Source organism: Streptomyces sp. NPDC028289, from assembly GCF_055565975.1.
Genome location: NZ_JBVHTI010000006.1, coordinates 223,097 through 280,767 on the forward strand (window position 1 = coordinate 223,097; position 57,671 = coordinate 280,767).

The following is a 57,671-nucleotide window of genomic DNA, read 5'->3' on the forward strand; positions in this document are numbered from 1 at the left end:
ACCAGTCACCGCCGACGTGCACCCCCGCCTGGGCGGGAAGATAGGCGACCTCGACGCGCAGTCCGTGCAGCCGCACCGGATTGCTGGGCAGCGGCAGCAGGGCGTGCTGGAGCCGGGCGGCGAGCGCACGCTCGGCATCGATGACGCCGCGCTGCACGAGGATCGCGCGCTCGCTGTCCACCAGGGCGAGTTCGGCGCTGCGCTGCGCGGTGAGGTCCTGAACGAAGCCGTGCACCTCGACGACCGTGCCGTCCGCGGCGCTCACCGCCTCCGCGACGGCCCGCAGGTGCCGTACCGCGTTCCCGGTCCTGATCCGGAACGGCACGTCGAACGGCCGGCCGGTGCGGGCGAGTTCGGAGACGGCGCGGGCCAACGCGTGGGCATCCTCGGGCAGCACCAGGTCCGGCAGCAGGTCGAGCGGGACCGCACCGCGCCCCGGATCGCGGCCCAGGATGGTGTACACCTGGGAGGACCAGTTGACCTGATGGGTAATCAGATTCCAGTTCGCCCAGCCCAGGTTGCCCAGTCGTTGCATGTCCGCCAGCCGCTGCTCCTGCCGCTCCTCGGTGTCGTGCCGCAGCCAGGTCACCAGCAGCCCGTCGCCGAGCCGGGCCGCGCGCACCGAGTAGGTGGCGGTCACGGTCACCCCCGCGACGATCTCCTCGTAGACGAACGGCTCGCCCTCGTACGGCTCGCCTCCACCGAGCGTCTTCAGATACCCCTGCCACAGCGACTCGCCGGCGACGGAGGGATAGCTCTCCAGGATGTGCGAGCCGATCAGCTCGCGGCCGGTGCGGCCGAGGATGTCGACGGCGCCCGGAGTGGCCGCCGCGATGCGGTAGTCCTCCACCTCCCCGGCGGCGGTGCGCAGCGGGATCAGCAGGACCGTGGCTCCCGGCAGCGCGTCGAGCACCGACTGCACCGCCGTGGAGAGGTCCGAGCTCACCGGCTCGGCGGGGGCGCCCAGGGCGCTGAGGCGGCCGGCGCCGAGCCGGGCGACGGACTGCAGCAGCTCACGGTCCGCGCGCCCGAAGGCGGCCTCGCGGCGGCGCAGCACACCGAGGACCGTGTCCGCCGAGACCGGCAGCCAGGCCCGGGACAGCCAGCGCCCGGACGGCTCGTCGATGAGCTGGAACGCCTGCCGGTCCTCGGTGAAGTGCTCCAGCCACAGCGGCTCGCCCGCCTTCAGCGCCTCCAGCGGGGCGAAGCCATGCAGCGGCGGCACCTGGTGCCACTGGGCGGCGAGCGTCGCGTCGAGTCCCGCGTGCCCGACGAGTTCGAGCCCGTCGCCGGGCAGCCGACGGTACAGCAGCACCGCGTCGGCGTCGATCCGGGGTGCCAGCTGCTCGCGGAGCGTTCCGGCCAGTTCCTGCGGGGAGCTGACGTGCAGCAGGGCCTTGCCCAGACGGCCGAGGATCTCGGCGGTGCCCGGCCCGGCGGGCGTCTCCCGGGCCGCGGCCGAAACGAGCGGTTCGGCGGCGGGGACCGCGGCGGCGGGCAAGGTGGGCATCAGGGCGCCGAGGGTGAGCCAGCACTCCTCGAGCAGCGTGCGGTTACCGGCCTCGGCCCGCTGCACCAGCGCCTCGTGCGCGGCGTCGGGGGAGCAGCCCGTGGTGGCCATCAGCGCACCCTTGGCACGCTCCACCACCGCGGAAGCGGCCGCCGATTCCCGCAGTCGGTCCAGCTCGGCGCGCTGCCTGGACACGATCCTGGCCAGGGCTGCCAGCTCGGCGACGGCGCCGGTGTCCGCGGCAGGCACGTACTCGCTCGTCACGGGTCGAGCATGGCACAAGAGGGTGCCTCCGATCACACTCGTACCCGATCCGTGAAGGATATGGGCATCCGTGGACGGATATGGTCAGCGACCGGTGCTGTGCCCGACGAGCGCCTCGGTGACCGCGCGGACGCTGCGGGCGATGTGCTGCAGTTGCATGACCTCCGCCGCGTACAGCTTGATGGTGTGCTCGATGACCGACTCCGGCAGGCCCAGCAGGGGCAGCTCGGCGCGCGCCGTCTGCAGCGCCGTGCGCGCCACCCGGACCTCGTGCTGGACCTGGATCTGCGCGTGCCGGGCGAGCAGCACCGGGTGCCGGATCAGCGCCGGGTAGCTCGCGTAGCGGGCCGGGACCAGCTCGCGCAGCCACTTGGCGGCGGAACGCTCCCAGTCGTAGCTGCCCGGTGCCTTGACCTGGCAGGGCCAGTCGGGGCTGATGCGCGCGGTCGTCGTCAGAGTCATGATCATCGCTTCCGGGTGTGCGGCGTCGTGAGGGTGGCCGACGGAGGTCTGGGCGGCTCCGGCCTAGGGGATGGCCGGAGCCGCCGCGGGCGTATCGCACAGGCGATGCCCGTTCGAACATCCCCGGCGCCGACGCGGGTAGGAGACGGCGGCTGGGGATGTCCGTGCGAGGCCCCGGGCGCCGGCCGCCGGCACTGCGGGTGGTGCTGCGTGCGCATGGGCGGTCCGTCGGCTTTCTGGGGGCGGGTGCGAGCGGTGCGTCCTCGGGTGCGGAACGTGCCCGGAGTGGGCCGGGGGTGATCCGTGAGCAGTATTTATATATGCCGTCCGGTTTGCAAGACGTATGAAAACATTCATGCGTGAAATGAGGTGAATGCTCCCCTTACGAGGTCACGCGTGGGACGTCGGATCCGGGGTCAGTCCTTCAGGAAGAACTGGTGCTCCTCGGCGACCTGCTCGTACTCCTCGAGGCGCGCCTGGGTGCGCTCGGGATCGGCGTCGGTCATGGCCTGGAGCAGGGCGGCGGCCATCAGACCGGGCGCCGCGTAGGTGTCGAAGACCAGGCGGGACCCGATGCCGGTGCTGAAGGTGACATCGGCCTCGTCGGCCAGCGCGCCGAGCGCCAGGTCGGTCACCAGCGCGACCCGCAGCCCCGCCGTGCGCGCCACCCGGATCGCGGTCAGCGTCTCCTGCGCGTGCCGCGGCATGCCGAACGCCAGCACCCAGGTGCCGCCCGCCTCGCGCGACTGCAGCAGCGCGTCGTAGGCCACGCTGCCGCCCCGGGTCACCAGCCGTACGTCGGGGTGGATACGGCGCGCGGCGTAGGCGAAGTACTCCGCCAGCGAGACGGAGATGCGCAGGCCCAGCACGGTCAGCGGGGACGACTGGGACAGCTCGCGGCCGATCCAGATCACCCGGTCCGGGTCGGCGAAGTCCCGGCGCAGGTTCTCCAGGTTCTCGATCTCGGCGTCCACGGCGGCCTGGAGCTCGTTGCTGCGCTGCTCGGTGGCGGCCCCGGTGCCGCCGGCCAGGGTGCGCAGCGCGATCGACTGCAGCCGCTCGCGCAGCGCGGGGTAGCCGCTGAAGCCGACCGCGCCCGCGAACCTGGTCACCGACGGCTGGCTGACCCCGACCCGCTCGGCGAGGTCGGTGATCGACAGGAAGGCCGCCTCGGTGATGTGGTCGATCAGGTACTGGGCGATGCGGCGCTGGCCGGGGGAGAGCCTGGGGCCGTCGAAGAGTTCGCGGAGCTGGGAGGTGGGCGCGGCCTCCGCCTCCGGCACGGTTTTGCCCGAGGTGATCGCGGATGCCTGTGCACGTGCCTGCTGCGGCGATGGCACCGAAGCGCCTCCTTTGTCTCCCACGAGGACTCAACATAGCTCACGGACCGTGGTGACCAGGGCTTGTGCGGTACGCCGGACCGTCCCGGCGGCCGAACGCTCAGGATGCGCAGCCGGCACCGGAATTCCGGCGCTCACCGGCGACGGATGCGGTGGCCGTCGTCGGCGGACCGTGCGGTCAGCGCCGGTAGATGGTGATCGAGTGACCGACATCATCGACCGGACGGCTGGTGTCGATCAATTCGGCCAGCCTGCCCCGTGCCTTGGCGGCCGACGAGTCCGAGACGACCAGCAGCCCGTGCACCTTCCCGGGCGGCACCTCGCGGGGGTCGGCGGCGTGGATCCCGTAGTACTCCGGGACGCCACTGCCCTTGTAGACAAGCCAGATCCGCTCGCCCGGGTAGCGCTCCCGCAGCCGGTCGGCGAGCCGGCCCAGGTCCTGCCCCCAGTCCACGTTGGAGTCGTGCAGCCACAGATGCGTCTTCGCCGGACCCCCGAACGCCTCGTTGGCGTACGGCAGATAGAACGGGAACGTCCGCAGCGAGCTCACCGCGACGAACAGCACCAGCGCCCCGCCCAAGGGCCGTGCCCAGCGCCGACGCACCGTCAGGGCCGAGGCCCCGGCCACCGCGAGGAACATCGGCATGAAGACCGCGTACCGCGTCCCGAAGTCCCGTGACCCGGTCATCGCGGAGGCCAGCAGCACGGCCGGCGGCAGCAGCAGGTAGGGCGCCGCCCGCCGCAGCCGCCGTACCACCACCAGCGCGACGGCACCGGCCGCCCACAGCGCCAGCATGCCGAGCGGCGTCTTCACCAGCAGGGCGGCCGGCAGGTAGTACCAGCGCGAGCCGGTGTAGAGGTGCCCGAACAGATAGCCCTGCCAGGGGTGGTCCTCCAGGGCGAACTGCATCCGCATGCCGTCCCGGTAGGACTCCGGGAAGGGCATCAGGCCGACCAGGAGGCCCCGCAGGCCGTGCACCGCCGGCACCGGCTCGGCGGACAGCGCACGCAGCCGGGGATCGACCGCCAGGTAGGAGAGCCAGACGACGGCGACCGCCGTCGCCGTCACCACGGCGGCGGCCGCGAGGGCGCGCAGCGCACGGCCGGGGCGTGCGCCCCACACCGACAGCACCGCCAGTGCGACGAGCACCGGGATCGCGGGCAGCGCGCTCATCTTCGTCGCCACCGAGGCCCCCAGGGCGGCCCCTGCCAGGGGCAGGTACAGCCGGGGCCGGCGCCGGGCCCGCCACACCAGCCAGGCCGACGTCAGCACGAACCCGGCCGACGGCACGTCCAGGGTGGCCAGTGAGCCGTGGGCGATGACGTCCGGCGAGAAGCAGTACAGGGCGAGTGCCAGCAGCCCCGCGGCCGTACCGAGAACCTCGCGGGCGAAGGCGAGGACGACCAGGCCGAACAGCAGCGTCAGCACGATCACCGGCAGCCGTGCCCACAGCATCACCCGCCGGGGGTCGTTGCCGGACGAGTACAGCAGGTGCCGGCCCACCTGCCCCTGGTCGCCGCGGTACGACGGGTCGTAGTGCGGGTCGGCGACGGCGATGCCGGCCATGACGAGGAGCTTGCCGAGCGGCGGGTGCTCGGTGTTGTAGCGCAGCCGGTGCTCGTGGAGGTAGTCGGTGGCCGTGGCCACGTAGACCGGTTCGTCGATGGTGGGCGTCTGCTGGACCGCGGTGGTCACCATCGCCGCCGCCATCTGCGCGAGCAGCAGCACCGCGAGGACCGGCACCAGCCACCGCCGGCGGGCGCGCAGGGCGGCGGCCGGCCGGGCCGCGGCGCTGCGCCGGGGGAGCGGCCCCGGCCCGGCGGGGAGGTCGGGGACGTCGGGTTCGAGGACCGACTGCTGTTCGCTTGCCATCATCCGCCCCGCGGGGACACCGGGCCCGCGGTGACGGGAGCGATCACGAGCAGTCATGGGCCCTACTGTCGCATCGCTCCCGCCACCGGGCGCGTCACCGCTTCACGAGTCGTACCGACAGACCGTCTGCCGTGTAGACGGGTACGGCCCGCAGCGTGGCGGAGTTCAGTTCCACCTTGTCGAACTGGCCGCGCAGCCGCGGAGCGTCGACGACCGGCAGGACGCTGCCCGCGGTCGGCGGGTGCTCGGTGTCGAGGTCCAGGGACAGGGTGGTGCCACTGCCCAGGACGGCCAGGTGCTTCACGGCCAGCGGCGCCTTGCGGCCCTTGGCCAGGGTGACCTCCAGGGTGCCCGCGTCCTGCGTGTAGGTGCCGCGCACGAACAGCTCCCCGGCGACCCGCAGGGTGCCGGCCGAGACCCGGACGTCACCGCGGCCCAGCGCGTCCCCGGAGGCGGCGACCAGGGTGCCGCCGGCCAGCACGGTGCCGCCCCGGTAGCGGTTGTCGCCGGTCAGGGTCAGCGTGCCGGTGCCCTTCTTGGTCAGACCGCCGTGGCCGTCGATGTCGTTGCGCCAGGCGTCGGCCGCCGCGAAGCCGCCGGCCGCCGCGTCCAGGGTGACCGTGACGTCCGCGTCGAAGGCGCCGTAACCGTCCGCGGCGGCGAACAGGTTGAGGCGGCCCCACTGCTCCGGGCCGTCCAGCAGCACGTACCCGGAGGGCAGGCCGGTGGTCCGCAGCACCTCGCGGCGCTGGTCGGCGGTGAGGTACGGCTGGCGGGTCTCCAGCAGCACCTCAGCGCCCTCGGGCACGTCGAACGGCAGCTCGCGGCCCTCCCGGTCCAGGATGTACGTCAGCCGGGGCGTGGCCGCGCGCTCGTTGGCCTCACGGTCGGCGTACGGGTCGGTCGCGGCGTCGGCCGAGTGGGCGTAGGCGTACAGGGTGTCGGCGGTGGAGCCGGTCTGCGCCTCGAAGTAGGCGAGGGCCTGGGCGCGGGCGGCCGCCTTCAGGTCGGCGTTGGCCGGGTCGGCGAGCGTGGCGGCGGCCAGGGCGGTGGCCATGATGCGGCCGCCGATCACGTCGACCGTGTTGTGCATACCGGCGACGATCCGGGTGTCGCTCAGCTCCAGGGCGCGGGTGACCAGCTCCTGGAAGCGCTCCGGCACCGCGTACGCGTAGGCCAGGCCCGCCAGGTGGAATGCGTTGGTGTGGCCGGAGGGGAAGCCGCCGTCGTCGGTGGGGGAGGTGCTGCGCTGGCGCAGCAGCTGCGGGGCGACGGCCACCTCGGAGTCGTACACCGGGAAGCCGTACGCGTCGGTCCTTCCGGTGTCGACGACCTCGCTGTCCTCGTTCATCCGCCACGGACGCGGGTACTGGTAGGCGTACTTGGACGGGTTGCCGGACGCGTAGTTGCCGCGCAGGGTGTCCACCAGGGTGGCCACCTTGCCCAGCGCCGAGTCGTGCGAGCCCGCGCCGAGCGCCGAGCCCGCCGGGGCGCCGGCCGGGACGGCGTCGCTGACGGTGGTGGCGGGGGTGGTGTCCGGCGCGCTGGTGATCGAGGTGACCGCGAGGGAACCGGCCTTGTAGAGGTCGGCGAGCGGGCCGAGGCCGGCGATCATCGCGTAGCTCTGGTGCTGGCGGTCGTAGATGAACGCCTTCTTGGCGTCGGCGGCGCTGCGCTTCCTGGTGATCTTGGCGCAGTAGCGCATGTTGTCGCGCAGGATGTCGGCGCGCAGCACGCTGCCGGTGTTCCAGGCGGAACCGGTCTTCCAGATCCGGGCGAAGCCGCCGAGGATGCGGACCACCGCGTTGGTGTCGGCGGTGAGGTTGGTGCTGATGTTCGTCTTGTAGTCGTCGACGAACGCCAGGGCCGTGGCGGCCTTGGCGTCGGCGGCCGCGAGCCAGCCGACGAAGGTCGGGGCCGCCAGCACACCCGCCGACGCGCCGAGCGAGGTCTTCAGGAAGCCCCGTCGGCCGACGGCGAGTCCACGGGCCGGAGAAGCGGGGTGGTGCCCGGCAGATGACGGCATGGATGTGCCTCTCTTGAGTTCTTCGAAGAGTTCACGCGGACGGCCGGTGCTCCAGATGCGCGTGAGCGTGTGGGTTCGCGTGGGAAAAGTGTTGAACGAGCGCAGTTCTAGGGCGAGTTCGTGTCCCGGCGGTCATCGTCGGGCGACCGCCACGTGACCCGGAGTTGAACGACAGCCCTGTGGTTCACCGGAAGAACCGGCCTGGACCTGCGCGTTCGCAGCGTCGAACGGCCCGTGGTCCAGGTGTGCGGGACGGACGGGCTGCGGACAGGTTCCTCACAGGATCGAACGCGCCAGCGCCACCGCTCCCTCGACCGGCGGGAGCCGCAACGGCTGGGGCCGCGCCCCGGGTACGGCTTCGGCGAGCGCGGCGGCGAAGGCGTCGTACAGGCGTGGCTGGGAGAGGATCGCGCCGCCCGCGACCACCACGTCGTCCACGGCGAGACCGCGGCCGGCGAGCCGGGCCACCAGGCCGGCCAGGGCGCGCCCGCCGTCGGCTATCACGTCCGCGGCGAGCCGGGAGCCCGCGTCCGCCGCGGCGAAGAGCACCGGGGCGTGCCGGCCCCACTCGGCGGAGACGTCGGTGGCGCTCTCCAGCGCGGCGCCGAGCGCGGGCACCTCCGCCACCCCGAAGGCGGCGACGAGTCCGGTCGCGAGCGCGTCGGGCGCCTCGCCGCGGTCGTGCGCGGCCCAGACGGCGCGGGCGGCCTCCCGGACGAGTCCGGCGGCGCCGCCCTCGTCCCCGAGGACCGCGCCCCAGCCGCCCACCTGCACGAGGCTGCCGTCGGCCAGTCGGCCGACGGCCACCGAGCCGGTGCCGGCGACCAGGCCGACGCCCTTGTCCAGGCCGGCGGCGGGGACGAGGAGCTCGGCGTCGCCCACCACCCGGACGGGCACGTCGAGGAGGTCGCGCAGGGCAGCGGCGATGCCGGCGCACTGGCGGGGGGTCTCACAGGCGTGCCCGCCGACGGCCAGGGCGGCCGGGCGGGTGCCGGGAGGCAGGGCGTCGTGGATCAGCGCGGTCAGCCAGCGGGCCGCGGCGGTCGCGTCGTGCGGCCGCCAGCCGCTGCTCGTCCGGACGTGGTCGGCGACCCGGTCCCGGCCGGCCAGGGCGCGGAGCTGGGTCTTGGTGCCGCCCACGTCGATGCCGACCACGAGAGGAGAAGGCGGGGAGGGAGGAGAAGGAGCGTCCTGCACGGATCCTCTTTCGTCGTCTGGGCGAAGAGCACCGAAGAGCTTGGCCCGGAGCGGGTCCGGCGAAGTCCGCTGCGGTCCGGCGGCGCCCCTGAGGGGCGCGGGGCCGTATCCGATATGCGGCTACCGGCGCGTGGGCGCGAACAGCCACGACGGCGCCGCGGGTGAGCGACGGCGCATCGCGGCATTTCCAGCGGAGCGCTTGGCTGCGACGGCGGGCGAACCGCGCCTGGCCGAACAGGAGTTGAGCAAGTCGGGAAGCCCCGGGACGGGCTTCTTGCGGAGCACGGCAGGCGAGTACCGTGTACTTCGTTAGGAAGTTAACTAACGAAGTACAGTGCGTCAAGAGTTGCCGCGGACTCGATCGACGGGACGCTGTCGAGGCCAGAACCGAGCGGCACAACGGCACCGCATATCGCCGCATCCCGCCACACCCGGGGGAGCGCGGCCCCTGACCCATGGGGGAACTGTGGAACACGTCGTGGCTGAGGCCTCCCGGCTCACCGAGAGCGCCGGCGCGGTCTTCGCCGTGCTGGCCCAGGCCGGCAGCGCCACCAGGCCGCAGCTCGCGAGTCTCGCGGGCCTGTCCAAGCCGACGGTCTCCGCCGCCGTCGCGGAGCTGGAGGGGGCCGGGCTGGCCACCCACTCCGGCACCGCTTCCAGCGGCACCGGGCGCTCCGCCGCCGTCTACGGCCTCGGACCGGCCTCCGGCTCGGTCCTCGCGGTCGACCTGGGCCCGGCCCGCACCCGGGTCCGTGCCTGCGCCCTGGACGGCACCCTGCTCGCCGAGGCGGACACGCCCCGCACCCGGGCCGCCGACGCCGTCCGCGAGGCGCTGGCCGCGCTGCCTGCGGGCGCCCCGCTGCGGGCCATCGTCGTCGCCATCGGTGACGTCAGCGCCCCCGACCGGGCGGGCACCGGCATGCGCCCGGCGACCGCCAAGGCCGGGCCCGTCTTCGACGCGGTCTCCGTCGCCCTGCCGCCGGGAGTCCCCGTCCACCTGGAGAACAACGTGAACTGCGCGGCCCTCGCCGAACTCCACGAGGGCGCCGCCCGGGGCCGCCGCACCTTCGGCTACCTGCGGATCGGCGTCGGTATCGGTCTGGGCATCGTCATCGGCGGCCACGTGCTGCGCGGCGCCAACGGCGCGGCCGGTGAGCTCGCCCGTCTGCCCTACCCCTGGGACGACGACCGGGAGCCCCGGCAGGAGGCCCTGGAGGCCTACGTCGGCTCGCACGCCCTGCTGCGCCGCGCCGCCGAGGCCTGGCCGGAGGCCGACGGCCCTCCCCCGCGCACCGCCGACCGGCTCTTCGCGCTGGCGGCCCAGGGTCGGGAGCCCGCCCGTGCCGTGGTCGCCCGGCACGCTGCCGACGTGGGCAGGCTGGCAGCCGCGGTGGCCGCCGTACTGGACCCGGGGCTGATCGTGCTGGGCGGCAGCACGGGCGCGGACCCGCAGGTCCTGCCCGGCGTGCGGGCCGAGCTGGGGCGGCTGAGCTGGCCCACCGAGGTGGTCAGCAGCCAGATCGGCGATCTCGGTACCGTGGTGGGTGCCGCCCGGCTCGCCGTGGCCAAGGGAGTCCAAACCGTGACCGAAGGCGCGCAGGTGAAGGATTGACGGCTTCCTAATCGGTCTGCCAATGTCCGGACAAGCGCTTTCTAAGTCGGCCGGGACGCCGGCTTGGGGCGAGCCTCCCAGCCCGTACACGACGTACGGCAACCGCACGAGGGCGTGCCCGTGCGGTGACGGCCAGGACGGCCGGGGATCTCGCCCCGCGTGGACGATGCGGCCGGGCGAGGCCGCGCCCCCCGGAAAGCGACTTTTCCTTCAAAATGCACCCGTGCCGCCTCAGCCGGCGCCGTGCTCAGTCCCTCCGAAGAAATGGGATCGAAGATGACCACTGTGGGTGTGCGGCGTTCCAGCCGACTCGGCCGCGGCGGTATGCGCCGCCTTGTTCCCCTCGCTGCCGCGACCGCGGCAGGAGCCCTGCTGCTCTCCGCCTGCGGCTCGGGCTCCGGCTCCGGCGGGACCTCCAAGTCGCTGACGTTCTGGATCTCCACGGTTCCGGGGCAGGACGCGGGCTGGAAGAAGCTGGTGGCGCAGTACAAGAAGGAAACCGGCGTCAACGTCAAGCTCGTCAACATCCCCTACGACGGCTACACGACGAAGCTGCACAACGCCGCGCAGGCGAACTCCCTGCCCGACGTCGCGGACGTGCCGGCGCTGGACCCGATCTGGTCGAACAAGCTGATCGACCTCAGCTCCATCGCCAACGACAAGAGCTACAACATCAACGGCAACTTCCTCGCCAAGGACTCGTCCGGCAAGGTGCTGTCCATCCCCTCGGACGTCACCGCGTCCGGCCTGTTCATCAACAAGACGCTGTTCAAGAAGGCCGGCGTCGCCGTCCCGGCCTCGCCGTCGGACACCTGGACCTGGACCGAGTTCATCGCCGCGGCCAACAAGGTCCGCGAGAAGACCGGCGCCAAGTACTCCCTGACCTTCGACCAGTCTCCGTCCCGGCTGCGCGCCATGGTCTACGAGATGGGCGGCAAGTACGTCCACGCGGATTCCTCCGGCAAGTTCTCGGTGGACGCCGCGACCAAGAAGGCCGTGAACACCTTCGTCGGATGGAACGACGACAAGACCATGCCGAAGTCGGTGTGGACCAGCGGCGCCGACCCGTCCGCCATGTTCCAGAGCGGTGACGTGGTCGCCTACTGGTCCGGCGTGTGGCAGGTCGCCTCCTTCGCGGACAGCATCAAGAAGTTCGACTGGGCGAGCGTCCCGACCCCCGCCCAGCCGGTGCAGGCCAGTGACGTCAACAGCGGCGGCATGATGGTGGGCTTCAACAACAACGGCGCCGCCGCCACCGCCGCGAAGAAGTTCATGTCCTGGGTGTACGACCCGAAGCAGTACACCGAGCTGGTCGAGACCTCCGGCTTCCTCCCGGTCGAGAGCGGTCTGAGCCCGAAGTACCCCTTCACCTCGGACGCGGCGCAGGCGGCCTTCAAGCTGTACAACGAGGAGATCCCGCTCTACGCCCCGATCTCGGGCTACTTCAACAACGCCCAGACGGCGTGGGTGCTGAAGGGCAAGAGCCTCACCGAGGACCCGACCAAGACGGAGCTCGGCAAGGCGATCAACGGCCAGCAGTCGGCCGACAAGGCCCTGGAGAACATCGTGGCCGGCTACAACCAGCAGGTCGGCGGCTGATCGCAGGCCCCAGGGCCGGGCGGCGGGTTCGAGCCCCCGCCGCCCCGCCCTGGTCCTCCACGTGACGCCGGGCTCATGCCGTGAGCCCACCGCAATCCATCCCCACAGCACGGAGTCAGGAAGATGACAAAACGCGCCTCGGACGTGTCCGGGAGCCCGCCCAGGCGACGCCGCAGCAAGTACACCCTCGCGCCGCTCGTCCTCATCGCGGCGAACGTCGTGCTCTTCGCACTGTTCTTCGTGTGGCCTGCGGTGATCGGGCTCGTCTACTCCTTCACGAACTACACGGGTGTGGGGGCGTTCCAGTTCGTCGGACTGGACAACTACACGAACCTGTTCGGCGACTCCACCTTCTACGACGCGCTGTTCCGGACGCTGCTGTACACCGTGCTGGTCGTGCCGCTGAACTTCGTGCTCTCGCTCCTCATCGCCAACCTGGTGGTGAGCAAGCAGGCCAAGGGCGCGTCGATCGCCCGTGTCGTCTTCTTCATCCCGTGGCTCATCTCGCCCATCGTCGTCGGTGTCCTGTGGCGGTGGCTGTTCGGCGAGAACTTCGGACTGATCAACTACGTCATCGAGAAGCTCGGCGGGCACGCGATCGCGTGGCAGTCGAACGCGGACCTGTCCCTGGGCGTGGTCGTGATGGCGGGCGCCTGGTGGGGAACGGCCTTCTCGATGCTGCTGTTCATCGCGGCGATCAAGAACGTGCCCACCTCGTACTACGAGGCGGCCTCGCTCGACGGCGCGGGCCCCTGGCGCCAGTTCATCAGCATCACGCTGCCGAGCATCGCGCCGACGTCGTTCATCGTCATCCTCCTCAACACGATCAACGCGATGAAGGAATACCCGCTGTTCGTCTCCCTCAACAACGGCGGACCGGGTACGTCGAACAATCTGCTTGTCCAATACATCTACCAGACCGGATTCAACCGGGGCCAGATCGGCTACGCGAGCGCCGCGTCGTTCGTGCTCATGCTCATCCTGATGGCCGTCGCGATCGTCCAGCTGATCGCCAACCGGCGGATGGAGAACCGATGACCACCACAGACACGCCGCGTCCGGTCGACGCCGGTTCCGCGAAGGCCCTTTCCAGGAAGCGGCCCCGCGGCGGGCGCGACGGCGGGCTCCGGCGCGCGGTACCCGCGACGACACTGCTGTGGATCCTGGCCGCCCTCTACGGGCTGCCGGTGCTGTGGTTCGTCCTCAGCTCCTTCAAGCCGGCGGGAGACCTCTTCTCCCTTCCGCTGACGGTGCTTCCGCACCACCCCACCCTCTCGGGTTACAAGGCGGCCTGGGACAGCGCCAACTTCTCCCAGTACTTCATCAACACGGCCATCGTGTGCGTGATCACGACGATCCTCACCGTGGGGGTCAGCTGCTGCACCGGGTACGCGCTGGCCAAGTACGACAACAAATGGCTCAAGGCCTTCTTCATCTGCATCCTGGCCACCACGATGCTGCCGTCCGAGGTCATGCTCGCCCCGGAGTTCCTGGTCGTCCGCGACCTCGGCCTCTACAACACCTTCGGCGGCATCATCCTCCCGGCCGTGCTCACCGCGACCGGATGCTTCATGTTCCGCCAGTTCTTCCTGACGGTCCCCGACGAACTCGTCGAGGCCGCCCGCATCGACGGCGCGCGTGAGCTGTCGATCTTCCTGCGGATCATGGTGCCGATCTCCCGGCCCATCATGCTGACCCTCGCCATCCTGTCCTTCCAGTGGCGGTGGAACGACTACATCTGGCCGCTGCTGATGCTCAACGACCCCAACAAGTTCACCGTGCAGATCGGCATCCAGAGTCTCGTCGGGGCGCAGAACATCAACTGGTCGGTGCTGCTGGGCGGATCGGTCATCTCCATGATTCCGCTGATCCTCGTCTTCCTGGTGTTCCAGCGGTACGTCATGAGCGCCGACATCAACGCCGGACTGAAGGACTGACCGTGCCCACCCCGCTCGACCACGAGTTCCTCCGCGCGGTGGCCGGCGCCGCCGACCGGTCGGCCGCCCCGCTGGCGGCCGGCCCCGGGGAGGAACCAGCCGGTGTGACCCACCGCGTCCTGGCCCGCCGGGTGAAGACCCTGGTCGCTGCGTACCGGTCCCCGGAGTCGGCCCTGCACGGGAGCGGGCAGGTCGTCGCCGCCGCGACGACCCACCTCCGCGCCCTGCTGGCCGCACAGACCGCCACCGGCCTCTTCGCCGGCGGCGACAACGTGCAGTCACCGCCGGACTCCGCGTTCACCGTCAACGACGTCTGCGACGCACACGTCCTCGCCGCGGGCGCGGGACCGGAACTGCGCGACGTCACGGCCGCGCTCGCCGAGATCGCCGGCGCCGCCTTTGCCGCTCTCCTGACCGGCGGGGTGCACACCCCCAACCACCGCTGGGAGCTCTGCGCGGCGCTGGCCCGGCTGCACCGCTCGTTCCCGGACGGCCGGCTGCTCGACCGCATCGACGCGTGGCTCGCCGAGGGCGTCGACATCGACGCGGAGGGCCTGTACTCGGAGCGCAGCGCCGTCTACGCGTCCCACGTGTCCAACCCGTCGCTGCTGCTCCTGGCCGACGTCCTCGGCCGCGATGACCTGCGGGACGCCGTCGAACGCAACCTCACCGCGACCCTGGACCTCATCAGGCCGGACGGCACGGTGGAGACCGTCCACTCGCGACGGCAGGACCAGAAGCACCCGTTCCCTCTGGCGTCCTACCTGCCGCACTACCGGCTGCTCGCGATCCGCACCGGCCGGGGCGACTTCGCCCGGGCGGCGCGCCGGGCAGCGGCCGGCGGGGTCGATGACCCCGGCCTGCTCGCCGAGACCCTCCTCACCCCCGACCTGTGCCGCGCGCTGCCGGCCCCGGCGCCGGAACCCCTGCCCCGCGACCGGTACCTCACCACGGCACGCCTTGCCTCACGCGCCTCCGCCACCGCGCACAGCGTCCTGTACGGCGGCTCCGACGTGCCCGAGCACCGGCGCATCCGCTCCGGCCTCGCCTGCAACCCCACCTTCCTGCGCCTGTTCGCCGGCGACGCCGTCCTCGACGCGGTCCGGCTGTCCCGGGGATTCTTCGACCTGGGCCCGTTCCGCGCCGCCGGAATGGAACAGCTCGCCGGCAACCGGTACCGGCTCACCGAGACCCTGACGGCCGCCTACTACCAGCCGCTCCCGCCGGACCGGCGACGGGACGACGGCGCCTACCGCGTGGCGGACGAGGGACGCTTCTCGGCCGCCATGGCCTTCCCGGACCGGCCTCGGGACGAGGTCTCCCACACGACCCGCGTCGAAGCGGAGCTGCGGGACGACGGTGCCGACCTGCGGATCGACATCAGCGGACCACGGGTGCCCTGGGCCCTCGAACTGACTTTCCGGCCGGGGGGCGTGCCGGAGGGCGCCGTACCGATCGGTGACGGACGCTGGTGCCTGACGACCGGGCCGATGACCTACCGGGCCGGTGCCGACGAGATCCGGGTCGAGGCCGCCGTCGAGGCGGGCGAGCCGCTCGCCGGTCCGGACCGGAGCGATGTACTGCGCTACGACCCGGGCCAGGACCACACTGTGGTGGGCGGCACCGACGCGACGACCGGGAACCGCGTCTACCTCGGTGGGAACGGCCCGCAGACACTGACCGTCACCCTGCGCGCCCGGCGTCCCTGACCCGCCGTCCGACCCTGACCCCCCACGCCACGGCCACCTCCGTAACGAAGGGCTGACCTCCCCCGATGCACCTGCCGCGCCAGCTCGGCCCGCTGCACGACCTGCCGTCCACCCCCGAGGCGTACGACGCGGTCCTCGCGGACGTCGTCGAACAGGCCCTGGCCCGCCTCACCCCCGAGGGCAACCTCGAACACCCCGACGCGGACGACGACATCGGCGACACCTCCCTCGGCGTCACCTCCCTGCTGGCGCTGGCCTGGCAGCGGTCCAAGGACCCGCGACTGCCCGAGGCGGTGCGCCGCAGCCTCGCCTTCCACCTGCGCGAACGGGTCTACACCGAGGACAACCCCGGCTACCCGAACCTCACGGTCCGCGACTCCGGTCTGCCGTACGCCCGTTACGTCCTTGAGGCGGGCGCGCATCCGATCGGGGACTGGCCCAGCACGGTGTGGGCGCTGCTCCAGGCCGTGAACATCCTCGACCTCGCGGACGGCCTGGTCGACGACGAACAGCGCGCGGAGCTCATCGAGGTGAGCCGCGGCTACTGGCGCTGGCTGACCGAGGCCACCTTCTTCAACCCGCAGGAGGCCGGCAACCAGGCGATCGGATGCGTGGTCGGCGGGCTGATGCTGGCGCGCCATCTGCCGCCGGAGGAGGCGGCGCCGCTCCGCGAGCGGGCGCTGGCCCTGTACGCCGAGAAGATCCGGGCCCACCGGGTCCTCGACCGGGGTGCCCTGCTCCCGCCCGAGCACGGCGGCGCCTACGACAACAACTACGGCCCGATCTCCCTGTCCTTCCTCGCCCAGGCCCACCGGGTCAGCGGGGCGGAGATGTTCGCCGAGGACGGTGACGCGCTCGCCCGGTACATCGACGCACGGCTGCCCAACGGCGGCTTCGACAACGGCGGCCCCCGCTACAGCGAACAGCACTCCGCCTTCGAGTCGGTGTTCGGCCTGCGCTACTTCGGGGCTCGGATCGGCTCCGACCTGGGCCGCTACCGGGGCGACACCAACTGGGGCCGGCACGCGGTCAAGCCGGACGGCGGGGTCGACGGGCACTTCGCCTGGATGCTGGTCTGGCAGATCCAGGACACCACCCCCTGGCACCGTGAACCGTCGACGGTCCCCGCCCGCCACCAACTCCGCGCCGGATCGGTCTCGGTGGCATTCGACCACCGCATGACCCCGGCCCTGATCGAGGCGGCCGGCATCTACTACCTCCCGGCCGCGGTGAACCGGCAGCACGGCTTCGGCCCCGTCCTGGACGGCTTCCTGTACTGCCGGCCCATGGGCGAGATCCGGGTCCGGGACGTCCACGCCGACGGCCTGACCGCCAAGCTGGTCAGCAAGCCGGTCGTGGGGCGCGACCATGTGCTGCGCCATGTGCGCTCGCTCTACGTCACGGACGGCACCAGCCTGTGGGTGACGGTGGCCGTGGAGCGCTTCGACGGGACGCCGTACCTGCTGTCCGGGCTGCCCTACGCGGTGGACGACGGCGACCGGGTACGCCGGGTCGCCGAGGGCCGGGTCGCCTCGGCGGGCGCGCTGCGGCTCACGCATCCCGCGCCGCAGGGTCCCGACCACTTCGACGCCCGCGCCGAACTCACCCAGGAGCAGGCCGCGTTCGCGCTCGCCGCCGATCCGCGCGGCTACGGCAACCCGGACGAGGGCTGGCGCCACCTGGTCTCCAGCACCGCCTACGAGGCCGACCCGGCGCCGGGCGCACCGGAGCACCTGCACGTGTTCGCCGTACGGTACGGACCCGGCGGGGACCGCTTCACTCCGTCCTTCGAAGGCGATCTGACCGTGCACACCGAGGAGTTCACGGCCGCCATCGGGGCCGAGGACGCCCACGGGGTGCCCGAACTGGTCCTGACCGCCTGCTAGGGGCCGTCCCGCGCGCGTCGATGAGTTCTGCGGTCTCCGGCGGTCGTACTGTCGAACCCGTTCCCGAGCAGGAGGACTCCCGATGCGCAGCGTGACCTATTCGATGAGCATGTCACTCGACGGCTACATCGTCGGGCCGGACGGCACGTTCGACTGGACGGCGCCCGACAAGGAGGTCTTCCGCTTCTGGATCGACGAGATCCGGGAGGTCGACGTCCACCTGATGGGACGGCGTCTCTACGAGACGATGCTGTACTGGGAGACCGCCGACCAGGACCCCGCGCTCGACGCCGCCGAACGCGAATGGACCGCGCTCTGGAAGCCGCTCCCGAAGGTCGTGTTCTCCACCACCTTGTCGGAGGTGCAGGGCCAGGCCGCCCGGCCGGCCTCCGGCAGCGTGGCGGAGGAGATCGAGCGGTTGCGGGCCGAGCCGGGAGAGGGCGCCATCGCGATCGGCGGCGCGACACTCGCCGCCGAGGCGGCCGAACACGGTCTGATCGACGAGTACCGGACCATGGTCTACCCGGTGCTGGTCGGCGGCGGCATTCCGTACTTCCCCCGCCACGAGCGCCGCGTGGATCTCGAACGCGTCGAGACCCGCACCTTCGACTCGGGCGTCGTCCACCTCCGCCACCGCGTGGTGCGCTAGGCGGAGGCGGCGGCCACCAAGAACGGCTCGTGCGGCGGGATGCCGCACATCATGACGTCGCACGGGAGGCGGCCGGATCGACAGCGGCCCGCGACGTCTTCCGCACGGGCAGCGCCGTCTCCGGGACCACCAGGTCCGCCCGGTCCCGGGTGGCCGCGACCAGGTCGGCGTTGAGCTGGTCGGTGCCCGCCACCCAGGCCACCGCCTGCTCGTGCCCCTTGCCGAACTTCTCGTGCCGGGCGACCAGCCGCCGTACCCGCTCGCCCTCGTCGATCTCGCAGAACCACACCTCGTCCATGGCCGGCCGCACCCGCGCCCACGAACCGTCCGCCAGCAGCAGGTAGTTGCCCTCCGTCACCACCAGCCGGGCGGTCGGCAGGACGGGGATCGCCCCCGCGATCGGCTGCTCCAGGACCCGCTCGAAGCCCGGCGCGTACACCACGACGTCCGTCTCCTCGCGCAACCGCCGCAGCAGCGCCGCGTATCCGGCCGCGTCGAAGGTCGCGGGCGCCCCCTTGCGGTCCCTGAGGCCCAGCCGGTCCAGCTCGACGTCGGCCAGGTGGAAACCGTCCATCGGCACGTGCGCGGCCCACGGCTCGCCGGGGCCGTTCAGCTCCCGCACCAGATGCTCGGCGAGGGTCGTCTTGCCGGCACCGGGGCTGCCCGCGATGCCGAGGATCGCGCGCGGAGCCCGTCCGGCCAGTGAACGGGCGCGGTCGAGGAGGTCGTCGAAAGTCAGCGGCACGCAAAAAGTGTGGCACCCGGCCAGGAATGTGGCGGGCGCCACCCCCTCGAACCCGTCCGGTGGGGAAGATGCGGGACATGACTGCACTCGGTCTGCCCGACACCATCCAGGCCTGTCTCTTCGACCTCGACGGGGTCGTCACCAAGACGGCCGTCGTGCACGCGGCGGCCTGGAAGGAGACCTTCGACGCCTTCCTGCGCGGCCACGACGGACAGCGGCCCTTCGACGAGGTCGCCGACTACGACGAGTACGTCGACGGACGCCCCCGCGCCGACGGGGTCCGCGCCTTCCTCGACTCCCGCGGCATCCACCTGCCCGAGGGCACCCCGGACGACCCCCCGGACGCCCCGACCGTGCACGGCCTCGGCAACCGCAAGAACGAACTGCTGCTGGAGAAGATCCGCACCCAGGGGGTCGAGGCCTACGACGGCACCCTGCGCTATCTGGAGGCGGTCCGCGCGCACGGGCTGCGCACCGCGATCGTCTCCTCCAGCGCCAACTGCCGTGACGTACTGCGCTCGATCGGTGCCGAGCACTTCTTCGACGTCCGCATCGACGGCGTCGTGGCCGCCGAGCGCCGTCTGCCCGGCAAGCCGCACCCGGACACCTTCCTGGCCGCCGCCCACGACCTGGGGGTCGAACCAGCAGCTGCCGCGGTCTTCGAGGACGCCCTGGCGGGCATGGACGCGGGCCGGGCGGGCCGTTTCGGGTACGTCGTCGGCGTGGACCGCGTCGGGCAGACGGACGCCCTGTACGCACACGGCGCGGACACGGTCGTCAAGGACCTCGCGGAGCTGGGAGGCAAGGAGTGATCACCCAACGGGCGTACGCCGTCGAACCCTGGACGGTCCGCGAGACCGCGCTCAACCTGGACGTGCTCGCACAGAGCGAGTCGGTGTTCGCGCTGTCCAACGGGCATGTGGGCTGGCGCGGCAACCTCGACGAGGGCGAACCGCACGGCCTGCCGGGCAGCTACCTCAACGGCGTGCACGAAGTACACCCGCTGCCGTACGCCGAGGCCGGCTACGGCTACCCGGAGTCCGGGCAGACCGTCATCAACATCACCAACGGCAAGATCCTGCGGCTCCTGGTCGACGACGAGCCCTTCGACCTGCGCTACGGCCGGCTCGTCGCCCACGAGCGGGTGCTGGACCTGCGCCGGGGCGTCCTGGAGCGGACCTGCGAGTGGACCTCGCCGGCCGGGTCCACCGTGCGGGTGCGCTCCACCCGGCTGGTGTCGCTGACCCAGCGGGCGATCGCCGCCGTCGCCTACGAGGTGGAGGCCGTCGACCGCCGCTGCCGGATCGTGGTCCAGTCCGAGCTGGTCGCCAACGAGCAACTGCCCGAGTCGAACGGCGATCCCCGTGCCGCGCTCGCGCTGCAGTCGCCGCTGGAGCAGGAGGACGACTTCGCCTCCGGCCACCGGCTGCGCCTGGTCCACCGCACCCGGCGCAGCGGACTGCGGGTCGCGGTCGCCGCCGACCACACCGTCTCCGGTCCCGAGCGGACCTCGGCGCACGCCGAGAGCGGCGTGGACGTGGCCCGGCTGACGGTCACCTCCGTCCTGGAGCCGGGGCAGCGGCTGCGGGTGGAGAAGTTCGTCGCGCACGGCTGGTCCGGGGTGCGTTCGCTGCCCGCCATGGCCGACCAGGTGGACGCGGCGCTCGCGGCCGCCGCCCACGAGGGCTGGCAGGGACTCGCCGACGAGCAGCGCGGTTACCTGGACGACTTCTGGTCCCGCGCCGACGTGGAGGTGGACGGCGACGAGGAGGTCCAGCAGGCCGTCCGCTTCGCCCTCTTCCACGTCCTGCAGGCCGGGGCCCGCGCCGAACAGCGGGCGATACCCGCCAAGGGCCTCACCGGCTCCGGGTACGACGGGCACGCCTTCTGGGACACCGAGATGTTCGTGCTGCCCGTCCTCACCCACACCGCCCCCGGCGCCGTCGCCGAGGCGCTGCGCTGGCGGCACAACACCCTGCCCGCCGCCCGCGAACGCGCCGCCCAGCTCGGTCTGGACGGGGCCGCGTTCCCCTGGCGGACCATCGCGGGACCGGAGGGCTCGGCCTACTGGCCGGCCGGCACCGCCGCCTTCCACGTCAACGCCGACGTCGCCGACGCCGTGGTCCGCTACGTCGCCGCCACCGGCGACACCGACTTCGAACGGGACACCGGCGTCGAGCTGCTCGTGGAGACCGCCCGCCTGTGGCGCTCGCTCGGGCACCACGACAACCGCGGCGCCTTCCACATCGACGGCGTCACCGGCCCCGACGAGTACAGCGCGGTCGCCGACGACAACACGTACACCAATCTGATGGCCCGGGCGAACCTGCTGGCCGCCGCCGACGCCGTCGAACGCCACCCGCGGCAGGCGGCGGAACTGGACGTCGACGCGGAGGAGAGCGCCGCCTGGCGGGACGCCGCCGAGTCCGTGCACATCCCGTACAACCACGAGCTCGGCGTCCACGAACAGCACGCCGGGTTCACCCGCTACCAGCGCTGGGACTTCGAGAACACCCGCCCCGAGCAGTACCCGCTGCTGCTGAACTTCCCCTACTTCGACCTCTACCGCAAACAGGTCGTCAAACAGGCCGACCTGGTGCTGGCGATGTACACCTGCGAGGCGTACTTCGACGAGGAGCACATCGCCCGGAACTTCGCCTACTACGAGCCGCTGACCGTCCGCGACTCCTCGCTCTCGGCCTGCTGCCAGGCCGTCGTCGCCGCCCAGGCCGGGCACCTCACGCTCGCCCATGCCTACACGGCGGAAGCCGCGCTGATGGACCTTGACGACCTGGAGCACAACACCCGCGACGGACTGCACATCGCCTCCCTCGCCGGCACCTGGATGGCCCTGGTGGCCGGCTTCGGCGGGCTGCGCCACTACGACGACGGGGCCCGCTTCGCCCCCCGGCTGCCGGAACGGCTGCGCCGCCTCGCCTTCAGCCTGCAACTGCGCGGCAGCAGGCTCCGCGTGGAGATCGGCGCCGACAAGGCGACGTACACCCTCCTGGACGGTCCACCGCTCACCGTCCACCACCACGGCGAGCCGGTGACGGTCGGCACGGACAGCCCCGCGGTGCGCGCGGTACCGCCGGTCAGGCCGGGCCCGACACCGGCCCAGCCGCCGCACAGGGCACCTAATCGACCGAGTTGATCTGCAGCGCCCTTTCTTTTGGGGGCGCTGGGGGTACCCCAGCGCCCCCAAAAGGGGCGCTCACGTGAGGGCGTTGAAAAGGAGCCGTACCAGATCGCCCGTCGCGTCGGCGGCGAACAGGGCGGCTCCGACGCCGAGCGCGAGGACGGCCGCGGCGGCCGGCCACAGCGAAGGCGGTGGTGCCGTCTGCAGCGCAGCGATCCGGCGGGTCACCGCGCGGTCGGCGAAGTTCAGGGCGCAGCCCGGCCGCGCGCTGAGCGCCGCCCGGGCCAGCGCCCGGGCGGTGGTGCCGCGGTCGCCGACCTCGGTCGCCGCCTGCTCGTCCGCCCACCGCTCCACCAGGAAGGTCACGGCCGAACGGACCGGCCCGAGCGCCGGGTTGGCCGCCGCGGCGAGCGTCACCGCCGTCACCAGGCGGCCGTGCCGGTGGCGCAGGTGGGCGCGTTCGTGGGCCAGCAGCACCCGCCGCTCCGCCGGTGCCAGCGCGCCCAGCATCGCCGAGGTGACCAGGATGCGGCCCGGCCGCCCCGGGATCGCGAACGCCTGCGGCACCTCGCAGGCCGCCACCACCAGCTCGGTGTCCCGCGGATGCCCCTCGCACAGCCGCCGCAGCGCCCGCCGGGTGCGCCGCTCGGCGCGCACCGCCCGCTGCACCCGCCAGACCACCACGACCAGCGCCAGGCACGCGGCGACGCCGATCACCTCGGGCACCGGGTCGGCCAGCGGACGTCCGTCCTCGTGGGCCTCCCGGACCACCGGCGGGGCGTCGCCGAGCAGGGCCGTCGCCAGCAGGACCAGGGACCAGGTGGCCGCGGTGGCGGTCAGCACGGCGGCGGACGCGAGGACGCGCGCGGCCAGCGCCGGCGCGACCCGGCGGCCGATCACCGGACTGACCAGGGGCAGCAGCAGGGAGACCAGCAGCGGGGTGTAGACGTCGAAGCTCATGCGCCGCCTCCGGCGAACAGGTTCCGCAGCGCCCGCTCCTCCTCAGGGCTGAGCCCGGACACGAACTGCTGGAGCGCCGCGATCGGGTCCGGGCCCCGGTCCAGGGCCTCGTGCATCGCCTCGGCGGTCAGCTCGGCCGCGTTCTTCGCCGGCCGGTACGCACCGCGCCGCCCGTCGGCGTCCCGCAGCACCAGGCCCTTGTCGTACAGTCGCTTCAGGATCGTGTGCACGGTGTTGTACGCGAGTCCGCCGCCGATCTCGGTCTGGATCTCGGCCGGGGTCAACGGGCGTTCGGTCGCCCACAGGGCCGCCAGGACCTCGCTCTCCAGCTCTCCGGCGCTGCGCCGCTCCGTCCTGCCGCGGGACCCTGTGCCAGCCATGGCACAACCTTACAGCGCGTAGTGCCGCCGTTCGTATGGACGTACCCGCGCTGCCTCCGCCGCTAAGTCCGGTTAATTTGTCAGTGTTTGTCCCTGAGTCCGTGGAGGGTCCTGCGCGCCGCAGGGGAACAGGGGGGGGTGCCTCGATGGTCCCGAACGTGAATGCCACGCCCGTCCTGGGCCGTCGGGGACTCTACTGGCAGAGCGGTGTCTGCCTGGTGCTGCTGCTCGGCGCGGGCTGGCTGGTCCGGCGGCACTGGCCGGTCGTGGCGCACGGGGCGGTCCGGCTCGCCGGCGCCGACCAGGAGTGGCTGCTGGTGGCGGCCGTGGCGGCGGTCGGGACCTGGGCGTCCTCCGCCCTCGCCCAGCAGGGCGCGGTCACGCGCCGGCTGCCCGGCGGGCGGCTGGTCGCCGCGCAGTTCGCCGCGTCGGCCGCCAACCATGTGCTGCCCGCCGGGCTCGGCGCGGGCGCGGTGAACCTGCGGTTCCTGATGCGCTGCGGAATCACGGCGGGCCGTGGTGCGTCGGCCCTCGCGGTCAAGGCGGCCTCCGGCGCCGCGGTCCGGCTGGCGTTGATCGCCGTGCTCGCTCCCGCGTGCCCTGGGCTGCTGCGCGTCCCGCACGTGTCCGGGGCCGCGATCCTCGCCGTGACGGCCGCGGCCGCCCTGGGCGTGGTGCTGCTCCGGGCCCGGGTGTGGCCCCGCTGCCGGGACGCGGCGGCCGCGGTGGCCGCCGACATCCGGGCCCTGCACGCCCGCCCGGCCCGCGCGGCCGCGCTGTGGGGCGGCTCGCTGGCCTTCGCCGGGCTGCACGCGCTGGTGCTCTTCGCCGTCACCCGGGCGGTCGGACTGCCGCTGCCCCCGGCCCGGGTGGCGCTGCTCTACCTCGCCGCCAGCGGCGCCGCCGCGCTGCTGCCCACCCCGGGCGGCCTCGGCTCCCTCGACGCGGCCCTCGCGTTCGCCCTCACCGCCTCCGGGACCCCGGCCGCCGCGGCCGCCTCCGCCGTGCTCGGCTACCGGCTGCTGACCATGTGGCTGCCGCTGCTGCCCGGCCTGCTGGTGCTCGGGTTGCTGGTCCGGCGCCGGGCGCTGTGACCGGGCGGGCGTTTCCCGGCGGCCCGCATCAGGTAGGAGTCCGGTGTCGTCGGCCGACAGGAGGGGGACCGGTATGACAGCGAACGACACGGAGGGCCGGCTGGGGGAGGAGTTCTTCACGCCGGGGACCTCGTCCTTCGCCCGGTTCCTCGCCGTCCACCGGCCCGAACTGCTGCCCACCCGCAGCCCGCTGCCGCCCGGCACGGTCGCCGCGCCCGGCGCCTTCCCGCACGGCACCACCGTCCTCGCCCTCGCCTACCGCGACGGCGTACTCATCGCCGGCGACCGCCGGGCCACCATGGGCAACCTCATCGCCCAGCGCGACCTGGAGAAGGTGCACCCCGCGGACGACCACACGGCGGTCGCCTTCGCCGGCACCGTCGGGCTCGCCCTCGACATGGTCAAGCTCTACCAGGTCGAGCTGACCCACTTCGAGAAGATCGAGGGCATCCCCATGACCCTCGACGGCAAGGCCCGCCGGCTCGCCTCGATGATCCGCGAGAACCTCGGCCAGGCCATGCAGGGCCTCGCCGTCGTCCCGCTGCTCGCCGGTTACGACCCCAAGGCGCCGGAGGGGGAGCGCGGCCGCATCTTCAGCTTCGACGTCGCCGGCGGCCTCTACGAGAAGCGCGCCTTCCACGCCGAGGGCAGCGGCTCGCCGTACGCCGGGGGCGCCCTGAAGAAGCTGTACCGTCCCGGCCTCACCCGCCGCGAGGCCGCCCTGGCCGCGCTCCAGGCGCTGTACGACGCGGCCGACGACGACTCGGCGACCGGCGGCCCCGACCTCAACCGCCGTATCTTCCCGCTGGTCTCGGTCATCACCGAGGACGGCTTCGATCGGCTGCCGGAGACCGAGACGGCGGACCTGACCCGGGAGATGGTCGACCAGCGCCGCACCCGCCCGGACGGGCCGGGCATCACGCCCTGACTCAGGGCGCGGCCACCGGTCTCTCCGGCAGGTCGTCGGGCGTCCCCGCATCCGGAGCCCACCGGGCCGCCACGCACGCGCAGACCCCGAGCCAGCCGGCCGCGAAGAGCCAGCCGCCGATCACGTCGGTGCACCAGTGCACGCCGAGGTACACCCGGGTGACCCCCACGGCGAGCCCCCAGCAGGCGACGGCCGCACACCACGGCGTACGGCCGTGCGAGGCCCTCGTCCAGATCGCGAGGATCACCAGGCCGGCGGTGAGCGCGGCGGTGGTGGTGTGGCCGGACGGGAACGACCAGCCGGAGGCCGGTGACTGCCAGTCGGCCTGCGGCGGCCGGGGCCGGGTGACCAGCTCCATCACGGCCCGCCGTACCGTCTGGCCCAGGGCGAGGCAGCCCGCGCCGAGCAGCGCGGCGACCAGGCGCTGCCGCCGGGTGCGGCCCACGGCCAGACCGGCCGCCACGACCAGGACGTACGGCACGATCCCGGTGCCGGTGGCGGTGACCCCCCGGGCCACGGCCACCGCCACCTCGGTCCGATGACCGAGGGACCAGGTCAGCAGCGTGCGGTCCGGGGCGAGCGGGGCGCCATGCCGGCCCGTCACGACCAGGGCCAGCACCGCGAACGCCGCCCAGGCCCCGAACGCGATACTCCCCGCGAACTCCGCGGTCCTCTTGCGGTCCATGACGCCGACGACGGCCCTTTCGGTGCGATGCGGTGCAACGGCGGGTGGTGACTACGAACCTGTAGACGGTCTACTCGAATGTAGACGATTGCCGTACCGCCGGTGTTCGTGGGGTGCGCGGCCGTGTCCGGGCGTGGCTTTTGCCGCACCATTACCAGTTCATGACCGGCTGACTACATGGGTGTAGTCATCATGGTCGGCGGAGTAAGGCATGCCTTCACTAAGTTCGAGCCAAGGGGCGGGGACGGGCCTGCCGGGGAGGGCTGCGGCGGATGTGGGACGACGCGTTTCCTAGTTTCCTGATCGGGCTGAGGGAGGGTCTCGAGGCAGGGCTGATCGTCTCGATCCTCGTCGCCACGCTGGTGCGGGCCGGAGCCAGGAACCGGCTGCTGCAGGTGTGGACGGGCGTCCTTGCCGCGATCGCACTGGCGATGAGCTTCGGCGCGGTCCTCACCTTCACCGCCGCCTCGCTCTCCGCGACCGCCCAGGAGGCCTTCGGCGGCAGCCTCAGCGTGGTCGCGGTCGCCTTCGTCACCGCGATGGTCTTCTGGATGCGCCGCTCGGCCCGCAGCCTCGCGGGGGAGATCAAGGAGAAGGTCACCGGTGCCCTGGCCATGGGCTCGGGCGTGCTGATCCTGACCTCGTTCCTCGCGGTCGGCCGGGAGGGCCTGGAGACGGCGCTGTTCCTGTGGACCACCGCCCGGGCGGCCGGCGAGTCCGCCGGACCCCTGGCCGGCGCCGGGATCGGCCTGGTCCTGGCGGCCGGCCTCTGCTGGGGCCTCTACCGGCGCGTCCTGAAGATCAACCTCTCACGGTTCTTCACCTACACGGGCGCCGTCCTGATCGTGATCGCCGCCGGTGTCCTCGGCTACGGGCTGCGCGACCTCCAGGAGGGCGGCGTCCTCCCGGGCAACACCGTGTACGCCTTCGATCTCAGCGCCCACATCGACGCGGGCTCCTGGTACAGCACCCTCCTCCAGGGCGTCCTCAACATCACCCCGGCGATGACCTGGCTCCAGGTGACCGGATACGCCGTCTATCTCGCCGTGGTGATGACCCTGTTCGTGCGCGGAGTGCGTGCCACCGCACCGCAGCCGGCCGCAGCCGAGCCGGAGCCCGAGTCCGAACCGGTGGCCGGCGCGCCCGCGGACACGCCTGCCACCAAGCTGCCGGAGCCGGAGCCGGAGCCGGAGCCCGCCGCCCGAGAGCCCGAGCCGCAGCCCGCCGGCAACGCGCTGCGCCGTCCCGCCTGGGTGGTGCCCGTCGCCGTGGTAGCCGTTCCGGCCGTCGTCGCGGGGCTCGTCGTCGCCTTCGCCGGGCCCAGGTCCACGAGCGGCGAGACCGTCGCCGTCTCCGAGACCGAGTGCGGCAAGGGTTTCGCCACGCCCAAGCCGGGCCGGCAGACCTTCCGGATGCAGAACACCGGCAGCAAGACCGCCGAGGTGTACCTGATCGACCCGAGCAGCAACGCGGTCTTCGGCGAGGTCGAGGGCCTCGCCCCCGGCACTACCCGCGATCTGGTCGCCACGGTGACCGGCGGCACCTACGCCTGGCGCTGTGTCCCCTCCAGCGGCAAGGCCGTCACCTCCGCGTCGGTCACCGTCAGCGGTGGCACGGGCAGTACCAAGGCGGTCGTACCGGTCTCCGGGAACGACCTCGCCGCACCGCTCAAGGCCTACAAGGCCTACGTCGAACAGGGCCTGGCCACCCTCGTCGCCCAGACCCGCACCCTCGACGCCGACATCGCGGGCAACCACCTCGACCAGGCCCGCACCGACTGGCTGACCGCCCACCTCACCTACTCCTCTCTCGGCGCCGCCTACGGCACCTTCGAGGACTACGACAAGAAGATCAACGGCCGCGCCGACGGCCTGGCGGGCGGGGTTGCCGACCAGGACTTCGCCGGGTTCCACCGGGTCGAGTACGGGCTGTGGCACGGGCAGTCTGCCGACCAGCTGAAGGCTCCGGCGCAGGCGCTCGCGGACGCCGCGGCCGGGCTCCAGAAGGCGTTCCCGTCCCAGGACTTCGACCCGGGCGACCTGCCGCTGCGCGCCCACGAGATCCTGGAGAACACCCTCCAGTTCGAGCTGACCGCCGACACCGACGAGGGCAGCGGCACCAACCTCGCGACCGCGAACGCCAACCTCGCCGGCACCGGCGAGCTGCTCACCGTACTGCGGCCGCTGCTGACCACCCGGGCGCCGAAGCTGCTGCCGGCCGTCGACGCGGACATCGCCCGGCTGCAGAAGCTCCTGGACGCCGAGCACCGGGGCGCGACCTGGACCCCGGTCGAGCAACTCGACACCGTCACCCGGCAGCGGATCGCCGGCGCCACCGGACAGCTCCTGGAGGACCTCGCCCCGGTGCCGGACCTCCTGGAGATCAGGAAGTCCGCCTGATGAACCCCGCACCGCACCCGCACGACGAAGGGAACCCTCCGATGTCCGCTGCCGACACCCCGTCCTGCCCGATGAGCACGGGCCGCCGCTCCTTCGTGCGGACGGCGCTGGGCGCCGGCGCCGCGGGCGCGGTCCTGGCCGGCGGCGGCTTCGCGCTGAGCCAGGCCGGCGGCACCGCCGAGGCTCAGGCCGCCGACGCGAGCGGCACCGCGAAGATCCCCTTCCACGGCATCCACCAGGCCGGCATCCTCACCCCGGCCCCGGCCGCCGCCACGTTCGTCTCCCTCGACGTCATCGCCGACAACCGGCAGGAGCTCGCCGACCTGCTGCGGACGATCACCGAGCGGGCCCGCTTCCTCACCTCCGGCGGCACCCCCGACGACCTCGGGGTCGGCGCCCCGCCCGCCGACAACGGCATCCTCGGCCCCGAGGTCCCCTCCGACGCGCTCACCGTCACCGTCGGCGTCGGCGCCTCCCTGTTCGACGACCGGTACGGCCTGGCGAAGGCGAAGCCGGCCCGGCTGACGCCGATGCGGACCTTCCCCAACGACAACCTGAAGGCCGCCGAATGCCACGGCGACCTCTCGCTCCAGATCTGCGCCGACAGCACCGACACCGTGCTCCACGCCCTGCGCGACATCGCCAGGCACACCCGTGGCGCCATGCAGATCAAGTGGCGGATCGACGGTTTCCAGAACGCCCCGCGGCCCACCGGCGCCCAGCGCAACCTGCTCGGCTTCAAGGACGGCATCGCCAATCCGGACGTCACCTCGGCCCGCGAGACCGACCGGCTGATCTGGGTCGGCGAGGGGCAGGGCGAGCCGGCCTGGACGGCGGGCGGCAGCTATCAGGTCGTCCGGATCATCCGCATGCTCGTCGAGTTCTGGGACCGGGTCTCGCTCAGCGAGCAGGAGCTGATGTTCGGCCGCCGCAAGGACACCGGCGCCCCGCTGGACGGCGCCAAGGAGACCGACATCCCGAACTACGCCAGGGACCCGAAGGGCAACGCCATCCCGCTGGACGCCCACATCCGGCTCGCCAACCCCCGCACCGCGAAGACCGACAGCACCCGCATCCTGCGCCGCGGCTACAACTACGATCGCGGGATAGACAGCGTCGGCAACCTCGACATGGGCCTGGTCTTCTGCTGCTACAACCAGGACGTCCAGCGCCAGTTCGAGGCCACCCAGACCCGGCTCATCGACGAGCCGCTCGTCGACTACATCTCCCCGACCGGAGGCGGCTACTTCTTCGCCCTGCCGGGCGTGAAGAACGCCAAGGACTGGCTGGGGAGCGGACTGCTGTCGGCCTGACCGTTCTTTACCGTCCCATGACGTTCTCTTGGTGAAGGCCTGCCACGGGCCTTGCTGCGAACGATGTGCAAGTACGGGAGGATGGCACAAGGCTGCCCATGGCAGCTGCCCATCGCTCGACCGAAGGATGTCACCTCCCGATGACGGCCGCCCCTGGTTCCGCTCCGTCCCTCCCCGCCCAGGCCGAGACCAAGCGCTCGGCCTGGCACCGTGTCCGGGGCTCCATGACACGGCAGGAGTGGCTCAGGGTCGGCGGGATGGCCGGCTTCGTGCTGGCCCTGCACGTCATCGGCTGGGGCACCCTGGTCGGGATCATCGCGCCGCGGCACTTCAGCGTGGGCACCGAGTCCTTCGGCATAGGCATCGGCGTGACGGCGTACACGCTGGGCATGCGGCACGCCTTCGACGCCGACCACATCGCCGCGATCGACAACACCACCCGCAAGCTGATGGGCGAGGGGCAGCGGCCGCTGTCGGTCGGCTTCTGGTTCTCCCTCGGCCACTCCAGCATCGTCTTCGGCCTCGCCCTGCTGCTCTCGCTCGGCATGAAGACCCTGGCCGGACCGGTCCAGGACGACAACTCGCACCTGCACGACGTCACCAGCCTGATCGGTACGACCGTCTCCGGCACCTTCCTCTACCTGATCGCCGGCATCAACCTGGTCATCCTGGCCGGCATCTGGAAGGTCTTCCGGCAGATGCGCTCCGGCGCCTACGACGAGGCCGCCCTGGAGACCCAGCTCAACAACCGCGGCTTCATGAACCGCTTCCTCGGCCGGGTCACCGGCACGATCCGCAAGCCCTGGCAGATGTACCCGCTCGGGCTGCTGTTCGGCCTCGGCTTCGACACCGCCACCGAGATCGCCCTGCTGGTCCTCGCCGGCTCCGGCGCCGCCTCCGGCCTGCCCTGGTACGCCATCCTCACCCTGCCGGTGCTCTTCGCGGCCGGGATGTCGCTCCTGGACACCATCGACGGTTCGTTCATGAACTTCGCCTACGAGTGGGCGTTCTCCAAGCCGGTCCGGAAGGTCTACTACAACCTCACCATCACCGGCCTGTCCGTGGCCGTCGCCCTGATCATCGGCACCGTGGAACTCCTCGGCCTGCTCGCCGACAAGATGGACCTGCACGGCGTCTTCTGGGACTGGGTGGCGGGCCTCGACCTCAACACCGTCGGTTTCGTCATCGTCGGCCTCTTCTTCGCCACGTGGGCCATCGCCCTGCTGATCTGGAAGGCGGGGCGCATTGAGGAGAAGTGGACGGCGGGGTTGAGCCCCCGAACCGTCGAACAGACTGAGGGCTGAGCAGCGCCCCGTAAGGGGCGCTGGGGGTACCCCCAGCCTTCGGCCGGGGGAGGAACTGCGCGACCAGCCACGACGGCGCCGCAGTCGACACACGGCGTATCAACCACGCAATTTCAGATCCGCCCGCCACTTGACGATCTGCTTCTCCGCGTCGCCGGTGTACGACCACGGGGTACGCGTCGCCCGCCGCCCCTGGAGCCGCAGCAGTTCCGCGGCGACGTCCGTGACGCCCGCCTGACAGGCCGCGTGCGTCAGGTGGTTGAGGTCACGCAGCTCGCCCGGGGCGACCGGGCCCTCGCCGCGCTGGGCGATCCAGCGCTCCCAGGTGCGCCGTACGTCGCTGACCGCACCGTCGTGCTTCCAGTGCTGGCTGAGCGCGACCGTGTTCTGCTGTCCCTGCGCCGTGTCCAGGGCGTACCGGAACTCCTCGACGCGGGCGTACTGCACCAGGACGGGCAGCGCGCAGCCCGGCGGGGCGACCCCGGCCGCGTCCCGGGCGAAGTCGTACATCAGGCCGTGCGTGCCGTGCCAGCGCGCGGAGTAGTAGTGGAGCACCTGGAGGTGGCCCTCCACGTTGTACGGGTCGCGCCGGTGCAACTCGTCCCACCAGCGGGCGAGTTCCTGCCGGCGCACCCCGGTCGGATACAGCCGGGCCACCGAGATCAGGGAGACCCAGGGGGTCGGGTCCTGCGGGTACGCCTCGGCGGCGGCCAGGCAGGCCAGCACGGCGGTGTCGATCCTGGCCCGGTCGATCGGGACACCCCGGCCCGCCGAGATGGCCAGGGTGAACGCCCGGGCCGTCTCGGTCGCCGCCCGCAGCACCAGCGCGTCGGCGCCGTGCGGCTCGGCGGCCAGCCAGGACTCGGCCGTCGAGTTGCCCGCGCAGGCCTGCGCCAGCAGCCGGACCCGGTGTCCCCGGGCCAGCCAGTGCGGGCCGGTGGCCCGGAGCAGTTCCCGCAGGCCCTGCCAGCGGCCGATGACGATGTCCTGACGGGCCGAGGTGAGGGATTCGTCCCCGCAGTCCGGGTCGAAGTCGGGGGCGAAACGGTCACGCGCCATCGGACTCATACCTCAGAAGTCGGTGGGGAGGCCTTCGTAAGCCTGGGCCTGCACGGTGGCTGGGTCGTCGGGCACGTAGTCGGCCTCGACCGTGCGGGTGGCGTCCAGCTTGGCCGGCCGGTAGTAGTCGCTGCCCTGCTTCCAGTACCAGAGCATCGGGACCAGGCCGACGGCCAGACCGCCGATGCCGATCGCGATCGCCGCGGTGCTCAGTTCGCCGAGCGACTCGACGAAGATCCAGAACATGAACACCGCGCCGAGCAGCGGCCACAGCCCGCCGAGCAGGAAGTTGCCCGCCGACTTGAACAGCATCTTGCGGTAGGCCACGACCACCGCGAGGCCGGCGAGACCGTAGTAGACGGCGATCTGGAGGCCGATCGCCGAGATGGCGTCGGAGAGGATCTCGCCCACCGAGCCCAGCGCGTTGGAGGCGATGAACATCACCAGCGCCACCGCGCCGACCACACCGATCGCCACGTGCGGGGTGTTCCAGGTGCGGTGCACCCTGCCCAGCGCGGTCGGCATCGTGCGGTCGCGGCCCATCGCGAACAGCGAGCGGGTGACCTGGATGAGGGTGGTCTCCAGGGTGGCGATGGTGGACAGCATCACGGCGACGATCAGTACCTTGCCGCCCCAGCCCGGCGCGACCTGGTCGCCCAGCACGGCCAGTACGTTGGCGTCGTTCGCGGCGATCTGGTCCGAGGACAGGATGATGTTCACGGCGATGGTGAACACCTCGAACAGGGCGAAGACGATGCCGACGCCGATCAGGCCCGCGAGGCCGGTGGTACGGCGGGAGTTGCGGGTCTCCTCGCTGAGGTTGCTGGTGACGTCCCAGCCCCAGTAGTAGAACGCGGCGATCAGCGCGCCCGAGGCGAAGCCGGAGACGCCGTCGAAGTGGGAGAAGCCGAGCCAGGACCAGTCGAAGGTGCGGGCGTTGCCGGTGTGGAAGAGGGCCAGCACCGCGAAGAGCAGCAGGATCGCCAGCTCGATGCCGGACATCAGCAGCTGGGCGCGCACGGTGAGGCGGGCGCCGCCGAGTACCACCGCCAGCATGACCAGGAACCAGGCGGCGCCGACCACCGTGGACAGGGCCACGTTGTCGGCGAGGTCCGCGTCGAACAGGGACAGGGTCATCGACCCGGCGGGCAGCGAGCCGGCCACCATGAAGATGGTCGCGGACACCACCAGCGCCCAGCCGCTGACGAAGCCGAGGAAGGGGTGCAGTGTGCGGCCCACCCAGGAGTAGCTCGCGCCCGCGTTCACGTCGATGCGGCCCAGGTAGCTGAAGGCGAGCGCGATGCCCAGCATCGGTATCGCACACCACAGCAGGGCGGCCGGACTGGCCAGGCCCACCGCCCCGACCAGCACCGCGGTGGTCGCGGCCAGCGAGTACGCCGGTGCGCTGCCCGCGACGGCCATGACCACGGTGTCGAACGTGCCGAGGGCGTTGGCCTGGAGCCCTCTGCCCCTGTTGTTGCTCATGGTTGTGCTGCTTTCCGGTCGTGCAGGGCGCACGGGAGTGCAGACCCGCGGCGGTACGGGTGGGGGGTGCACGACCCGCCCCACGCCCGCTGAGGGGTGGCCTCGGGCAGGGGACCGGTCGGAAGGGAAAGGGATGGTGAAGGCCGCATGCCCAGAGTCGGCGAACGGTCACACCGCGTGTGTGGGTGTGACTATAGCGGCACTCTTTGACCTTTCAAGCTGACCGACCGGTAATCACATATGCCACCTGAGGCTGACAACTCTCACGCCGGAAGCAGCGGTTCCGTCGGCCTCTCAGTCCTCCAGCCGGTCGAGCTGCCGCAGCTTGTTGGTGGCGTCGAGGGCCGCGACCTTGTACGACTCCGCGAGCGTCGGGTAGTTGAACACCGCATCCACGAGGTAGTCGACCGTGCCACCGCAGCCCATCACCGACTGACCGATATGGATCAGTTCTGTCGCTCCGGTACCGAAGCAGTGCACACCGAGCAGCCGACGGTCCTCGGGAGAGACCAGGAGCTTGAGCATGCCGTGCGAGTCGCCGATGATCTGGCCCCGGGCCAGCTCCCGGTAGCGGGCCACCCCGACCTCGAACGGGACACTGTCCCCGGTGAGTTGGTCCTCGGTCCGGCCGACGAAGCTGATCTCCGGAATCGTGTAGATGCCGATGGGCTGGAGGTTGTCCATCTGCCCGACCGGTTCCCCGCAGGCGTGGTACGCGGCGACCCGGCCCTGCTCCATCGAGGTCGCGGCGAGTGCCGGGAAGCCGATGACGTCGCCGACGGCGTAGATGTGCGGGACCTCGGTGCGGAAGTGCTCGTCCACCGTGATCCGGCCGCGCCGGTCCGCGGACAGGCCCGCCTTGTCGAGGTCGAGTCCGTCGGTGAGGCCCTGGCGGCCCGCCGAGTACATCACCGTGTCCGCCGGTATCTTCTTGCCGCTCTCGAGCACGGTCAGCGTCCCCCGCGGATGCCGTTCGACGGCGGCCACGGTCTCCCCGAACCGGAAGGTGACGGCCAGGTCCCGCAGGTGGTACTTGAGCGACTCGACGACCTCGACGTCGCACATGTCGAGCATGGCCGCGCGCTTCTCGACCACCGTGACCTTGCTGCCCAGCGCGGCGAACATGCTGGCGTACTCCATGCCGATGACACCCGCACCGACGATGACCATGGAGCGCGGCACCCGCTCCAGGGACAGCACGTTGTCGGAGTCCATGATGGTGCGGCCGTCGAACTCGACGCTGTCCGGGCGGGCCGGCCGGGTGCCGGTGGCGATGATGATGTGCTCGGCGCTCAACAGCCTTTCGTTGCCGGTCGGTTCGCGCAGGGCCACGGTGTGCGGGTCGACGAACCGGCCGACGCCGGAGCAGAGGGTGACGTGGTTGCGGGAGAGCTGGTTGCGGATGACGTCCACCTCACGGCCGACCACGTGCTGGGTGCGCGCGGTCAGGTCGGCGACGGTGATGTCCTCCTTCAGCCGGTAGCTCTGGCCGTACAGGTCGCGCTGGGTCAGGCCGGTCAGGTAGAGGACCGCCTCGCGCAGGGTCTTGGAGGGGATGGTGCCGGTGTGGATGGACACGCCGCCGACCATGTCGGGGCTGTCCACGACGGCGACCCGGCGGCCGAGTTTGGCCGCGGCGATGGCGGCCTTCTGGCCGCCGGGTCCGGAACCGATGACGAGCATGTCGAAGTCGGGCACCCTGCGAAGTCTGTCAGCAGCCGCCCTCGCTTCGAAAGGGTGAACGGGCAACCTTCGCGTGAAATCCGGTACGGACCAGGCCCGTTGTGCGCGTCACGGGCCCCGCGGGTCGCCGGTGTCAGGGCAGGAGCCGCTCGATGCAGTTAGGTCCCTCGCGCTCCATCTTCTTCCTGGCCCATTCCAGCGTCTCCGGGGTGACGTCCCGGCCCGACGCCATCACCAGGTCCTCGGGCGCCACCCCGGTGCCGGGGGCGCTGTGCAGCAGGGAGTCCGGGGTGGCGCGGTCCTCGGGCGACCGGGACGCTTCGGGTTCTGAGGTCGACATGGTCCCTCCTTCACGGAGCGGGGTGCACACTCTCACGATTGCCCGCCCGGCCTTACCCCGCATCCCGAGCGGCCCGGGGCCCGCCCGGAAAGCAGTTTGCCCCTTTTAGGCTGTATGGTGACCGTACATCCGTTCCGGGGAGGCCGTCACGATGGCCGAGCAGCGGTTCTACCAGAATGCGCCCGGCAGCCCTCGCTACCTGCCGATCGCCGAGCACGGACTGATCGGCGATCTGCGCAGCGTGGCCCTGGTCGGCAGCAACGGCACGATCGACTGGTACTGCAGCCCGTCCTTCGACGCCCCCAGCGTCTTCGCCGCCGTCCTGGACGCCGAGCGCGGCGGTTTCTTCGCGCTGGCCGCCACCGTACCGGCGCGGACCAAGCAGTTCTACTTCCCCGACACCAACGTCCTGATCACCCGGTTCTACACCGACGAGGGCGTCGGCGAGGTCCAGGACTTCATGCCGGTCACGGGGGAGTCGGCCGAGTGCGCTCGGCACCGGCTGATCCGCCGGGTACTGTGCGTGCGCGGCACCGTGCCCTTCCGGGTCCGGGTGGCTCCCCGCTTCAACTACGGCGCCGACCCGCACACCCTGCGCACGCTCGGTGACACCGCGCTGTTCGAGTCGGAGGCCATGTCCCTGCAGCTCACCTCCACGGTGGCCCTGGAGAGCGACGGCCCGGACGCCTGTGCCGACTTCAAGCTCTCCGAGGGCGAGACCGCCGTCTTCGCCCTCGACCTGGCCGGCGAGGACATCGCCCCCCGCGGCTGCGCCCGCGCCGAGGCCGAGCAGCAGTTCGAGACCACCGTCTGCTACTGGCGGCGCTGGCTCCACCAGTCCCGCTACCGGGGCCGCTGGCGCGAGATGGTGCACCGCTCGGCGCTCACCCTGAAGCTGCTCACCTACGCCCCCACCGGAGCCATCGTGGCGGCCCCCACCACCAGCCTCCCCGAGCAGTTCGGCGGCGAACGCAACTGGGACTACCGCTATGTCTGGATCCGCGACGCCGCCTTCGCCGTCTACGCCCTGCTGCGGCTAGGCTTCAGCAGCGAGGCCGCGGCCTTCATGAAGTTCGTGACCACCTACATCAGCCCCGGCGACGGCTTCGCCTCCGGCCCGCTGCAGATCATGTACGGCATCGACGGCCGCTCCGACCTGCCCGAACGCGAGCTCACCCACCTGGAGGGCCACTGCGGCTCCGCCCCGGTCCGGGTCGGCAACGGCGCCGCGGGCCAGCTCCAGCTCGACATCTACGGCGCCCTCATCGACTCGATCTACCTCTACGACAAGTGGGCCGAGCCCATCTCCAGCGACCAGTGGGACGACGTCACCCGCCTCGTGGGCTGGGTCTGCGACCACTGGGACCAGCCCGACGAGGGCGTCTGGGAGACCCGCGGCGGCCGCAAGAACTTCCTCTACTCGCGTCTGATGTGCTGGGTCGCCATCGAGCGGGCGATCCGCCTCGCCAACCGGCGCGGCCTCCCCGCCGACCTGCCCCGCTGGCGGCAGTCCCGCGACGCCATCTACCGGTGGATCATGGACCGCGGCTGGTCCGAGCGGCGCGGCGCCTTCGTCCAGCACGAGGGCGGCGACGTCCTCGACGCCTCGCTCCTGATGATGCCCCTGGCCAAGTTCATCGCCCCGACCGACCCCAAGTGGCTGTCCACCCTGGACGCCCTCACCGAGGACCTGGTCTCCGACTCCCTCGTCTACCGCTACGACCCGCAGGCCAGCCCCGACGGCCTCCGCGGCGACGAGGGCACCTTCTCCATCTGCTCCTTCTGGTACGTGGAGGCCCTGGTGCGCGCCGGGCGCGTGGACGAGGCCCGGCTCGCCTTCGAGAAGATGCTCACCTACGCCAACCATCTCGGCCTGTACGCCGAGGAAATCGGCCGCACCGGCGAGCAACAGGGCAACTTCCCGCAGGCGTTCACCCATCTCTCCCTCATCAGCGCCGCCTTCAACCTCGACCGGGCGCTGGGCTGAGGGTCACGGCAGCGGCTGCTCCGCCCAGATGACCTTCCCGGCGGGCGTGTAGCGGGTGCCCCACCGCTCGGCCAGCTGCGCGACCAGGAACAGGCCCCGGCCGCCCTCGTCGGTGCTCGCCGCGTACCGCAGGTGCGGGGAGGTGGTGCTGCCGTCGGAGACCTCGCAGATCAGCGTCCGGTCGCGCAGCAGCCGTACCCCGATGGGCGCCCGGCCGTGCCGGATGGCGTTGGTGACCAGCTCGCTGAGGATCAGCTCGGTGGTGAACGACAGCTCGTCCAGGTCCCAGTCCGCCAGCTGCCGGGTCACCCTGGACCGCACCTCGGAGACGGCCGCCGGATCGGACGGCACCTGCCATGCGGCGATCCGGTCCGCGCCGAGCGCCCGGGTCCGGGCGACGATCAGCGCCACGTCGTCGCTGGGGCGGGCCGGCAGCCGCTCCAGGACGGCCGCACAGGTCTCCTCCGGGGTGCCGCCGGCCGCCGACTCCAGGGCGCCGGCGAGCAGTTCGAGCCCCTCGTCGATGTCCCGCTGCCGGTCCTCCACCAGCCCGTCGGTGTACAGGACCAGGCTGCTGCCCGCGGACAGCTCCAGCTCGGCCGTCTCGAAGGGCAGCCCGCCCAGGCCCAGGGGCGGACCGGCCGGGACGTCCGCGAACTCCACGCTGCCGTCCGGCCTGACCAGCGCAGGCGGCGGATGACCGGCCCGGGCCACCGTGCAGCGCCGGGACACCGGGTCGTAGATCGCGTACAGACAGGTCGCCCCGGTGATCGTGGCCGCGGTGTCCGCTTCGTCCGCGGGGATCTCGTCCTGGTCGATACGGGCCACCAACTCGTCCAGCAGGCCCAGCAGTTCGTCGGGCTGCAGGTCCAGCGCCGTGAAGTTGTGCACCGCGGTGCGCAGCCGCCCCATGGTCGCCGCCGCGTGCAGCCCGTGCCCCACCACGTCGCCGACCACCAGTGCCACCCGGGCCCCGGACAGCGGCAGCACGTCGAACCAGTCCCCGCCCACACCCGACTGGGCCGGCAGATAGCGGTAGGCGATGTCCAGGGCGCTCTGCGCGGGCAGGTTCCGCGGCAGCAGACTGCGCTGCAGGGTCACCGCCATGCTGTGCTCGCGCGTGTAGCGGCGGGCGTTGTCGATGGAGACGGCGGCGCGGGCCACCAGCTCCTCCGCGAGGGCCAGCTCCTCGGTGTCGAACGGGGCGGGCTTCTCCGCGCGGCAGAAGTTGGCCAGGCCCAGCACCATGTTCCCGGCCCGCAGCGGTACCGTGATCAGCGAGTGGATGCCGAACTCCAGGATCCGGCCGGTCAGCTCCACGTCCTGGGCCCGCCAGCCGGGCGAGTCCCGCAGCCGCGGCTCGATGACCGACTCGCCGGCCTGCAGACTCCGGCCCTGCGGCGAGGACGGCACGAACTGGAACCGCTCACCGACCGGGTACAGCGGGGCGTCCTTGCGGATGCCGGTGCACGCCACCCGGCGCAGCGCGTCCCCGGGCTTCGGCTCCTCGCCCTTGAGGACCGCTTCGTACAGGTCGACGGTGGCGTAGTCCGCGAACCGCGGCACGGCCAGCTCCGCGAGTTCCTCGGCGGTACGGGTGACGTCCAGGCTGGTGCCGATGCCCACCCCGGCGTCGTACAGCATGTTCAGGCGCTCGCGGGCCACCTCGGCGCGGCCGGAGAGGGCGCGCAGCTCGGTGGAGTCGCGCAGGGTGACGACGCTGCCGGGCGGTCCGCCGCGCACCTCGATGGGGCGCTGGTTGACGGCCAGCAGCCGGTCCTTGACCAGGTGCACCTCGTCGGTGGCGACCCGCCCGGAGGCGATCAGCGTCGCCGTCTCCGCGTCCAGGCCGAGGTCCAGGACCCGGCGGCGCTCGGCGTCCGCCGGCAGGTCCAGCAGGCGCTGCGCCTCGTCGTTGGCGAGCATCAGCCTGCCGTCGCCGCCGACGATCAGCACACCCTCCCGCACGGAGTGCAGCACCGCGTCGTGGTGCTCGTACATCCGGGTCATCTCGTCCGGGCCGAGACCGTGCGTCTGGCGCAGCAGCCGCCGGCTGACCAGCGCGGTGCCCGCCGTCGCCAGGGCCAGCGCCGCGGCGGCCGCCGTCAGCAGCAGCGGCAACTGCTGGTCGGCCGTGCCGCCCACGTGCGCGGTGGTGATGCCGGCCGACACCAGGCCCACCACCGTGCCGTTCGCGTCCCGGACCGGCACCACGGCCTGCACCAGCTCCCCGATGGTGCCGTGGACCTCCTCGGTGACGATCCCGCCGGCCAGCGCGGGCCCGATGTTCCCGACGAACTTCTTGCCGATGCGGTTCGGCTTGGGGTGGGTGTACCGGATCCCGTCGGTGTTCATGACGACGATGAAGTCCACACCCGTCGCCTTGCGGGCCGCCTCCGCCCGCGGCTGGAGCACCGTCGTCGGGTCGGGCAGCCGCAGCGCCGCCGCCGTGCCGGGGGCGTCGGCGAAGGTCTGGGCGACGGCCAGGGAGCGGTTACGGGCCTCCCTGCTGCTGTCGTGCCGTTCCTGCAGCACCAGGGCCGCCAGCGCCGACACGACGAGCAGCAGCACGATCACCACTTGCAGGACGAACACCTGTCCGGCCACGCTGCGTCCGCTCAGCGCCTTCCACAGCCGCCCGGACCGGAGCCGCCCCGGCCCGCTCGGCTCCCGCTCCCCCTGGGCGAGCGGCGCGCGCGGAGTCCCGGATGGGGACGGCCGAGTGTCGGACCGGCCGGGGTGACGGACCATGAGCCCATGTCTACACTGCCGGGCCGCGCGAGGCGAGAGCGTCCCCGGAGGTAACCGGGCCGATACCCCGTTCTGTACCGATCATCCCCGGTCCGCGGGCCCCGGACGGCGGGTGGCGAGCAGCAGCGCGACGTCGTCGGGGCGGTCGGTGGCGTGCCGGGCCATGGCGGTGAGCCGGTCGGCCACCCCGGTGAGGGTACGCGCGCCACGCCGCCCCGGTGCCGCCCCGGCCTCGGCCAGGGCCGCCCCCAGCGCCGCGATGCCGTCGTCGATGTCCGCGCCCGGCCGCTCGACCAGCCCGTCCGTGTAGAGGGCCAGGATCGCGTCCGGCGCGAGCTCCAGTTCGGTCACCGGATACCGGGCCCGCGGGTCCACGCCCAGGACGACACCACCGGGGATCTCCAGGACGCGGGTGCGGCCGTCCGGGGCGCGCAGCAGGGGCGGCGGATGACCGGCCCGGGCGATCCGGGCACGCCCGGTGGCGGGGTCCAGGCGCAGGTAGCAACAGCTCGCGAACTGGCCCGGATCGAGGTCGATGAGCAGCCGGTTGGTGCCGCCCATGACCTCGTCGGGCGGCCGGTCGCTGAGCGCGAAGGCCCGGACCGCGCTGCGCAGTTGCCCCATGGTGGCGGCCGCCTGCACGCCGTGCCCCTGGACGTCGCCGATGACCAGCGCGAGTCCGTCGCCCGCCCCGACGACGTCGTACCAGTCGCCTCCCACGTCCATGCCCTGGGTGCCCGGCAGATACCGTCCGGCGGTCTCCACCTGCGGGTGCGCCGACAGCCGGCGGGGCAGCAGCGCCTGCTGGAGACCGCGGGCGAGGGCGGCCTCGCTGTCGTAGCGCCGGGCCTTCTCCAGCGCGTGCGCGATCAGGCCCGCGAGCGCCATGAGGACGGTGCGCTCCTCGGTGCTGAAGCCGCGCTCGGCCTCGAAGCCGAGGATGCAGGTGCCGACCGGGCGCCCCGAGGCGATCAGCGGCAGGAAGGCGCGGGCGCCCACGGCGGCGTCCAGGGCGAGACCCGGGTAGGTGTCGCCCAGTCGCCGCATCGACTCGAAGAACAGCGGCCTGCCGGTGGTGAGGGCCTCGACACCGGGGATGTGGGCGTCCAGGCCGACGCCGTCGAACGGGGCGAGGAAGCCCGGCGGGAAGCCGTTCTCCCAGGCCAGGTAGAGATGCCGGTCCTGGAGCAGGTAGATGGCCAGCCGACGGCCGCCGAACGCGGGGAGCAGCTCCTGCATCACCACCTCGGACACCTGCCGGGCGGTCACCGCGTCGGTCAGTGCGATGGCCAGGGCGATCGGCCGGTACAACGGGGTCATCGAGGGGCCGGGGCCGCGGGCCAGCCCGAGGGCGCGCGCCGTGCCCGGCTCGGTCGCGGGCGGCAGGTGCACGGACGGCTCCATCCGGCTGGCGGGGACGACCGTGCAGGTGACCAGGTCCTGGCCCGGATGCACGGACAGGGCGAGGAAGTCGCCCTCGGCGGCGTCCCCGCGCCGGGCCTGGAAGTGCACCGGGCCGCTGGCGAGCAGCGCACTGCGCCAGTGGTCGTCGTACGGCGGCCCGCTCAGCCACGGCATCGCCTCCCACACGGGCCGGCCGAGCAGCTCGGAGCGCGGCCGGCCGGCCAGCCGGACGACCGCCGGGTTGGCGTAGCGGACGACCCCGGCGCGGTCCAGGCAGAAGACCCCCTCGGGGAGCAGATCGGCCGCTCCGTCGGCGGCGGACGGGCCCGGGTCGACGACGATCCCGGAGACCGGCGACGGGTCGACGGCGCCGGGCGGCGGCCACAGCTCCAGCAGCAGCGGTGCGCCGTCCGCGGCCCGCACCCGCAGCGGGGCGTGCGGCGGCTTGCCGGCCGCGGTCTCGTGCAGCGCGGTCAGCACGTCGTCGGCGTCGTCGGGCGCGACGGCCACGGCCAGCTCGGCGCCGGTGCCGGGGAAATCCTCGGGCGTCATGCCGAGCAGGGCGTGCAGCCGGTCGTCCGCGTGCACCGCGGAGGTGGCCGGATCCCAGGTGAAACGGCCCACCCGGGCCGCCCCGGGCCGGGGCGCGGGCGGCCGTACGCACACCGGCTCGCCCTCCCAGGCGACCGCCGCGTCGCCCTCCTCGGCCACCAGCTCGCGCAGCCCGGCCCCCAGACGCTCGGCCAGCCCGCACAACCGGTCCAGGTCCGGCAGCTCGTCCACGGTGTCCGCGGTACCGGGAAGCAGCACGGTGAGCACCCCGAAGGACGGCTCCGCCCCGGGCACGGGCGTGTAGATCGAACCGAACTGGAACGGCAGGCCCGCCGCGAACTGCGGATAGCGGCGCACCATCTCCGTGGCGTTGGGCAGCACCACCCGCGTCCCGAGCCGGTAGGCGTCCGCGACGGGGAACGGCCGGTCCACGTGCAGCCGCCACCAGGGTTTGAAGAGCGGGCCGGGGAGCCCCACCAGCGTGGACAGCCGCAGCAGTCCGGGGGTGCCGGAGCGCAGGTACACCCCGGCGACGTGGGCGCCCGCCGCGCCCAGGGCGCCGGTCGAGGCCTCGACCAGCAGCGCGGTCAGCCGCTCACGCGCCCGGCCCACGTGCTCGCCGCTCCCATTCATCGGGTCCTGCCTCGTCCGCGCACCGCCGGGTGGGTGACACAGCAAGAATGCGTCACGACGGCCCGGATACGCACCCCCGCGGCACGGATCGCGGGGCGGTCCCGGCCGGCGCCGGCCCGCTCAGCCCCCGGCCACCGGCCGCAGCACCAGGTGGCCGTCCTCCCGGGCGGCCGCCATGGCGAACGGGAAGGTGTCCGTCTCCAGGCACATCGGTACGTCCTCGGGGTGCACGCCCTCCCAGCCGAGCCGCACGCCCTCGGCGAGCCGCGCCGCCCCGCCGGAGTTTCGGGCCCGCTCGACGAACGGACCCGGGGCGACGGAGCCGTCGGTCACCAGCCCGGCGATGTACTCGGCGCAGGCCAGGTCCTCCTCGGCCCGCCCGCCGTCCCCGGTGACCACGAAGGTGACCGCGGCGGGCCGCTCGCGCCGCAGCACGGCCGCGGTGGCCCCGGCGACCACGAAGCTCGCGCACAGCAGCAGCCGGGCTCCGGCGACGGCGAGCGCCCCGGTCGTCCCGGCGGTGGTCTTCTGGACGACCGTGCGGCCCGCGACGTCCAGCGCACGCAGCTCGGCCGGTGAGTTGGCCAGGTCGAAGCCCGGCGCCACCGGACCGTCCTGGAAGGCCAGCCAGCCGGGGTGACGGGCTTTCAGCTCCAGCGCCTCGTCGAGGGTCTCGGCGAACACGATCCGCTCGGCGCCCTTCCGGAACGCCCAGGCCGCCACCGTGAACGCGCGCATCACGTCGACGACCACGGCGACTTCGGGGGGCGAGGACAGACCGGGGACACCGGTGAACGTGGCGCGCACGATCCCATCATGCCCCGTCGGTCAGAGCTCCGGGTCCTCCGTCGCCGGCAGGGCCGCGCGCATCGAGCGCAGGGCCAGCAGCAGGACGCCGATGTCGTCCAGGTAGATCGGGTCGGGCAGCAGGTCGGTGGGGAGCACCAGATACAGGACGGCGCCCCAGAACACCCAGCGCGAGCCGGTCGGCAGCCCGGCCCGGCGCAGGGTGCGCCGGGTGCGGACCAGCCGTACGAGTACGGCGACGGCGCCGGCCAGCAGGGCCGCGGCGACGATCGCGCAGATCACGAGCACGGTCGTGGTGGTGTCCATGGCTGTCCTGTCGTCCGGCCCCGATCCGGCCCGGGGTCCCTCACTGGTCCGTCTTCCCGGTTTCGTCCTCGGGCATGGCCACCGGCCCGGCGCTCTCCTTGGGGGCCCGCAGTCCCTTGAAGGCGCGGGTCAGCTGCTGGAAGGGGGAGGCGGGTTGGGGCGCCGGTGCGGCCGGGGCGGGGGTGTCGCGGAGGGCGGCGAGCGCCTCGTCGGCCCGCTCGGCGGCCTCCCGGTACAGGTCGCGGGACCTGGTCATGGCCTCCAGCGCCTCGGCGTACTGCGCGACGCGCTTGCGCTCGCGCGCCAGCTCCTCCTCCAGCGTCATCAGGGTCCAGTTGTCCCGCAGATCGGCCAGCGCCTCCTCGGCGCCCTGCGGGGCGGGCTTCGGCAGCGCGGCGAACCGGCGGACGGCGGCGATCAGTTCGGTGGGCTCCGAGCCGTCCAGGAAGACGCTGCGCACCGCGTACTCCTGCGCGTCGTAGCCCGACGGCGCCGGGTCCGGGGGCAGCAGTACGGCGCCGCCGCGCGGGATCTCGACCCCGAGGTCGCGCAGCGCCCAGTTGACGGCGCGGAACTGCTGGGGCGCGGCCCGGTGTTCCACGACGCGGTGCGCGAGGCCGGGCGGCAGCTGCCGGACCAGCGGCAGCCGGCCGAGTGCGTCGGGGGTCATCGCCTCGTGCACGACGAGGTTGACGCACCAGGCGTCCTTCGCCGCGTCCCGCAGCACCCGGCGCATGTCCTTGTCGTCGGCGGGCAGCGGGTTGACCGTGCGGAGCCTGACGCCCGCCACGGCCGGGTGGTAGTCCCAGGCAGCCTCGCCGCCGTCACCGGCCTCCTCGCCGTCGGGCCAGAACATCGCCGCCGGGGAGGGCCAGGTCTCGTCCCAGGGGCGGTCGGCCTCGGCGATCAGCTGCCACTCCCGCCCCGCCTGCCGGCCTTGCGGGTCGACGGCGAGGGCCAGCCGGGCGCGCACCGTCACGGTGCCGTCGTCGACGCGCCAGCGGGCCTCGAAGACCCGTGGGGCGGAGCCCTCGGGCGAGGGGGGTTCCGCGAAGTCGTCGAGGACGCCGGTCTCCTTGCGGCTGCGCAGGATCCTGCGGATCACCTCCTCGGAGTCCGGACCCGTGTGGCGGCCGCGGGCGGCCCAGACGGTCGGCGGAAGGACGGCACGGTCGGCGGCGGTGTTCGACATGGGCCAATCTGCTGGTGGGAGGGGAGTGCGTCCTCCAGTATCACCGCCCGGGAGCGTGTCTCATAGGGCGGGGGCCGCCCGCGCGCGGCGAGTGCGCCCCGCACCCGGGGTGCGAACCGAGTGCGCCATACGACGCCCGTTCACCCGTGCCCCGGATCCGGCCGGCCCCGGACAATGGTGCGGCGAACGGGGCCCGCCCGCCCATCCGCTTCGGGGCGGGCCCCGTTCACACCGCCGGGAAGCACGAGAGGGGGGCCGACGGCGGTGCGTCGGCCCCCCTCTCACCCGTCACGTCTCAGTGCCTCACGCGCCACTCTCGCGGAGCATGTCCTCGCGCTCGACGAGCTTGACGCGCTCGCGGCCCTGCGGCTCGCCCAGCGCCTTCTCGGCGGCGTCCAGCCGGTACCAGCCCTCCCAGGTGGTGAAGCGGACGTCGCGCTCGGCGAGGAAGGCCTCCACGGCCTCCGGCGCGGGCGCCTCGGGGGTGTGCAGGCGGCCGTTCGCGTAGTCGTCCAGCAGGTTGGACACCGTCTCGTTGGCGTCGCCCTTGGTGTGGCCGATGAGGCCGACCGGGCCGCGCCTGATCCAGCCGGTGACGTACGTCGACTGCAGGTGGCTGCCGCTCTCCTCGATGACCCGGCCGCCCTCGTCCGGGACGGTGCCCGACTCGATGTCCCAGGGCAGCTTGGGGAGCTTGTCGGAGAGGTAGCCGACCGCGCGGTAGACGGCGGTGACGTCCCAGTCCTTGAACTCGCCGGTGCCCTTGACGTTGCCGGTGCCGTCCAGGGCGGTGCGCTCGGTGCGCAGCCCGGTGACCTTGCCGTCCTCGCCGAGGATCTCGGTCGGCGACTCGAAGAAGTGCAGGAACAGCTTGTGCGGGCGGTCGCCGACGTCGCGGATCGCCCAGTTCTCCAGGGTCTTGGCGACCATGTCGGCCTGCTTGTTGCCGCGCCGGGTCTCGATCGAGCCCTCGTCGTAGTCGATGTCCTCGGGATCGACGATGACCTCGATGTTCGGGGAGTGGTCGAGCTCGCGCAGCTCCATGGGGGAGAACTTCGCCTGCGCCGGGCCGCGGCGGCCGAAGACGTGCACTTCGAGGGCCTTGTTGGCCTTGAGGCCGTCGTGGACGTTCGGCGGGATCTCGGTCGGCAGCAGCTCGTCGGCGGTCTTGGCGAGGATGCGGGCCACGTCCAGGGCCACGTTGCCGACGCCGAGGACCGCGACCTTCTCCGCCTCCAGGGGCCAGGTGCGGGGCACGTCCGGGTGGCCGTCGTACCAGGAGACGAAGTCGGCGGCGCCGTACGAGCCGTCCAGCTCGATCCCGGGTATCCGCAGCTCGCGGTCGGCGGTCGCGCCGGTCGAGAAGATCACCGCGTCGTAGAAGGAGCGCAGGTCGTCGAGGCTGATGTCGGTCGGGTAGTCCACGTTGCCGAAGAGGCGGATCTGCGGCTTGTCGAGCACCTGGTGCAGGGCCGTGATGATGCCCTTGATGCGCGGGTGGTCGGGCGCGACGCCGTAGCGGATCAGGCCGAACGGGGCGGGCATCCGCTCGAAGAGGTCGATGGACACGCCGGGCTCGGCGGCCACCCCGGACTTGAGCAGGGCGTCGGCGGCGTAGATCCCGGCGGGGCCGGCTCCGACGATGGCTACCCGCAGGGGGCGCGGCATGATCAGGTTCCCTTCGAGTGAGGACAATCGATCTCGAACGGGAAGCCTAAACTAAGGCAGTCCTAAGTTAGTACGCGGGTCCGCTCTATGACCTCATAAGCCGATCTTATGACGTGTGTCGGGTCCGGCTTATGGCGTCCCGGACGTCATCGCGGCCTCCCGGTGCTTGGCGGGTGCCCGGCGCATGCACCACCCTGTCCTCTGCGGCGCACCGAGGCGCGGTGGCCGGAGGGCGAGGGGTGAGGGCGTGCAGGCACGCGGGGAGACGACCGTCGCGGTGACCGGCGGCAGCGGGTTCGTCGGGAGCCATCTGGTACGGCGGCTGCTGGAGCGCGGGTACCGGGTGCGCGCGACCGTCCGCCGCGCGTCCCGCGCGGCGAAGGTACGGCCCCTGTGGGAGCTTCAGGAGGCCTTCCCCGGCAGGCTCACCCTGTTCGAGGCCGACCTGCTCACGGACGGCTCCTTCGACACGGCCTTCCATGGCTGCGCGACCGTCTTCCACGTCGCCTCGCCGTTCCTGATGCCGGAGCGGATCAGGGACGGCCAACGGGACGTGGTGGACCCGGCGTTGCTCGGCACCCGCAACGTGCTCGGCAGCGTCGAGCGCACGCCGGAGGTGGATACCCTGGTCTTCACCTCCACCGTGGGCGCGATCTTCGGCGACTACGCCGACGTCCGCGGGATGGCCGGCGAGGTCCTGACGGAGAAGTACTTCAACACCACCAGCACGGTGGTGGACAACCCCTACCACTACGCCAAGACGGTCGCCGAGCGCGCCGCCTGGGACGCCGAAGCCGCCCAGGACCGCTGGCGCATGGTCTCGATCAACCCCGGCCTGATCCTGGGCCCCTCCCTCACCCCCGCCTCCGAGTCCGGCAGCCTCTTCCTGCTCGACGAGCTGTTCAAGGGCTACTTCTGCTACGGGGCCCCGGACTTCAGCTTCACCACCGCGGACGTCCGCGACGTGGCCGACGCGCACATCGCGGCGGCGGAGAACCCGGTGGCCAGGGGCCGATACATCGTGGCCAACGAGACGATGACGTCGTTCCACGAGATGTCCCGGATCATCCGCACCCGCCACCCCTGGGACCCACGCCTGCCGCGCACCGCGCTCCCGCACGGCCCGGTACGGGTCCTCGGCCCGCTCTTCGGCCTCACCCAGGACTACATACGCAAGCACCTCGGCATCCGCTTCCGCGTCGACAACGGCCGCAGCGTCCACGAACTGGGTCTTGCCTACCGGCCCGTCGAGGAGACCCTCCTGGACCACCACGAGAGCTGGCGCACGCGGCGGCGGAGGGTCTGAGCCCGACGGCCGGGGGGCACAGGGGGGTCAGGCCGGGCGGATCACGCGGTGGATCGCCGACTCCCCGGCGTTGTAGATCGACTCCTCGCGGATGAGCGCCCCGGGGCTCGGCGCGTGCACCATCGTGCCGCCGCCCGCGTAGATCCCGACGTGACTGTCGTCGTCGAAGAAGAAGACCAGGTCACCGGGTTCGACGGCGGCCAGCGTGATCGGCGTGCCGGCCAGCGTCTGCTCCTGCGCGGTACGCGGCAGCGTGACACCGGCGGCGCGCCAGGCGGCCTGGGTCAGGCTGGAGGCGTCGTACGCCCCCGGCCCGGTGGCTCCCCAGACACACGGCCGGCCGATCTGCTCCCGGGCGAACGCCAGCGCCTTCATGGCCTTGCCCGGCTCGGCCCCGACGCCCGGCTGGACGAAGGCACCGGGTTCGGCGTAGGCGCCGGGCGCGGCTGCGGTGGGCGCCGGGGCGGGGACCTGCGGGGGTGCGGTCGGCAGGGGCGTGGTGGGGAGCGGGGCGGTGAAGACCGGGGCCGGGGCGGCGGCGGTCATCGCCATGGCCGGCGCGGGCGCCGCCATCGCCTCGGGCGCCGCGGTCATGGCCATCGGCGCCGCGGCCATCGCCGGGGCCGGGGGTGCCGCCATCGGCGCTGCCATGGGGGCAGCCATCGGTGCCGCCGCGGGTGCTGCCATGGGGGCCGCCATCGGTGCCCCCGCCGGCGCGGGCATCGGCGCGGGCATCGGCGTGGGCATCGCGGCGGCGGGCGCTGCCATCGCCGTGGGCATGGCCATGGTGGCCGCGTAGGCGTAGGCACCGTCGGCGGGCTGCATGCCTGCCGCGTAGGCGTAGGCGTAGGCATCGTCGGCGGGCTGCAGGCCAGCCGCGTAGGCGCCGGACATGTCGGCGGCGGGGGCCGCGGCGAAGGGAGCGGCCGGTGGCATGGCGGCCATGGGCGCCGCGGGGGCCGCCGTGGTGTACGCGCCGATGCCGTAGGCGGTGTCGGCCGTGACCGGCGGTACGTCCGGGTAGGCGGCGGCCGCGTTCGGCGACATGACCCGGAAGCCGCCGGGGTCCATCGGGCCGGGGGCCGGGGCGGGAGCGGCCGCGGGAACGGCGGGCGCCGCCGTCGGGAAGGCGCCGCTGTTCGTGGGGGCGGTGGTCGGGAACGCGCCCGTGTCCGTGGGAGCCGCCGTCGGGAAGAAGCTCGTGCTCGCCATGGGGTCCACGGTCGGCAGGACGCTCGTGCTCGCCATGGGGTCGGCAGTCGGGAAGGCGCCCGCGTCGGCCGGGGTCGGCATCGGGAACGAACCCGTGGCACCCGGCGTCATGATGCGGAAGGAGCCGGTGTCCCCCGGGGACGGTGCCGGGGCCTGGGCGGCGCCCGCGTCCATGGCGGGCGCGCTCTGGTAGGTTCCGCCGCCCGAGCCGCCCGGGGTCATGACGCGGAAGCCGCCCGAGTCCGCCGAGGCCCGGGTCGGGGCGCTGTCGGCACCCCCCGGGGTCATGATGCGGAAGGTCCCGGTGTCCGACGGGGACACGATCGGGATGCCGCCCGTCTCGGTCACCGCCGGGAGCGCGCGGGTGGCGGCGGGGGAGTCGGTCCGGAAGGAGCCGCTGCCGGAGCGCTGGTTCGGTATGCCGGCGGCGGGAGCCTGCCACGGCTGCGCCGGGGCCTGGCGCTCGGGCGTCGGCCAGGGGCTGGGCGCCGGTGGAGCGGCCTGGGCGGCGGGGGCCGGGGCCGCGTCGAGGGCGGCGATCGCGCGCTGCCCGGTGCGCTGGGACAGCACCTCGCGCGCCTTGGCGAGCTTGAGCTGGTTCTTGGTCTTCGAGGTACCCGGCGTGGGCCGCTGCGGCCCGGCGGCGGGCAGCGCCCGCGGCGCACCCGAAGACCCCGCGGGCAGCGCCGCGGCGGGCCCCGCCGTCAGCTCCAGCTTCGGGCGCGCCGGCAGTTCACGGACGACCTCGATCTCGCTCTGCGCGGACGGTCCCGCGGTCAGCTCCAGCCGGGCCGGGCCGGAGTCCTCCAGCTGGCCGAGCAGGTCGGCGGCCATGGCGCTGACGGGCCGGCGCGGGCCGGGGCGGGCGGGCTGCCGGTCGGTGGGCAGCGCGGCCGGAACGCTCGGCCCCAGCTTCGAACGTGCTCCCTCGAACCACTCACGGGCGATGTTGTCCAGGCCCGGGTCGTCGCGCCGGGGCCGCTTGAACAGCGGGACACCGCGTGAGCGCGAGCCCCCGCTCAACGCACGCGTGGCGTTGTAGTTCCCGGTGGCGTTCTCGGCCTGGTCGTAGAGGCTGTCGATCCGCTGTCGAACCTCGTCACGGCTCTCGGGCGCCATTGAGGGGTCGTGCTCCTTCCGTACTCCGCCTACCGGGTTAGCTGTCGGGTTCGGGCGGTGGAATCCGGAAGGCATGCCCTACGGCCCTTGTCCTCGCGGACGGCGGCCGATTCACCCCAGTGGTTCGGTTGGGTCCCCGGCTCCGGATCCGCCCCTGAGGGGCACCGGACTCGGCGGAGGCCGCGCGGCCCGACGGGATTCGCCGGGGGGAGCCGAGCGGCTTGCCCGTCAACTTAGCCAACTTGTGTCACTCGTGTGAAGGTTGAAGTGGCTAATGTCCGATACGTATTTGTGATGTTCGTCGTAGCGTTCGGAACTCGACCGTACGGAACGGCATTTCGCGCGCATCCATTGCATTCGCAGGGTCACCGGGGCGTTGCCGTCGGTCGCGTTCCTCCTGTTCCGGGACACCCGCTTCCTGTGAGGTCACCGTGAATTCGCGGGTCTGTTGAACGCGGTGGTGCCGTGAGCCGTATAGGGCGGGGGATTTCCATGCCCGGCCGCCCACGACACAGGGGAACGACCTTGAGACGCAACAGGCGCAGACGCCCGACCGGCGCACAGCGCGCGACCTTCGCAGCGGTCGCCCTGATGCTCGGCGGCGCAGGACTGGTGGCGGTGAACGTCTATGCCTCGGCCACCGAGGGCGGCGGGGACCAGCAGGGGCAGGTCGCCACCGGCCAGGTGCTGTCCGCGCCCACGGTCTACTGCCCCGACGTCGGCAGCCGGCTGACCTCGGTACCGGACGGGGCCCGGGCCGACGTCGACGGTGAACTCGCCCGGATGGACCAGCAGATCGCCGTCGCCTACCAGCAACTCACCGAGCACGCCGCCGAGATCGAGCAGAACCCGGCCTTCGCCGACCAGGCGATCATCGGCCCGCTGAAGGAGCAGCGGTCCGCGTCGCTCCAGCGCATCGCCGAAGCCATCGGCCGCGAGGGCGACCGTCCGCAGGGCCTGGACGACCTCGCCGCCTGCACCCTGCGCTCGTCGAACCAGGGTGACGGGCAGTCAGCGGCACCGCAGGGCGGTGCCACGCCGAGCCAGAGCGGCCAGGGCAGCGCCGCACCGAGCCAGGGCACCGGCGCCGGCGGCCAGGGCGGCAACGGCCCGGTCGCCGCCGACTACGCGGACATCACCTCCGTCCAGCCCGACGTCACCACCCCGGCCGAGCGGCCCGGCGGCTCCAGCGGCACCTTCAGCTCCAGCTGCGGCGTCAACGCGAACGGACTGTTCAACTCGGACAACGTGATCGTCGCGCCCGGGGTCTCCAACGGCGCCCACCACTTCCACGACTACATCGGCAACCAGTCCAACAACGCCTTCGCCAGCGACCAGGACCTCGCGAACGCCGACACCAGCTGCGCGGACCAGGGTGACAAGTCCACGTACTACTGGCCCGTGCTGCGGCTGCAGAACGGCAAGCAGGAGCGGGACGCCGACAAGCCGGGCGGCGGCACCGAGGGCAACGCCGGGCAGATCGTCACGGCGAAGGAGGTCACGCTGACCTTCGAGGGCAACCCGACCTCCAAGGTCACCGAGATGCCGCGGCTGCTGCGCATCATCACCGGTGACGCCAAGGCGTTTGTCAACGGCCCGGCCAACGCCAACGCCTCCTGGAGCTGCACCGGTTACGAGAACCGGCAGCTCAAGGACAAGTACCCGCTCTGCCCCTCGGGCAGCGACGTCGTGCGCACGTTCAGGTTCCAGAGCTGCTGGGACGGCCGGAACATCGACAGCGCCAACCACCGCACCCACGTGGCGTTCGAGGCCCCCGACGGCAGCTGCCCGGCCGGATTCCAGGCCATCCCGCAGCTGGTGCAGCGCATCGTCTACGCCGTGGACGCGCCGAGCCTCCAGGACGGCGGCCGTACGGTCCCGCTGTTCGCGGTCGACTCGTTCCCCGAGCAGCTGCACAAGCCGGTCACCGACCACGGCGACTTCATCAACGTCTTCGACGAGGGCCTGATGCGGAAGATGGTCGACTGCATCAACTCCGGCCGGACCTGCGGGGCCGGGGCCGACGAGCAGCCGCCGTCGCAGAGCGCGGCGCCATCCGAGCCGTCCGAGCCGAGCGGGACCGCGAGCCCGGTCACGCCGCCGGCCGAGTCGCAGAGCGCCGAGCCGTCCGAGCCGGCGACCGAGCAGCCGTCGTCCGAGCCACCGGTCGGCACCCCGGCCACGCAGACCGCCACCGCCACCGCCACCGCTCCGGGCTCCGGCGGCACCGGGCTGCCGAGGGTCTACGCGACCGCGTCGCCGAAGAGGACGTCGACCACCAAGTCGTCGGGCGGCGGTGTGATCAGCGAGCCGACGCAGCGGCCCGACACCGAGGCACCGACCGCCGGTGACTCCGCCGCGCCGACCGGCACCGCGGTCGCCGCCCCGGCCGGCCAGGAGACCCCGGCCACCGGTTCCGGGACGGAGCCCCAGACCGAACCCCAGGCCGTCCAGGGCGGTCTCGCCGAGACCGGCGCCCACCTGTGGCCCGCCGTCTTCGGCGGCCTGCTGCTGGCCGGCGGGGCCGCGTTGCTCTGGCGCACCAGGCGGAACTCGGTCTGACCCCTCTCACCTACCGGTCAGCGTGTCCTGGGCGGGCTCGAACGTGGGGAGCATCTCGTCGTGCTCCGCGCTGCCGAGCCCGCCCAGCGCTTTTTGTTGACCTACCGTCATATTACTGAACCGTAACCTACCGACTGCTACCGCCGGTAATGCACGGCTCGTTACCGTCGGGTAAACCGCACCCGCCCCGTCGGCCGCTCCGGGGACGTCCGTTGCACCTCCCACGTCCAGCACGTCCAGGAGGTTCCCCATGCCTGTCCGTGTCCGTCTGGTGGCCACCGCCGTCGCCGCTGCCGCCTGCCTCTGTCTCCAGACCCTGCAGGCCACGGCCTCCCAGGCGGAGGTCTCCCGGGGCGTCACCATCCCCGCCTTCTACGACCCGCCTGCCACCCTCCCCACGGCCGACGGATCCCTCGTACGCACCGAACCCCTCCCGCTGGCCCTGAGCCTGCCGAGCCTGTCCGGCCCGCTGCCGGGCACCGCGACCCGCCTGATGTACAGGCCCACCGACTCGGCGGGCGACCCCGTCGCCGTCACCGGCGCCTACATCGAGCCCACCGCCCCCTGGCTCGGCCCCGGCGCCCGCCCGCTGGTCGCGCTGGCCCCCGGCACCATGGGACAGGGCGACCAGTGCGCCGCCTCCATGGGCCTGCAGTACCCGCTGCTCCTCAACGGCCGGACCGTGTCCGTCGGGTACGAGGACCTGTCGATCTACCGGCTGCTCGCCGAGGGCGTCGCGGTCGTCGTCACCGACTACGTAGGACTCGGCGCCACGGACCGGCTCCACACCTACGTCAACCGGCTCGACGGCGCCCACGCCGTCCTGGACGCCGTACGCGCCGCCCGGAACCTGCCCGGCGCCTCGGTCACCGCCGCCTCGCGCGTGGGCCTGTTCGGCTACAGCCAGGGCGGCGGCGCCACCGCCGCGGCCGCCGAGCTGCAGCCCGCCTACGCCCCGGACATCACCCTCTCCGGCACCTACGCCGGGGCGCCGCCCGCCGACCTCACCGCCGTCACCGCGGCCATCGACGGCAGCGACCTGGCGGGCGCCCTCGGCTGGGCGGTCAACGGCTTCGTCCAGGCCGACCCGGCGCTCGAACCGATCGTCGACGCCCATCTCGGCACGGCGGGCCGGGCCGCCCTCGCCGACCTGTCGACCATGTGCGTCGGCGACGCGCTGCTCGCCTACGGTTCCCAGCACAGCACCGCCTGGACGAACGACGGCAGCTCCATCTCCGACGTCATCGGCGAGGAACCCGCCCTCCAGGCCTTCCTGGACGAACAGCGCATCGGCCGGACCGCGCCCGCGAGCCCGGTCCGGCTGGCCACCGGCGTCAGCGACGACCTCGTCCCGCACGCGCAGGCCCGGCAGCTCGCCGTCGACTGGTGTGACAAGGGCGCGAACGTCACCTACGTGCCGGTCCTTCTGCCGGACGCGGGCCGGGCTCTGCTGAACCACCTCGAACCCCTGCTCACCGACCAGGGCGACGCCGTCGCCTGGCTCACCGCCCGCCTCTCCGGCGTACCGGCCGGCTCCAACTGCCGGAGCCTGCCGGTACAGCCCTGAACATGCGGCCTCCTACGCGCAGTCCTGCCCGTACAGCCCTGAGCGCCGCCCGCCGCCGTTTGCCGTCGGCGGGCACCGCACGGCAGGGTGCCGGTGTGCCCACCTTGCTGATCGTCCACCACACCCCCTCACCGCACTGCCAGGCCATGTTCGAGGCCGTGGTCTCCGGGGCGACCACCCCGGAGATCGAGGGCGTGCGGGTCGTGCGCCGCGCGGCGCTGTCCGCCACCGCCGCCGACGTGCTCGCGGCCGACGGATACCTTCTCGGCACCCCGGCCAACCTCGGCTACGTCTCCGGCGCCCTCAAGCACTTCTTCGACCAGGTCTACTACCCGTGCCTGGACGAGACGCGCGGCCGCCCCTTCGGCGCCTACGTCCACGGCGGCAACGACGTCACCGGAGCCCTGCGCGCCCTCGACTCCATCACCACCGGCCTCGGCTGGCGCCGGGCGGCCGAACCGGTCACGGTGACCGGAGAGCCCCGTAAGGCCGACCTCGAGGCCTGCTGGGAACTGGGCGCGACGGTCGCCGCCGGCCTCGCCGGGGACGCCTGACCCGGCTCCGCTCGCCGGTCACCCGGACGGACGAAGGTGCGGGCGCCGGAGCCAGGGCACACGATGGGAGCAGGCCCTGTCGTCGATCCGAGGGAGCGCCGGATGGCAGCGCAGCGCCGTGCCTGCGGGCCGCCCGCGCAGGAGATGTTGCGGGAGTGCGCCCGTGACGTGGTGGCCGTCGCCGAGGGCATCCGCGAGGTCTCCGCCCGGACCAGCTCCGTCCTCTTCGCCCCGGCGCTGACGGGTTCCGCGCGCCGTCGCCCGCGCACCGGCCTGGCCGCCCGCTGGGCGCTGCTGCGGACGCTCACCAACAGGCAGGGTCTCGGCGGCTCGGCGATCGTCGCGCCCGACGGCGTCGGCCATCTGCTCGGCGCCGCGGGGGAGGCGCTGGGCCGGGAGAGCCTGGCCGCGCTGGTGGCGGTCACCTCGCTGCGGCTGAGGATCGCCGCCGTACTCCTCGACCACCCCGAGTTCGGGCACGACCCGGGCATGCGCCGGCTGACGGACGCCGTCACCGCCGACCACGACCCGGAGGCCGCCGTCCGTGCACTGCGGGCCCTCCTCAAGGACCGGGGGGCCCAGCGCTCGCTGTCCGCCCTCGCGCCTGTCCTGGCGGAACTCCCGGCCGTCCGGGGCCTGCTGGACGAGGACCCGCTGAGCGACGAGACCGCCTGGGCACTGGCCGCGGGAAGGGCGCTGACCGCCGGACCGGTCACGGGCTTCGACGCCTCCCCCCTCTCCGTCTCGGACCAGGGCGAGGGCGCCGCCCAGGCCGTCGAACTGTCCGCCCAGGAGGCCCGGTCCATCGCCACCGAGGGCTCCTTCCTCGGCTTCCTGCGCAACATCGACGTGCTCGCGGGCGACGCCCGCGTCCTCCTCCAGGAGGTGCGCGGCCCCGACGGCGTGCTCCGGTACGTCGTCCAGGCACCGGGCACGGCCCCCGGCCGCCCCCGCGACGACTCCCCGCGGGACTTCGCGGGCGCCTGGCGCGACCTGTTCCTGACCGACTCGCCGTACACCCGCTCGATCCTGCTGGCGATCCGGGACCAGGGCATCCCGCGCGGCGCCGACCTCGCGCTGGTCGGGCACGGCGAGGGCGGGATCGCGCTGCTGAACCTCGCGCAGGACGACGAGTTCTGCCGCGCCTACCGGGTCACCCACGTGGTCGCCGTCGGCGCGCAGGTCGACGACCGCAGGCCCGCCGACCCGCGCACCTGGGTCGCCGGTATCACCAACCGGTACGACATCGTGCCGGTCCCGGACGGCCCCGGCGCCCCGCACCCCAACCGGTACCGGGTCGACTACACCGGCCCCAACCGGGAGTTCCCGCGCTGCCACCTGCTGCGCGTGTACATCGACCACCTGGAGACGGTGATCCCGCAGGCCCGGGCCGACGTCGACCGCGCCCTCGCCCGCTACCGGGGCCCGGTCGAACGCACCCGTGTCTACCGGCTCAGGGACCGCGGCCGCCCGCCCGAGGGCTACCCGTTCCTGGCCGTCCCCACCGCCAGCCTCGCCACCTCGGCGGGCCCGGTCGACGTGCCGGTGCGCTACTACGACTCCTCCGCCGCCCACCTGTGCTTCCCGGTCGACACCGACGTGGCCCGCAGCCTGCTGCCCGACGTCGCCTGGATGGTCCCCACCCGGCTCGGCCGCCGCGCCCTCGCCGTGCTCTCCCTCTACGAGCACCGCTGCACCACCATCGGCCCCTACACGGAGCTCGGCCTGTCGGTGCTGGTCGACGACCTGTGGCGGCCGCACGCCTACGACCTCGCCGCGGACCTGCTGCGCCGTGCCGACCTGCGCCGCACCGGGCGTTACGTGGTCGCGCTCGCCGTCGGGACGGAGGAGGCGCGGGCGGCGGCCGAGGAGGTCTGGGCCCAGCCGGCCGTACGCGGATCCGCCGACGTGGAGCTCCAGGGGCGTGAACTGCGCGTGCACGCACCCGAGTTGGGTGTCTCGGTGGAGGGTCGCCCGGGGCCCGGGGCGCGCTGTCCCGAGGCGGACTGGGTGTTCTACGGGCGCCGGGGCGAGAGCACCGTACGCACCCTGGTCCGCGCCCACGGCAGACCGCGCATCCATGCCCGCCCCCGGCTGCGGCTGCGGCTGGACGGCGCCCACGGGCCGCTCGCCCGCCACCTCCAGATCCTCGAACTCGACGCCGTACGGCCCGGGTTCGTCCTGACCAGCCCCCGGTTCGTGGCCCGCAGAAGCGCCGGTGCGGTGCTGCCGCGCTAGGCATCCCTCCGAGTACAGGTGAGCCCCATGGCGACCGAATCCCGTCCCGCCACCGCCGCCCCGGAACTCCTCGCGTACGTGGACGGCCTGAGGGTCGACGCGGACCGGATGGACGGCTATGCCGAGCGGTTGCGCGGAGCCGCCGAGAGGCTGGGCGACTGCGCCGGGGCACCGGAGTGGAGCGGTGCCGCCCTGGAGCGGCAGGCGACGGCCTGCGTGACCGCGGCGATACAAC

The 57,671-nt window shown here is 72.8% G+C and carries 42 protein-coding genes and 1 riboswitch (2 of these 43 running past the window's edge); of the genes, 21 read left to right on the forward strand and 21 right to left on the reverse strand.

Annotated elements, in window-relative coordinates:
- The 6 genes from ACZ4UV_RS30265 to ACZ4UV_RS30290 form a co-directional block, all read right to left on the reverse strand.
- A protein-coding gene (locus tag ACZ4UV_RS30265; protein WP_467842112.1) for a SpoIIE family protein phosphatase crosses the window boundary here: on the reverse strand, nt 1–1,774 show its 5' portion. The gene continues 584 nt to the left of window position 1, outside the view; only the first 1,774 of its 2,358 coding nucleotides appear in the window; the start codon lies at nt 1,772–1,774; its stop codon lies beyond the left edge, outside the window.
- Between the two features lie 84 nt (nt 1,775–1,858).
- Nucleotides 1,859–2,242 carry a hypothetical protein gene (locus ACZ4UV_RS30270; protein ID WP_351500585.1) on the reverse strand — a complete coding sequence of 128 codons (384 nt, stop codon included), beginning with the start codon at nt 2,240–2,242 and terminating at the stop codon, nt 1,859–1,861.
- A 410-nt stretch (nt 2,243–2,652) separates the two neighbouring features.
- On the reverse strand, nt 2,653–3,576 hold the full coding sequence (locus ACZ4UV_RS30275; protein WP_093506790.1) for a MurR/RpiR family transcriptional regulator: 924 nt from the start codon (nt 3,574–3,576) through the stop codon (nt 2,653–2,655).
- Nucleotides 3,577–3,754: 178 nt separating this feature from the next.
- Nucleotides 3,755–5,452, reverse strand: a complete 1,698-nt coding sequence (locus tag ACZ4UV_RS30280; protein ID WP_467842889.1) for an ArnT family glycosyltransferase — start codon at nt 5,450–5,452, stop codon at nt 3,755–3,757.
- A gap of 91 nt (nt 5,453–5,543) precedes the next feature.
- Nucleotides 5,544–7,475, reverse strand: coding sequence for a phosphatase PAP2 family protein (locus ACZ4UV_RS30285; RefSeq protein WP_467842116.1), 1,932 nt, complete (start codon nt 7,473–7,475; stop codon nt 5,544–5,546).
- A 276-nt stretch (nt 7,476–7,751) separates the two neighbouring features.
- Nucleotides 7,752–8,630, reverse strand: a complete 879-nt coding sequence (locus ACZ4UV_RS30290; protein WP_451018168.1) for an N-acetylglucosamine kinase — start codon at nt 8,628–8,630, stop codon at nt 7,752–7,754.
- A 520-nt stretch (nt 8,631–9,150) separates the two neighbouring features.
- Between ACZ4UV_RS30290 and ACZ4UV_RS30295 the strand changes: the two genes are divergently transcribed.
- From ACZ4UV_RS30295 to ACZ4UV_RS30325, 7 genes are all read left to right on the forward strand, one after another.
- The gene (locus ACZ4UV_RS30295; protein ID WP_451018169.1) at nt 9,151–10,284 is read left to right on the forward strand and encodes an ROK family transcriptional regulator; all 1,134 of its coding nucleotides are present in this window, start codon (nt 9,151–9,153) and stop codon (nt 10,282–10,284) included.
- A 276-nt stretch (nt 10,285–10,560) separates the two neighbouring features.
- Nucleotides 10,561–11,883 carry an extracellular solute-binding protein gene (locus tag ACZ4UV_RS30300; protein ID WP_451018170.1) on the forward strand — a complete coding sequence of 441 codons (1,323 nt, stop codon included), beginning with the start codon at nt 10,561–10,563 and terminating at the stop codon, nt 11,881–11,883.
- A 123-nt stretch (nt 11,884–12,006) separates the two neighbouring features.
- Entirely contained in the window at nt 12,007–12,921 is a 915-nt protein-coding gene (locus tag ACZ4UV_RS30305; RefSeq protein ID WP_390036011.1) for a carbohydrate ABC transporter permease, read from the forward strand.
- On the forward strand, nt 12,918–13,820 hold the full coding sequence (locus ACZ4UV_RS30310; RefSeq protein WP_390036009.1) for a carbohydrate ABC transporter permease: 903 nt from the start codon (nt 12,918–12,920) through the stop codon (nt 13,818–13,820). The genes ACZ4UV_RS30305 and ACZ4UV_RS30310 overlap by 4 nt, the downstream gene beginning before the upstream one ends.
- A gap of 2 nt (nt 13,821–13,822) precedes the next feature.
- Nucleotides 13,823–15,529: a hypothetical protein gene (locus tag ACZ4UV_RS30315; protein ID WP_451018172.1), complete on the forward strand. Its 1,707-nt coding sequence runs from the start codon at nt 13,823–13,825 to the stop codon at nt 15,527–15,529.
- A gap of 65 nt (nt 15,530–15,594) precedes the next feature.
- A complete protein-coding gene (locus ACZ4UV_RS30320; protein ID WP_451018173.1) occupies nt 15,595–17,415 on the forward strand; it encodes a hypothetical protein in 1,821 nt (606 codons plus the stop codon).
- 82 nt (nt 17,416–17,497) lie between these two features.
- A complete protein-coding gene (locus ACZ4UV_RS30325; protein WP_451018174.1) occupies nt 17,498–18,064 on the forward strand; it encodes a dihydrofolate reductase family protein in 567 nt (188 codons plus the stop codon).
- Nucleotides 18,065–18,113: 49 nt separating this feature from the next.
- Here ACZ4UV_RS30325 and ACZ4UV_RS30330 read toward each other — a convergent pair whose 3' ends face one another.
- Complete coding sequence (locus tag ACZ4UV_RS30330; protein ID WP_451018175.1) at nt 18,114–18,809, reverse strand: nucleoside/nucleotide kinase family protein; 696 nt, start codon at nt 18,807–18,809, stop codon at nt 18,114–18,116.
- Nucleotides 18,810–18,886: 77 nt separating this feature from the next.
- Here ACZ4UV_RS30330 and ACZ4UV_RS30335 point away from each other — a divergent pair, with 77 nt between their 5' ends.
- Together ACZ4UV_RS30335 and ACZ4UV_RS30340 are read left to right on the forward strand one after the other, a co-directional pair.
- Nucleotides 18,887–19,621, forward strand: a complete 735-nt coding sequence (locus tag ACZ4UV_RS30335) for a beta-phosphoglucomutase family hydrolase (RefSeq protein ID WP_390035999.1) — start codon at nt 18,887–18,889, stop codon at nt 19,619–19,621.
- Complete coding sequence (locus tag ACZ4UV_RS30340; protein WP_467842126.1) at nt 19,618–21,963, forward strand: glycoside hydrolase family 65 protein; 2,346 nt, start codon at nt 19,618–19,620, stop codon at nt 21,961–21,963. Before ACZ4UV_RS30335 ends, ACZ4UV_RS30340 begins: the two co-directional genes overlap by 4 nt.
- A gap of 60 nt (nt 21,964–22,023) precedes the next feature.
- Here ACZ4UV_RS30340 and ACZ4UV_RS30345 read toward each other — a convergent pair whose 3' ends face one another.
- On the reverse strand, nt 22,024–22,908 hold the full coding sequence (locus ACZ4UV_RS30345) for a M56 family metallopeptidase (RefSeq protein WP_451018177.1): 885 nt from the start codon (nt 22,906–22,908) through the stop codon (nt 22,024–22,026).
- A complete protein-coding gene (locus ACZ4UV_RS30350) occupies nt 22,905–23,288 on the reverse strand; it encodes a BlaI/MecI/CopY family transcriptional regulator (RefSeq protein WP_294007099.1) in 384 nt (127 codons plus the stop codon). The genes ACZ4UV_RS30345 and ACZ4UV_RS30350 overlap by 4 nt, the downstream gene beginning before the upstream one ends.
- A gap of 146 nt (nt 23,289–23,434) precedes the next feature.
- Here ACZ4UV_RS30350 and ACZ4UV_RS30355 point away from each other — a divergent pair, with 146 nt between their 5' ends.
- Nucleotides 23,435–24,382: a lysylphosphatidylglycerol synthase transmembrane domain-containing protein gene (locus tag ACZ4UV_RS30355; RefSeq protein WP_451018178.1), complete on the forward strand. Its 948-nt coding sequence runs from the start codon at nt 23,435–23,437 to the stop codon at nt 24,380–24,382.
- A gap of 73 nt (nt 24,383–24,455) precedes the next feature.
- The gene (gene prcB, locus ACZ4UV_RS30360) at nt 24,456–25,310 is read left to right on the forward strand and encodes a proteasome subunit beta (RefSeq protein ID WP_451018179.1); all 855 of its coding nucleotides are present in this window, start codon (nt 24,456–24,458) and stop codon (nt 25,308–25,310) included.
- Between the two features lies 1 nt (nt 25,311).
- Here prcB and ACZ4UV_RS30365 read toward each other — a convergent pair whose 3' ends face one another.
- Nucleotides 25,312–25,995 carry a phosphatase PAP2 family protein gene (locus ACZ4UV_RS30365; RefSeq protein WP_467842131.1) on the reverse strand — a complete coding sequence of 228 codons (684 nt, stop codon included), beginning with the start codon at nt 25,993–25,995 and terminating at the stop codon, nt 25,312–25,314.
- 272 nt (nt 25,996–26,267) lie between these two features.
- Here ACZ4UV_RS30365 and efeU point away from each other — a divergent pair, with 272 nt between their 5' ends.
- The 3 genes from efeU (at nt 26,268) to nicT (ending at nt 31,011) form a co-directional block, all read left to right on the forward strand.
- Complete coding sequence (efeU, locus tag ACZ4UV_RS30370; RefSeq protein ID WP_467842134.1) at nt 26,268–28,394, forward strand: iron uptake transporter permease EfeU; 2,127 nt, start codon at nt 26,268–26,270, stop codon at nt 28,392–28,394.
- Between the two features lie 41 nt (nt 28,395–28,435).
- On the forward strand, nt 28,436–29,707 hold the full coding sequence (efeB, locus tag ACZ4UV_RS30375; protein ID WP_467842137.1) for an iron uptake transporter deferrochelatase/peroxidase subunit: 1,272 nt from the start codon (nt 28,436–28,438) through the stop codon (nt 29,705–29,707).
- A gap of 140 nt (nt 29,708–29,847) precedes the next feature.
- Nucleotides 29,848–31,011, forward strand: a complete 1,164-nt coding sequence (nicT, locus tag ACZ4UV_RS30380) for a Nickel transporter NicT (protein WP_451018183.1) — start codon at nt 29,848–29,850, stop codon at nt 31,009–31,011.
- A 99-nt stretch (nt 31,012–31,110) separates the two neighbouring features.
- Here nicT and ACZ4UV_RS30385 read toward each other — a convergent pair whose 3' ends face one another.
- From ACZ4UV_RS30385 to ACZ4UV_RS30400, 4 genes are all read right to left on the reverse strand, one after another.
- Entirely contained in the window at nt 31,111–32,070 is a 960-nt protein-coding gene (locus ACZ4UV_RS30385; protein WP_451022571.1) for a hypothetical protein, read from the reverse strand.
- Nucleotides 32,071–32,082: 12 nt separating this feature from the next.
- Entirely contained in the window at nt 32,083–33,555 is a 1,473-nt protein-coding gene (locus tag ACZ4UV_RS30390; RefSeq protein WP_390035979.1) for an APC family permease, read from the reverse strand.
- 294 nt (nt 33,556–33,849) lie between these two features.
- Entirely contained in the window at nt 33,850–35,253 is a 1,404-nt protein-coding gene (sthA, locus tag ACZ4UV_RS30395) for a Si-specific NAD(P)(+) transhydrogenase (protein WP_451022572.1), read from the reverse strand.
- A 118-nt stretch (nt 35,254–35,371) separates the two neighbouring features.
- Nucleotides 35,372–35,578: a hypothetical protein gene (locus ACZ4UV_RS30400; protein ID WP_351498364.1), complete on the reverse strand. Its 207-nt coding sequence runs from the start codon at nt 35,576–35,578 to the stop codon at nt 35,372–35,374.
- Between the two features lie 151 nt (nt 35,579–35,729).
- On the opposite strand from ACZ4UV_RS30400, the gene ACZ4UV_RS30405 reads away from it, so the two are divergent.
- On the forward strand, nt 35,730–37,565 hold the full coding sequence (locus ACZ4UV_RS30405; protein ID WP_451022573.1) for a glycoside hydrolase family 15 protein: 1,836 nt from the start codon (nt 35,730–35,732) through the stop codon (nt 37,563–37,565).
- Nucleotides 37,566–37,568: 3 nt separating this feature from the next.
- Here the strand turns inward: ACZ4UV_RS30405 and ACZ4UV_RS30410 are convergent, their stop codons facing one another.
- The 6 genes from ACZ4UV_RS30410 to ACZ4UV_RS30435 form a co-directional block, all read right to left on the reverse strand.
- The gene (locus ACZ4UV_RS30410) at nt 37,569–40,316 is read right to left on the reverse strand and encodes a SpoIIE family protein phosphatase (protein WP_467842143.1); all 2,748 of its coding nucleotides are present in this window, start codon (nt 40,314–40,316) and stop codon (nt 37,569–37,571) included.
- A gap of 81 nt (nt 40,317–40,397) precedes the next feature.
- Complete coding sequence (locus ACZ4UV_RS30415; protein WP_467842146.1) at nt 40,398–42,905, reverse strand: SpoIIE family protein phosphatase; 2,508 nt, start codon at nt 42,903–42,905, stop codon at nt 40,398–40,400.
- Between the two features lie 120 nt (nt 42,906–43,025).
- Complete coding sequence (locus ACZ4UV_RS30420; RefSeq protein WP_451017593.1) at nt 43,026–43,712, reverse strand: 2-phosphosulfolactate phosphatase; 687 nt, start codon at nt 43,710–43,712, stop codon at nt 43,026–43,028.
- Nucleotides 43,713–43,733: 21 nt separating this feature from the next.
- Nucleotides 43,734–44,018, reverse strand: a complete 285-nt coding sequence (locus ACZ4UV_RS30425) for a YkvA family protein (RefSeq protein WP_390035967.1) — start codon at nt 44,016–44,018, stop codon at nt 43,734–43,736.
- A gap of 40 nt (nt 44,019–44,058) precedes the next feature.
- Nucleotides 44,059–45,210 (reverse strand): hypothetical protein, encoded by a 1,152-nt coding sequence (locus ACZ4UV_RS30430; RefSeq protein WP_451017592.1) that lies wholly within the window; start codon nt 45,208–45,210, stop codon nt 44,059–44,061.
- A gap of 303 nt (nt 45,211–45,513) precedes the next feature.
- Nucleotides 45,514–46,878: an FAD-dependent oxidoreductase gene (locus ACZ4UV_RS30435; protein ID WP_451017591.1), complete on the reverse strand. Its 1,365-nt coding sequence runs from the start codon at nt 46,876–46,878 to the stop codon at nt 45,514–45,516.
- Between the two features lie 247 nt (nt 46,879–47,125).
- Here ACZ4UV_RS30435 and ACZ4UV_RS30440 point away from each other — a divergent pair, with 247 nt between their 5' ends.
- Entirely contained in the window at nt 47,126–48,184 is a 1,059-nt protein-coding gene (locus ACZ4UV_RS30440) for an NAD-dependent epimerase/dehydratase family protein (protein WP_467842151.1), read from the forward strand.
- Nucleotides 48,185–48,211: 27 nt separating this feature from the next.
- Here ACZ4UV_RS30440 and ACZ4UV_RS30445 read toward each other — a convergent pair whose 3' ends face one another.
- A complete protein-coding gene (locus ACZ4UV_RS30445; protein ID WP_467842154.1) occupies nt 48,212–50,515 on the reverse strand; it encodes a C40 family peptidase in 2,304 nt (767 codons plus the stop codon).
- A 10-nt stretch (nt 50,516–50,525) separates the two neighbouring features.
- A riboswitch (cyclic di-AMP (ydaO/yuaA leader) is annotated at nt 50,526–50,701 on the reverse strand.
- A 405-nt stretch (nt 50,702–51,106) separates the two neighbouring features.
- Here ACZ4UV_RS30445 and ACZ4UV_RS30450 point away from each other — a divergent pair.
- From ACZ4UV_RS30450 to ACZ4UV_RS30470, 5 genes are all read left to right on the forward strand, one after another.
- Nucleotides 51,107–53,077 carry a DUF1996 domain-containing protein gene (locus ACZ4UV_RS30450; RefSeq protein ID WP_467842892.1) on the forward strand — a complete coding sequence of 657 codons (1,971 nt, stop codon included), beginning with the start codon at nt 51,107–51,109 and terminating at the stop codon, nt 53,075–53,077.
- Nucleotides 53,078–53,327: 250 nt separating this feature from the next.
- Nucleotides 53,328–54,644 carry a lipase family protein gene (locus ACZ4UV_RS30455; RefSeq protein WP_467842157.1) on the forward strand — a complete coding sequence of 439 codons (1,317 nt, stop codon included), beginning with the start codon at nt 53,328–53,330 and terminating at the stop codon, nt 54,642–54,644.
- A gap of 95 nt (nt 54,645–54,739) precedes the next feature.
- Entirely contained in the window at nt 54,740–55,198 is a 459-nt protein-coding gene (locus ACZ4UV_RS30460; protein ID WP_351498064.1) for a flavodoxin family protein, read from the forward strand.
- A gap of 102 nt (nt 55,199–55,300) precedes the next feature.
- Complete coding sequence (locus tag ACZ4UV_RS30465; RefSeq protein WP_467842160.1) at nt 55,301–57,436, forward strand: hypothetical protein; 2,136 nt, start codon at nt 55,301–55,303, stop codon at nt 57,434–57,436.
- A 27-nt stretch (nt 57,437–57,463) separates the two neighbouring features.
- Nucleotides 57,464–57,671: the 5' portion of a hypothetical protein gene (locus ACZ4UV_RS30470; protein WP_390035952.1), read on the forward strand. Its footprint extends 44 nt past the window's final position; only the first 208 of its 252 coding nucleotides appear in the window; it begins with the start codon at nt 57,464–57,466; the stop codon falls past the right edge of the window.

Excerpts from the sequence above, each read along its gene's own strand:
- ACZ4UV_RS30270 (WP_351500585.1), bottom strand. The coding sequence starts at position 2,242 with ATGATCATGACTCTGACGACGACCGCGCGCATCAGCCCCGACTGGCCC.
- ACZ4UV_RS30280 (WP_467842889.1), bottom strand. The coding sequence starts at position 5,452 with ATGATGGCAAGCGAACAGCAGTCGGTCCTCGAACCCGACGTCCCCGAC.
- ACZ4UV_RS30285 (WP_467842116.1), bottom strand. The coding sequence starts at position 7,475 with ATGCCGTCATCTGCCGGGCACCACCCCGCTTCTCCGGCCCGTGGACTC.
- ACZ4UV_RS30300 (WP_451018170.1), top strand. The coding sequence starts at position 10,561 with ATGACCACTGTGGGTGTGCGGCGTTCCAGCCGACTCGGCCGCGGCGGT.
- ACZ4UV_RS30305 (WP_390036011.1), top strand. The coding sequence starts at position 12,007 with ATGACAAAACGCGCCTCGGACGTGTCCGGGAGCCCGCCCAGGCGACGC.
- ACZ4UV_RS30310 (WP_390036009.1), top strand. The coding sequence starts at position 12,918 with ATGACCACCACAGACACGCCGCGTCCGGTCGACGCCGGTTCCGCGAAG.
- ACZ4UV_RS30320 (WP_451018173.1), top strand. The coding sequence starts at position 15,595 with ATGCACCTGCCGCGCCAGCTCGGCCCGCTGCACGACCTGCCGTCCACC.
- ACZ4UV_RS30325 (WP_451018174.1), top strand. The coding sequence starts at position 17,498 with ATGCGCAGCGTGACCTATTCGATGAGCATGTCACTCGACGGCTACATC.
- ACZ4UV_RS30335 (WP_390035999.1), top strand. The coding sequence starts at position 18,887 with ATGACTGCACTCGGTCTGCCCGACACCATCCAGGCCTGTCTCTTCGAC.
- ACZ4UV_RS30345 (WP_451018177.1), bottom strand. The coding sequence starts at position 22,908 with ATGAGCTTCGACGTCTACACCCCGCTGCTGGTCTCCCTGCTGCTGCCC.
- ACZ4UV_RS30350 (WP_294007099.1), bottom strand. The coding sequence starts at position 23,288 with ATGGCTGGCACAGGGTCCCGCGGCAGGACGGAGCGGCGCAGCGCCGGA.
- ACZ4UV_RS30355 (WP_451018178.1), top strand. The coding sequence starts at position 23,435 with ATGGTCCCGAACGTGAATGCCACGCCCGTCCTGGGCCGTCGGGGACTC.
- prcB (WP_451018179.1), top strand. The coding sequence starts at position 24,456 with ATGACAGCGAACGACACGGAGGGCCGGCTGGGGGAGGAGTTCTTCACG.
- ACZ4UV_RS30365 (WP_467842131.1), bottom strand. The coding sequence starts at position 25,995 with ATGGACCGCAAGAGGACCGCGGAGTTCGCGGGGAGTATCGCGTTCGGG.
- efeU (WP_467842134.1), top strand. The coding sequence starts at position 26,268 with ATGTGGGACGACGCGTTTCCTAGTTTCCTGATCGGGCTGAGGGAGGGT.
- efeB (WP_467842137.1), top strand. The coding sequence starts at position 28,436 with ATGTCCGCTGCCGACACCCCGTCCTGCCCGATGAGCACGGGCCGCCGC.
- nicT (WP_451018183.1), top strand. The coding sequence starts at position 29,848 with ATGACGGCCGCCCCTGGTTCCGCTCCGTCCCTCCCCGCCCAGGCCGAG.
- ACZ4UV_RS30385 (WP_451022571.1), bottom strand. The coding sequence starts at position 32,070 with ATGGCGCGTGACCGTTTCGCCCCCGACTTCGACCCGGACTGCGGGGAC.
- ACZ4UV_RS30390 (WP_390035979.1), bottom strand. The coding sequence starts at position 33,555 with ATGAGCAACAACAGGGGCAGAGGGCTCCAGGCCAACGCCCTCGGCACG.
- ACZ4UV_RS30400 (WP_351498364.1), bottom strand. The coding sequence starts at position 35,578 with ATGTCGACCTCAGAACCCGAAGCGTCCCGGTCGCCCGAGGACCGCGCC.
- ACZ4UV_RS30405 (WP_451022573.1), top strand. The coding sequence starts at position 35,730 with ATGGCCGAGCAGCGGTTCTACCAGAATGCGCCCGGCAGCCCTCGCTAC.
- ACZ4UV_RS30410 (WP_467842143.1), bottom strand. The coding sequence starts at position 40,316 with ATGGTCCGTCACCCCGGCCGGTCCGACACTCGGCCGTCCCCATCCGGG.
- ACZ4UV_RS30415 (WP_467842146.1), bottom strand. The coding sequence starts at position 42,905 with ATGAATGGGAGCGGCGAGCACGTGGGCCGGGCGCGTGAGCGGCTGACC.
- ACZ4UV_RS30425 (WP_390035967.1), bottom strand. The coding sequence starts at position 44,018 with ATGGACACCACCACGACCGTGCTCGTGATCTGCGCGATCGTCGCCGCG.
- ACZ4UV_RS30430 (WP_451017592.1), bottom strand. The coding sequence starts at position 45,210 with ATGTCGAACACCGCCGCCGACCGTGCCGTCCTTCCGCCGACCGTCTGG.
- ACZ4UV_RS30435 (WP_451017591.1), bottom strand. The coding sequence starts at position 46,878 with ATGCCGCGCCCCCTGCGGGTAGCCATCGTCGGAGCCGGCCCCGCCGGG.
- ACZ4UV_RS30445 (WP_467842154.1), bottom strand. The coding sequence starts at position 50,515 with ATGGCGCCCGAGAGCCGTGACGAGGTTCGACAGCGGATCGACAGCCTC.
- ACZ4UV_RS30450 (WP_467842892.1), top strand. The coding sequence starts at position 51,107 with ATGCTCGGCGGCGCAGGACTGGTGGCGGTGAACGTCTATGCCTCGGCC.
- ACZ4UV_RS30455 (WP_467842157.1), top strand. The coding sequence starts at position 53,328 with ATGCCTGTCCGTGTCCGTCTGGTGGCCACCGCCGTCGCCGCTGCCGCC.
- ACZ4UV_RS30465 (WP_467842160.1), top strand. The coding sequence starts at position 55,301 with ATGGCAGCGCAGCGCCGTGCCTGCGGGCCGCCCGCGCAGGAGATGTTG.